The sequence below is a fragment of the Phenylobacterium glaciei genome (genome assembly GCF_016772415.1).
GTDB classification, from domain to species: Bacteria; Pseudomonadota; Alphaproteobacteria; order Caulobacterales; family Caulobacteraceae; genus Phenylobacterium; species Phenylobacterium glaciei.
The window spans coordinates 1,637,501-1,692,641 of sequence record NZ_JAGSGD010000001.1 but is presented as its reverse complement, the minus strand read 5'-3'; the positions used below and the strand labels follow the sequence as shown (position 1 = coordinate 1,692,641).

The 55,141-nt window shown below is 66.8% G+C and carries 52 protein-coding genes, 3 tRNA genes and 2 rRNA genes (2 of these 57 cut by a window edge); 18 read left to right on the top strand and 39 right to left on the bottom strand.

All coding sequences use genetic code 11. The annotated features are described in order from the left end of the window. Positions 1–431: the 3' portion of an ABC-type transport auxiliary lipoprotein family protein gene (locus JKL49_RS08175; protein WP_215339717.1), read on the top strand. 208 nt of this gene lie to the left of the window's left edge; the window shows 431 of its 639 coding nt (coding positions 209–639); its start codon lies beyond the left edge, outside the window; it ends in the stop codon at positions 429–431. Positions 432–436: 5 nt separating this feature from the next. On the opposite strand, the gene folD is transcribed toward JKL49_RS08175, so the two are convergent. Further along, positions 437–1,333 carry a bifunctional methylenetetrahydrofolate dehydrogenase/methenyltetrahydrofolate cyclohydrolase FolD gene (folD, locus tag JKL49_RS08170; protein ID WP_215339716.1) on the bottom strand — a complete coding sequence of 299 codons (897 nt, stop codon included), beginning with the start codon at positions 1,331–1,333 and terminating at the stop codon, positions 437–439. A gap of 80 nt (positions 1,334–1,413) precedes the next feature. On the opposite strand from folD, the gene JKL49_RS08165 reads away from it, so the two are divergent. Beyond that, positions 1,414–1,893 (top strand): low affinity iron permease family protein, encoded by a 480-nt coding sequence (locus JKL49_RS08165; RefSeq protein ID WP_215339715.1) that lies wholly within the window; start codon positions 1,414–1,416, stop codon positions 1,891–1,893. A 4-nt stretch (positions 1,894–1,897) separates the two neighbouring features. On the opposite strand, the gene JKL49_RS08160 is transcribed toward JKL49_RS08165, so the two are convergent. Continuing rightward, a complete protein-coding gene (locus tag JKL49_RS08160) occupies positions 1,898–2,905 on the bottom strand; it encodes a phospholipase C/P1 nuclease family protein (protein ID WP_215339714.1) in 1,008 nt (335 codons plus the stop codon). A gap of 86 nt (positions 2,906–2,991) precedes the next feature. Continuing rightward, positions 2,992–3,573, bottom strand: a complete 582-nt coding sequence (locus tag JKL49_RS08155; RefSeq protein WP_215339713.1) for a glutathione S-transferase family protein — start codon at positions 3,571–3,573, stop codon at positions 2,992–2,994. A gap of 167 nt (positions 3,574–3,740) precedes the next feature. Between JKL49_RS08155 and JKL49_RS08150 the strand changes: the two genes are divergently transcribed. Beyond that, entirely contained in the window at positions 3,741–4,220 is a 480-nt protein-coding gene (locus tag JKL49_RS08150) for a 3D domain-containing protein (RefSeq protein WP_215339712.1), read from the top strand. A 46-nt stretch (positions 4,221–4,266) separates the two neighbouring features. Here the strand turns inward: JKL49_RS08150 and JKL49_RS08145 are convergent, their stop codons facing one another. From JKL49_RS08145 to cobA, 6 genes are all read right to left on the bottom strand, one after another. Next, positions 4,267–5,076 carry a ferredoxin--NADP reductase gene (locus JKL49_RS08145; protein WP_215339711.1) on the bottom strand — a complete coding sequence of 270 codons (810 nt, stop codon included), beginning with the start codon at positions 5,074–5,076 and terminating at the stop codon, positions 4,267–4,269. A gap of 88 nt (positions 5,077–5,164) precedes the next feature. After that, positions 5,165–5,902, bottom strand: coding sequence for a phosphoadenylyl-sulfate reductase (locus JKL49_RS08140; RefSeq protein WP_215339710.1), 738 nt, complete (start codon positions 5,900–5,902; stop codon positions 5,165–5,167). A gap of 2 nt (positions 5,903–5,904) precedes the next feature. Continuing rightward, a complete protein-coding gene (locus JKL49_RS08135; RefSeq protein ID WP_215339709.1) occupies positions 5,905–6,408 on the bottom strand; it encodes a DUF934 domain-containing protein in 504 nt (167 codons plus the stop codon). Then, positions 6,392–8,047 carry a nitrite/sulfite reductase gene (locus JKL49_RS08130; RefSeq protein WP_215339708.1) on the bottom strand — a complete coding sequence of 552 codons (1,656 nt, stop codon included), beginning with the start codon at positions 8,045–8,047 and terminating at the stop codon, positions 6,392–6,394. Before JKL49_RS08130 ends, JKL49_RS08135 begins: the two co-directional genes overlap by 17 nt. 5 nt (positions 8,048–8,052) lie before the next feature. Then, positions 8,053–8,412, bottom strand: coding sequence for a DUF2849 domain-containing protein (locus tag JKL49_RS08125; RefSeq protein WP_215339707.1), 360 nt, complete (start codon positions 8,410–8,412; stop codon positions 8,053–8,055). Beyond that, positions 8,409–9,257 carry a uroporphyrinogen-III C-methyltransferase gene (gene cobA / locus JKL49_RS08120; RefSeq protein ID WP_215339706.1) on the bottom strand — a complete coding sequence of 283 codons (849 nt, stop codon included), beginning with the start codon at positions 9,255–9,257 and terminating at the stop codon, positions 8,409–8,411. The genes JKL49_RS08125 and cobA overlap by 4 nt, the downstream gene beginning before the upstream one ends. A 178-nt stretch (positions 9,258–9,435) precedes the next feature. On the opposite strand from cobA, the gene gcvA reads away from it, so the two are divergent. After that, the gene (gene gcvA / locus JKL49_RS08115; protein ID WP_215339705.1) at positions 9,436–10,392 is read left to right on the top strand and encodes a transcriptional regulator GcvA; all 957 of its coding nucleotides are present in this window, start codon (positions 9,436–9,438) and stop codon (positions 10,390–10,392) included. A 106-nt stretch (positions 10,393–10,498) separates the two neighbouring features. Here the strand turns inward: gcvA and JKL49_RS08110 are convergent, their stop codons facing one another. Then, entirely contained in the window at positions 10,499–12,301 is a 1,803-nt protein-coding gene (locus tag JKL49_RS08110) for a flavin-containing monooxygenase (RefSeq protein WP_215339704.1), read from the bottom strand. A 180-nt stretch (positions 12,302–12,481) separates the two neighbouring features. Then, positions 12,482–12,557, bottom strand: a tRNA-Lys gene (locus JKL49_RS08105). Positions 12,558–12,649: 92 nt separating this feature from the next. Between JKL49_RS08105 and JKL49_RS08100 the strand changes: the two genes are divergently transcribed. After that, a complete protein-coding gene (locus tag JKL49_RS08100) occupies positions 12,650–13,000 on the top strand; it encodes an Hpt domain-containing protein (RefSeq protein ID WP_215339703.1) in 351 nt (116 codons plus the stop codon). Here JKL49_RS08100 and JKL49_RS08095 read toward each other — a convergent pair. The 5 genes from JKL49_RS08095 to JKL49_RS08075 all read right to left on the bottom strand — a co-directional run bounded on the left by JKL49_RS08095 (position 12,997) and on the right by JKL49_RS08075 (position 17,344). Then, positions 12,997–14,430 (bottom strand): coniferyl aldehyde dehydrogenase, encoded by a 1,434-nt coding sequence (locus JKL49_RS08095; protein ID WP_215339702.1) that lies wholly within the window; start codon positions 14,428–14,430, stop codon positions 12,997–12,999. The two genes, JKL49_RS08100 and JKL49_RS08095, sit on opposite strands and share 4 nt — an antisense overlap. Before the next feature lie 83 nt (positions 14,431–14,513). Continuing rightward, complete coding sequence (locus JKL49_RS08090; protein WP_215339701.1) at positions 14,514–15,116, bottom strand: glutathione S-transferase family protein; 603 nt, start codon at positions 15,114–15,116, stop codon at positions 14,514–14,516. Next, the gene (locus JKL49_RS08085; RefSeq protein ID WP_215339700.1) at positions 15,113–16,153 is read right to left on the bottom strand and encodes an ATP-grasp domain-containing protein; all 1,041 of its coding nucleotides are present in this window, start codon (positions 16,151–16,153) and stop codon (positions 15,113–15,115) included. Before JKL49_RS08085 ends, JKL49_RS08090 begins: the two co-directional genes overlap by 4 nt. 73 nt (positions 16,154–16,226) lie before the next feature. Beyond that, entirely contained in the window at positions 16,227–17,012 is a 786-nt protein-coding gene (locus JKL49_RS08080) for a sulfite exporter TauE/SafE family protein (protein ID WP_215339699.1), read from the bottom strand. A gap of 2 nt (positions 17,013–17,014) precedes the next feature. Next, positions 17,015–17,344: an ArsR/SmtB family transcription factor gene (locus tag JKL49_RS08075; protein WP_215339698.1), complete on the bottom strand. Its 330-nt coding sequence runs from the start codon at positions 17,342–17,344 to the stop codon at positions 17,015–17,017. A 72-nt stretch (positions 17,345–17,416) separates the two neighbouring features. Here JKL49_RS08075 and JKL49_RS08070 point away from each other — a divergent pair, with 72 nt between their 5' ends. The 5 genes from JKL49_RS08070 (at position 17,417) to JKL49_RS08050 (ending at position 22,021) form a co-directional block, all read left to right on the top strand. Beyond that, on the top strand, positions 17,417–18,271 hold the full coding sequence (locus JKL49_RS08070; RefSeq protein WP_215339697.1) for an MBL fold metallo-hydrolase: 855 nt from the start codon (positions 17,417–17,419) through the stop codon (positions 18,269–18,271). A gap of 148 nt (positions 18,272–18,419) precedes the next feature. Continuing rightward, positions 18,420–18,893: an AAA family ATPase gene (locus JKL49_RS08065; RefSeq protein WP_215339696.1), complete on the top strand. Its 474-nt coding sequence runs from the start codon at positions 18,420–18,422 to the stop codon at positions 18,891–18,893. 183 nt (positions 18,894–19,076) lie between these two features. Further along, complete coding sequence (locus tag JKL49_RS08060; RefSeq protein WP_249778053.1) at positions 19,077–20,135, top strand: YMGG-like glycine zipper-containing protein; 1,059 nt, start codon at positions 19,077–19,079, stop codon at positions 20,133–20,135. 162 nt (positions 20,136–20,297) lie between these two features. After that, the gene (locus JKL49_RS08055) at positions 20,298–21,023 is read left to right on the top strand and encodes a glutathione S-transferase N-terminal domain-containing protein (RefSeq protein ID WP_215339692.1); all 726 of its coding nucleotides are present in this window, start codon (positions 20,298–20,300) and stop codon (positions 21,021–21,023) included. Continuing rightward, on the top strand, positions 21,023–22,021 hold the full coding sequence (locus JKL49_RS08050; RefSeq protein ID WP_215339690.1) for an isopenicillin N synthase family dioxygenase: 999 nt from the start codon (positions 21,023–21,025) through the stop codon (positions 22,019–22,021). The genes JKL49_RS08055 and JKL49_RS08050 overlap by 1 nt, the downstream gene beginning before the upstream one ends. A 51-nt stretch (positions 22,022–22,072) precedes the next feature. On the opposite strand, the gene JKL49_RS08045 is transcribed toward JKL49_RS08050, so the two are convergent. From JKL49_RS08045 to JKL49_RS08030, 4 genes are all read right to left on the bottom strand, one after another. Further along, a complete protein-coding gene (locus tag JKL49_RS08045) occupies positions 22,073–23,725 on the bottom strand; it encodes an amidohydrolase (protein WP_215339688.1) in 1,653 nt (550 codons plus the stop codon). A gap of 258 nt (positions 23,726–23,983) precedes the next feature. Next, entirely contained in the window at positions 23,984–25,435 is a 1,452-nt protein-coding gene (locus tag JKL49_RS08040; protein ID WP_215339686.1) for a glutamate synthase subunit beta, read from the bottom strand. Positions 25,436–25,458: 23 nt separating this feature from the next. Further along, on the bottom strand, positions 25,459–30,099 hold the full coding sequence (gltB, locus tag JKL49_RS08035; protein WP_215339684.1) for a glutamate synthase large subunit: 4,641 nt from the start codon (positions 30,097–30,099) through the stop codon (positions 25,459–25,461). Positions 30,100–30,245: 146 nt separating this feature from the next. Continuing rightward, a complete protein-coding gene (locus JKL49_RS08030) occupies positions 30,246–31,391 on the bottom strand; it encodes an L-lactate dehydrogenase (protein WP_215339682.1) in 1,146 nt (381 codons plus the stop codon). An 87-nt stretch (positions 31,392–31,478) separates the two neighbouring features. On the opposite strand from JKL49_RS08030, the gene JKL49_RS08025 reads away from it, so the two are divergent. The 3 genes from JKL49_RS08025 to JKL49_RS08015 all read left to right on the top strand — a co-directional run bounded on the left by JKL49_RS08025 (position 31,479) and on the right by JKL49_RS08015 (position 33,104). Continuing rightward, a complete protein-coding gene (locus JKL49_RS08025; RefSeq protein WP_215339680.1) occupies positions 31,479–32,201 on the top strand; it encodes an endonuclease III domain-containing protein in 723 nt (240 codons plus the stop codon). Positions 32,202–32,348: 147 nt separating this feature from the next. Beyond that, positions 32,349–32,669 carry a hypothetical protein gene (locus JKL49_RS08020; RefSeq protein ID WP_215339678.1) on the top strand — a complete coding sequence of 107 codons (321 nt, stop codon included), beginning with the start codon at positions 32,349–32,351 and terminating at the stop codon, positions 32,667–32,669. Between the two features lie 60 nt (positions 32,670–32,729). Then, positions 32,730–33,104 carry a VOC family protein gene (locus JKL49_RS08015; protein WP_215339676.1) on the top strand — a complete coding sequence of 125 codons (375 nt, stop codon included), beginning with the start codon at positions 32,730–32,732 and terminating at the stop codon, positions 33,102–33,104. Here JKL49_RS08015 and JKL49_RS08010 read toward each other — a convergent pair. The 6 genes from JKL49_RS08010 to rlmJ all read right to left on the bottom strand — a co-directional run bounded on the left by JKL49_RS08010 (position 33,101) and on the right by rlmJ (position 38,521). After that, entirely contained in the window at positions 33,101–33,781 is a 681-nt protein-coding gene (locus JKL49_RS08010) for a cytochrome b/b6 domain-containing protein (protein ID WP_215339674.1), read from the bottom strand. The genes JKL49_RS08015 and JKL49_RS08010 overlap by 4 nt on opposite strands. A 6-nt stretch (positions 33,782–33,787) precedes the next feature. Continuing rightward, a complete protein-coding gene (locus JKL49_RS08005; RefSeq protein WP_215339672.1) occupies positions 33,788–34,264 on the bottom strand; it encodes a c-type cytochrome in 477 nt (158 codons plus the stop codon). 114 nt (positions 34,265–34,378) lie between these two features. Beyond that, positions 34,379–36,505, bottom strand: coding sequence for an AsmA family protein (locus JKL49_RS08000; RefSeq protein WP_249778052.1), 2,127 nt, complete (start codon positions 36,503–36,505; stop codon positions 34,379–34,381). A 54-nt stretch (positions 36,506–36,559) separates the two neighbouring features. After that, positions 36,560–37,123, bottom strand: coding sequence for a sugar transferase (locus JKL49_RS07995; protein ID WP_430700678.1), 564 nt, complete (start codon positions 37,121–37,123; stop codon positions 36,560–36,562). A gap of 59 nt (positions 37,124–37,182) precedes the next feature. Further along, positions 37,183–37,626: a hypothetical protein gene (locus JKL49_RS07990; RefSeq protein ID WP_215339671.1), complete on the bottom strand. Its 444-nt coding sequence runs from the start codon at positions 37,624–37,626 to the stop codon at positions 37,183–37,185. Positions 37,627–37,696: 70 nt separating this feature from the next. Then, positions 37,697–38,521: a 23S rRNA (adenine(2030)-N(6))-methyltransferase RlmJ gene (gene rlmJ / locus JKL49_RS07985; RefSeq protein ID WP_215339669.1), complete on the bottom strand. Its 825-nt coding sequence runs from the start codon at positions 38,519–38,521 to the stop codon at positions 37,697–37,699. Between the two features lie 106 nt (positions 38,522–38,627). Here rlmJ and JKL49_RS07980 point away from each other — a divergent pair, with 106 nt between their 5' ends. After that, the gene (locus JKL49_RS07980) at positions 38,628–39,656 is read left to right on the top strand and encodes a DNA topoisomerase IB (protein WP_215339667.1); all 1,029 of its coding nucleotides are present in this window, start codon (positions 38,628–38,630) and stop codon (positions 39,654–39,656) included. Positions 39,657–39,739: 83 nt separating this feature from the next. After that, on the top strand, positions 39,740–40,969 hold the full coding sequence (locus JKL49_RS07975) for an LLM class flavin-dependent oxidoreductase (protein WP_215339665.1): 1,230 nt from the start codon (positions 39,740–39,742) through the stop codon (positions 40,967–40,969). A gap of 19 nt (positions 40,970–40,988) precedes the next feature. Here the strand turns inward: JKL49_RS07975 and JKL49_RS07970 are convergent, their stop codons facing one another. Continuing rightward, on the bottom strand, positions 40,989–41,360 hold the full coding sequence (locus JKL49_RS07970; protein WP_215339663.1) for a cupin domain-containing protein: 372 nt from the start codon (positions 41,358–41,360) through the stop codon (positions 40,989–40,991). A gap of 93 nt (positions 41,361–41,453) precedes the next feature. Further along, positions 41,454–41,879, bottom strand: a complete 426-nt coding sequence (locus JKL49_RS07965; protein WP_215339661.1) for a DUF3237 family protein — start codon at positions 41,877–41,879, stop codon at positions 41,454–41,456. 69 nt (positions 41,880–41,948) lie between these two features. On the opposite strand from JKL49_RS07965, the gene JKL49_RS07960 reads away from it, so the two are divergent. Then, entirely contained in the window at positions 41,949–42,761 is an 813-nt protein-coding gene (locus tag JKL49_RS07960) for an arylamine N-acetyltransferase family protein (RefSeq protein ID WP_215339659.1), read from the top strand. Here JKL49_RS07960 and JKL49_RS07955 read toward each other — a convergent pair. The 3 genes from JKL49_RS07955 to JKL49_RS07945 form a co-directional block, all read right to left on the bottom strand. Further along, positions 42,758–45,454, bottom strand: coding sequence for a PAS domain S-box protein (locus tag JKL49_RS07955; protein ID WP_347340415.1), 2,697 nt, complete (start codon positions 45,452–45,454; stop codon positions 42,758–42,760). The two genes, JKL49_RS07960 and JKL49_RS07955, sit on opposite strands and share 4 nt — an antisense overlap. Before the next feature lie 116 nt (positions 45,455–45,570). Next, entirely contained in the window at positions 45,571–45,933 is a 363-nt protein-coding gene (locus tag JKL49_RS07950; RefSeq protein WP_215339655.1) for a response regulator, read from the bottom strand. 140 nt (positions 45,934–46,073) lie between these two features. Next, positions 46,074–48,059: a TonB-dependent receptor gene (locus JKL49_RS07945; RefSeq protein WP_215342729.1), complete on the bottom strand. Its 1,986-nt coding sequence runs from the start codon at positions 48,057–48,059 to the stop codon at positions 46,074–46,076. A gap of 201 nt (positions 48,060–48,260) precedes the next feature. Between JKL49_RS07945 and JKL49_RS07940 the strand changes: the two genes are divergently transcribed. Then, the gene (locus tag JKL49_RS07940) at positions 48,261–48,470 is read left to right on the top strand and encodes a hypothetical protein (protein ID WP_215339653.1); all 210 of its coding nucleotides are present in this window, start codon (positions 48,261–48,263) and stop codon (positions 48,468–48,470) included. Here the strand turns inward: JKL49_RS07940 and JKL49_RS07935 are convergent. Beyond that, complete coding sequence (locus JKL49_RS07935; protein WP_215339651.1) at positions 48,467–49,447, bottom strand: aldo/keto reductase; 981 nt, start codon at positions 49,445–49,447, stop codon at positions 48,467–48,469. The two genes, JKL49_RS07940 and JKL49_RS07935, sit on opposite strands and share 4 nt — an antisense overlap. An 87-nt stretch (positions 49,448–49,534) precedes the next feature. Then, positions 49,535–49,807, bottom strand: coding sequence for a hypothetical protein (locus JKL49_RS07930; protein ID WP_215339649.1), 273 nt, complete (start codon positions 49,805–49,807; stop codon positions 49,535–49,537). 330 nt (positions 49,808–50,137) lie between these two features. Here JKL49_RS07930 and JKL49_RS07925 point away from each other — a divergent pair, with 330 nt between their 5' ends. Beyond that, the gene (locus JKL49_RS07925; RefSeq protein WP_215339646.1) at positions 50,138–50,422 is read left to right on the top strand and encodes a hypothetical protein; all 285 of its coding nucleotides are present in this window, start codon (positions 50,138–50,140) and stop codon (positions 50,420–50,422) included. Between the two features lie 105 nt (positions 50,423–50,527). Here the strand turns inward: JKL49_RS07925 and JKL49_RS07920 are convergent, their stop codons facing one another. The 6 genes from JKL49_RS07920 to JKL49_RS07895 all read right to left on the bottom strand — a co-directional run. Continuing rightward, positions 50,528–51,082 carry a hypothetical protein gene (locus JKL49_RS07920; protein WP_215339644.1) on the bottom strand — a complete coding sequence of 185 codons (555 nt, stop codon included), beginning with the start codon at positions 51,080–51,082 and terminating at the stop codon, positions 50,528–50,530. Between the two features lie 78 nt (positions 51,083–51,160). After that, positions 51,161–51,622 (bottom strand): cupin domain-containing protein, encoded by a 462-nt coding sequence (locus tag JKL49_RS07915; protein WP_215339642.1) that lies wholly within the window; start codon positions 51,620–51,622, stop codon positions 51,161–51,163. Positions 51,623–51,742: 120 nt separating this feature from the next. Beyond that, a tRNA-Met gene (locus JKL49_RS07910) sits at positions 51,743–51,819 on the bottom strand. 51 nt (positions 51,820–51,870) lie between these two features. Beyond that, a 5S ribosomal RNA gene (rrf, locus tag JKL49_RS07905) occupies positions 51,871–51,985 on the bottom strand. 77 nt (positions 51,986–52,062) lie between these two features. Next, a 23S ribosomal RNA gene (locus tag JKL49_RS07900) occupies positions 52,063–54,855 on the bottom strand. A 249-nt stretch (positions 54,856–55,104) separates the two neighbouring features. Beyond that, a tRNA-Ala gene (locus tag JKL49_RS07895) sits at positions 55,105–55,141 on the bottom strand; it runs 39 nt beyond the window's last position.

Here is a 55,141-nt window from a genome sequence, read left to right as displayed (position 1 = left end):
CCGGCGACCGGATTATGACGCTCACCGGCGGCAGCGACGTGGCCTATATCGCCGAGGCCCGCTGGGCGTCGCCTGCCTCGGTGCTTTTCGACGAGGCGGTGAACAAGGCCTTTGACCAGGACGGCGCACCCGCGCACCTGATCGGCCGCGGCGAGATCGGCAAGTCCGACTATGTGCTGAAGCTCGACGTCCGCGAGTTCCAGGTCACCTATGCCGCCCCCAAGGGCCGGCCCTCGGTGGTGGTGAATGTCCATGCCACCCTGACCAAGTCCGGCGATCGCAGCCTGGTGGCGGAACGCAGCTTCACCAAGACCGTGGCCGCCGACGATGACCGGCAGGCCGCCATTGTGCGCGCCTTCAACGTCGCGGTCAGCGGCGTGCTGAGGGATCTGGTGGAATGGACCTCGGCGCTTGGAAAGACGGGGACCTAAGCCCCCTACCCGTCCAGCCCATTGATGCGCTTGGCTGCGGTGACGGTGTTGGCCAGCAGGCAGGCCACGGTCATCAGGCCGATGCCGCCCGGGACCGGGGTGATATTGGCGGCGACCTTCTCGGCCTCCTTGAAGGCCACGTCGCCCACCAGCTTGGTCTTGCCCTCCGCGGCCTTGACCGGATCGCGGAAGGGCACACGGTTGATGCCGACGTCGATGACGGTGGCGCCGGGCTTGATCCAGTCGCCCTTGATCATCTGAGGACGGCCGACCGCGGCCACCAGGATGTCGGCCTCGCGGCAGACGGCGGGCAGGTCGACGGTCCGCGAATGGGCGATGGTCACCGTGCAGTCGGCCTGCAGCAGCAGCTGAGCGATCGGGCGGCCCACCAACACTGATCTGCCCACCACCACCGCGCGTTTGCCCGACAGATTTCCCAGGGTCTGGCGCAGCACCAGCATGCAGCCCAGCGGGGTGCAGGGAATGAGCGCGGGCATGCCGCTGGCCAGCAGGCCGGCATTGACCACCGTCAGGCCGTCCACATCCTTGTTGGGGTCCATGGCCGCCAGGACCATCTTCTCATCCAGGTGGCCCGGCAGCGGCATCTGGACCAGGATGCCATGGATCTTGGGGTCGTCATTGAGCTGCTCCACCAGGGCCATCAGCTCGTCCTGCGTCGTCTCGGCGGGCAGCCGGTGGGTCTCCGAATGCATGCCCGCGGCCTGGGAATGTTCCCCCTTGGAGCGCACATAGACCTGGCTGGCCGGATCCTCGCCCACCAGCACCACCGCCAGGCCCGGCTGGATGCCATGCTCGGCCTTGAGCATGGCGACTTCACCGGCCGCCTGGGCGCGGACCAGTTCGGCCAGGGACTTCACGTCGATGGTGTGGGCTGAGGTCATGAAGGCTCCTGTTTCCGCCGGAACTCGGGGTTCGACTATCCGTTCACGCTGCGCCGCGCAATGCGGCCAGGAGCGGACACATGTCGGGGTTCACAGCCTTCTTCACGAAATTCTCGACGGCGGTGTCCAAATGGACCGGCCGGCCCGCAGTGTTCGCGATCTGCTGTGGCTTGGTGGTGCTTTGGGGACTGTCGGGGCCCATGTTCGGCTTTTCCGACACCTGGCAGCTGGTGATCAACACGGCCACCACCATCATCACCTTCTTGATGGTGTTCCTGATCCAGAACACCCAGAACCGCGACAACAACGCCCTGCACGCCAAGCTCGACGAGCTGATCCGCGTCTCGGAGGGCGAGAACGGCTTCATCGGCATCGAGAACCTCACCGACAAGGAACTCGAGGCGATCCTGGCCGAGTGCGACAAGAACGCCACGGAGCTGCGGCTGGTGACCAAAAAAGGCGGCGCCCGCACCGACGTGCCCAGTCTGCACGCCAGCAAGAAGAAGGCGGCGGTGACCTCCGCCAAGAAGGCGCCCGCCGCGAAGAATAAGGCCGCCTAGTGCGTCAGTTGCGCCCGTAAAGCGCTTCGTAGGGATCGGCCTTGCCCGCCAGCACATCGGCCACGCTGACCGCCGGCCAACCGATCTTGACGCCCGCGCTGGCGGTCCAGGCCTCAGCGACCAGGTCGCGCAGTTCCGACGCCCCAGCGGCGACCCGGACGGTGGCGAAGGCGATCCCCTTCGGATCGGCGCCAAGGAAGCCTCCGGCCTTCTCCAACTGGTAGAAGGGCTCGGCCTGCGCCCCTGCGACGGCGAGATAGTCGGCCACCCGCTTTTCGATGGCGCAGCCGCAGGACTTGAACGGCGTCATCTGCGCGCGCACCGCCGGCTCACGGACATTGGCGCCCACGAAAGCCTCCTCGAAGGGCCCGTGGACCTTGGCGGTGGTGTAGCCATTGGGGTTCGGATAGTCCCCCCAGCCGTTGTAGTGCGCGCTGATATGCAGCGGCTGGGAGCCGTCGCCGACGAAGTGGGACAGGTAGCCGATGGTCGACAGCACCTGCTGCTCGCGGCGCACGCGGTCGGCATGCATCCAGGCGCGGCGGGCCTTGTCCTTCTGTCGCGGCTCGGCCGCCATCTCGACGCGCCAGTAGGCGAAGTCGGTGGTGAGCTGCTGGTACTGGTCGACGATGGAATAGGGCAGGTAACCGCCCTTCCAGCTATCCTGTCCCACGGCGCGCAGGGCGGCCTCGTACTCCGCTCGGGTGGGCGGCAGGGCGTCCAGGCGCGGTCCGCCCAGAATGCGGCCGTCATCTTCCAGATCGACGAAGTGGCCTGGATCGCGGTTGCTGTCATGGACCTTACCCGAGCCCTTGGAGCGGTCGGGTTCACGGGAGAGCTCCCCCACGGCGGCGGCGGCGGCCGGGGTGCGTAGGAAAGCCGGCACGGCGGCGGGCAGGCCCTCCATGGCCGCCTGCCCCACCATCCGGTGGCCCATATTGCCCCAGGCCAGGGCGGGCGCCGGCGCGGCGGCGAGCAGGAGAGCGGCGAGATGCAGGGCGCGGATTTTCATGTCGCCGATTTGAGCCCCCGTCTCCGGGAAGGCAAGCCTCCCGGCGCCAAGGTCGCCGGGATTTCACCAGACTGTCGCGGAACGCCCTAGGCGATCTTCAGCGCCTTTTCGGTCCGCGCGATCCAGGCCTGCACCTTCGGATAGTCCGACAGCCTGAAACCCCCGTCGCCAGCCTCTCGCGTGTAGGCCACCAGGGCGACGTCGGCGAGGCTGACCCGGTCGCCCACCAGGAAGGGCGACGCGGCCAGACCATCCTCCAACCGCTGCAGGGCGGCCTTGCCGCGCTCCACGATCTTGGGTTCCAGGTCGGCCACCGGCTTGCCCTGGAACCGCACCTGGAAACGGGCGACGGCCACATAGGGCTCGTGGCTGTACTGCTCCCAGAACATCCACTCCAGCATGCGGGCCCGCTCATAGGCGTCGGTGGGGATCAAATCCGATCCCTCCGCCAGGTGCAGGATGATGGCGTTGGACTGGGCCAGCGGCCGGCCGTCGTCGAGGATCACGGCGGGAACCTGCCCGGCCGGGTTCATGGCCAGGAATTCCGGCGTCCGGCTCTGGGCCTTCATGACGTCGGTCTCGATCCACTCATAGGTCAGGCCGAGATGATCGGCCGTCCACTTCACCTTCAGGCAGTTGCCTGAGATCGAGTCGCCAAAGATGCGCATAGGCCCTGCCCCCGTTGCTGTACGCGGGTTCATAGACGAAGCATCCACAGGCGCAATCGATGCTGTCTACAGGTGGGTGTTAGCAGAGCTATTCAACGGGGTTGCCCTCGCGCCAGAGTCCCGGTACTCAGACCCCCGCTGACAGATCAACGACGTAGGATCCCCATATGGGACGCCACCTCGCCGCCCTGGCCGCCCTTCCCCTTCTGGCTTTCGGAGGCGGAGCGCATGCCGCGCCGTCCGACCCCATCGGGGACCTCCTGATGAACGCCCTGACCGGCACGGTGCCCGGTTCGGCTGACTACCGTCTGCGCGCGACGCTCTATCACGCCGGCGCCAAGGGCGTGGGCGGGCTGGACTCCCTGGGCTGCAAGGTCGTCGCCATGCGCACCGCCGCCATCGACCGCAACCTGATCCCGCGCCGCACGATCCTGTTCATCAAGGAAACTGTGGGCCTGTCCATGCCCGACGGCGGCACCCACGACGGTTACTGGTATGCCTCCGACGTGGGCGGCGCGATCAAGGGCCAGCGCATCGACCTGTTCACCGGCGCCGGTGCGGGCTCCATGAAGCCCATGCGTCCACTGAACCTCTCCCAACTGACGGTCACCAAGGCCGGCCAGTTCAAGGGCTGCCCGCCGAACTGACCCGCGATGCTCTCATCCCGCTAAGCGCTGGGGGAGGATCTGAACCTCAGGTCTCGACGAAGGCCCGCTCGAGCACGTAGTCGCCCGGCGAGGCCAGAGACCCCTCAACATACCCCCGGGCTTCCAGCAGGATCTTCAGGTCGGCCAGGACCGAGGGGCCGCCGCACAGCATCAGACGGTCGACGGCCGGGTCCAGAGGCGGAACGCCCAGGTCCTCGAAGATCTTGCCCGAGGCGATCAGGTCGGTGATCCGGCCCTGGTGCTTGAAGGGCTCGCGGGTGACGGTGGGATAGTAGCGCAGCTTGGGGGCGACGATCTCGCCCAGTATCTCGTCCTGCGGCAGCTCGGTCTCGAACAGTTCGCGGTAGTTCAGGTCGGCGACATTGCGCACCGTGTGGGTGACGATCACCTCGTCGAAGCGGTCATAGACCTCTGGGTCACGGGCCAGGCTCAGCCAGGGGGCCAGGCCGGTGCCGGTGCCCAGCATGTAGAGGCGCTTGCCGGGCTTCAGCCCGTCCAGCACCAGGGTGCCGGTGGGCTTCTTGCCGATCAGCACCTGGTCGCCGACGGCGATCTTCTGCAGGCGCGAGGTCAGGGGGCCGCTCTCGACCTTGATCGAATAGAACTCCAGCTCGTCGTGCCAGGACGGCGAGGCGATGGAATAGGCGCGCAGCAGCGGCTTGCCGTCGACCTCCAGGCCCACCATCACGAACTGGCCGCTCTGGAAGCGGAAGGCCGGATCGCGGGTGGTGCGGAACGAGAACAGGCTGTCGGTCCAGTGCTGGACCCAGGTCACGGTCTCATAGAGGAAGGCGCCGGCCTTCTTGGCCGGGGCGGCGGCGGTCACATCGGTCATGATCGGTCTGCTTAAAACTCTATGGTTTGTCGCGTGACGGTCGCCGAAACCGGTATCCACTTTCGGCTGTCACACTCCCGGTCGCGGACTAGATATCGCCGCCGACATTCGTAACGGCGTCGGGCGCGCGGGCGACATGTATGCCGCATTCGGTCTTTTCGGAACCCGCCCAGCGACCGGCGCGCACATCTTCGCCCTCTTCCACGGCCTTGGTGCAAGGCCAGCAGCCGATGGAGGGGAAGCCCTGGGCCACCAGGGGGTGGGCCGGCAGGTCGTGCTCGGCCATGTAGGCGTCCAGCTCGGTCTTGCCCCAGTTGGCCAGGGGATTGAACTTCACCTGGCCGTCGGCCTGCTCCACCACCGGCAGGGACAGGCGATCGCCGCCGTGGAAGCGCTTGCGGCCGGTGATCCAGCCGTCGAAGCCCTTCAGGGCGCTGTCCAGCGGGATCACCTTGCGGATGTTGCAGCAGGCGTCGGTGTCGGTCTGCCAGAGGTTGGCCTTGGGATCGACGGTGGCCAGGTCGGTATAGAGCGGCCGCAGGTCGCGCACGTCGGTAAGGCCCAGCTTGGCGGCCAGGTTGCGCCGGTAGTCCAGCGTCTGGCCAAACAGCATGCCGGTGTCGAGGAACATGATCGGCATGTCCGGCTTGATCCTGGACACCATGTGCAGCAGCACCGCCGACTCCGCCCCGAAGGACGAGACCAGGGCCAGCTTGTCGCCGAAGGTCTCGACGGCCGATTCCAGCACCGTCACCGGATGGGCGTGGCGCAGTTCGGCATCGAGGCGCAGGGCGATCTGCGGGCGTTCCAGTTGATCAAAGGCCATGCTCAGGACTCCGCGCGCTCGGTGAAGGCCGGGGTCCGGCCGTCGGCGGCGCGTTGATAGACGTGACGATGACGATTGGCGGCGTGGGCCCATTGGGCAGGACTCGAGCCGTCAGCAGGTTCAAAGGAGTCACAGCCGCAGCGGGTCAGGAAGTTGGCCTCCTCGCGGAGCACCTCCCCCACCGCCCGGACCTCGCCCTTGAAGCCGAAGCGGGCGCGCAGCAGGTGGGCCGTGGAGAAGCCCCGGCCGTCGCGGTATTTCGGGAAGGCGACGGCCACCACCGCCACCTTGGGCAGGTCATAGGCCAGCGCCTCAACCTCCTCGTCCGGCTCGATGCGCACGCCGACGGCGCGGCCCTGGGAGATCAGGGTGTCGCCCTCGGAGGAGAACCGGGTGAGCGAGATGATCACGTCGCCCGGGGGCAGGCCCTCGTCGTCGGCGACGTGGGTGAAGGGGTCGTCGGCGGAGACGAACTGGCCGCCCTCGATCCTAATGAGCTTCGGCATAGACAGCCTCCTTGAAGGGGGCGACGCCCGTGCGGCGGAAAGTGTCGAGGAAGCGTTCGCCCTCGGCCCGCTCGCGCAGATAGACCTCGACGATGGTGTCGATGGCGTCGGTGACGCGGTCGGCGGGAAGCGCCGGGCCCAGCATCTTGCCGACCTCGGCGTCCTCGGCCCCGGAGCCGCCCAGGGTGAGTTGGTAGAACTCCTCGCCCTTCTTATCGACGCCCAGGATGCCGATGTGGCCGACATGGTGGTGGCCGCAGGCGTTGATGCAGCCGCTGATCTTGATCTTCAGCTCCCCCACCAGCTCGGCGCGGTCCTGGTCGGCGAAGCGGTGGGCGATGTCCTGGGCGATCGGGATTGCGCGGGCATTGGCGAGCGCGCAGTAGTCCAGGCCCGGGCAGGCGATGATGTCGGTGATCAGGTTGATGTTGGGCGTCGCCAGGCCCGCCGCGGCCAGGGCCGCGAACACCGCCGGCGCGTCGTCCAGCTTCACGTGTGGCAGGACCAGGTTTTGCTCGTGGGTCACCCGGATGTCGTTCTGGCCGTAGCGTTCGCCCAGGTCGGCCACCACGTCCATCTGATCGGAGGTGGCGTCGCCAGGGGTGTCGCCGATCCCCTTGAGCGAGATCTCGACGATGGTGTAGCCGGGCCGCTTGTGGGGCTTGAGGTTGTTGCGGGCGAAGCGCGCGAAGGCCGGGTCGGCGGCCTTGGCGGTCTCGAAGGCTTCCGAGCGGTTCACCAGGGTGTCGAAGGCCTTGGGCGCGAAGGCCGCGCGGATGCGGGCGATCTCGGTGTCGGGCATGTCGGCGCCGGGGCCGACCTTCTCCCACTCTTCCTCGACCTGGCGGCGGAACTCATCGGCGCCCAGGGCGGCCACCAGGATCTTGATGCGGGCCTTGTAGCTGTTGTCGCGGCGGCCGTGGCGGTTGTAGACGCGCAGAACAGCGTCCAGGTACGAGAACAGCCGGTTGGCCGGCAGGAACTCGCGGATGGTCGGGCCGACATAGGGTGTGCGCCCCATCCCGCCGCCGACGATCACCTCAAAGCCCATGGTCCCGTCACGGGCCCGGCGGACCACCAGGCCGATGTCGTGAACCCGGGCTGCCGTGCGATCCTTGGGCGAGGCGGTGACCGCGAACTTGAACTTGCGCGGCAGGTGGCTGAACTCGGGGTGCAGCATCGACCACTGGCGGATGGCCTCGGACCAGACGCGCGGGTCGTCGATCTCTTCGGCGGTGGCGCCGGCATAGGGGTCGGAGGTGACGTTGCGGATGCAGTTGCCGCTGGTCTGGATGGCGTGCAGGTCGACAGTGGCCAGCTCCTCCAGGATCGCCGGCGTCTCGCGCAGTTTGATCCAGTGGAACTGCAGGTTGGTGCGGGTGGTGAAGTGGCCGTAGCCCTTGTCGTATCGGCGGCCGATATCAGCCAGCTTGCGCAGCTGGACAGCGTTCAGCGAGCCATAGGGGATGGCGACCCGCAGCATGTAGGCGTGCAGCTGCAGGTACAGGCCGTTGCGCAGACGCAGCGCCTTGAACTGATCTTCGGTGATCTCGCCGGCCAGGCGGCGTTGCACCTGTTCCTTGAACTCGGCGGCCCGGTCGGCCAGGAATTCCTTGTCGAGGGTGTCGTACTGATACATCGGCCCTACTTACGCTTGATCAGGTTGACGCGGCCCGTGGACCGCGAGGCGCCGGTGGCGTGCATCAGGGCCTCGATGGCCGCGCCGCCCTCGGCCTGCTTGCCATGGCCCGGATGATTGGGGGGGCCGAGCGCCCGGATACGTTCGCGGTAGCTGAGCGGCGCCCAGAGGCCTTCGCTCTCGATCAGGTCGATCAGATAGACGTCGATCACCGTGTTGGGCTGGGACTTGCCCTGGCCCTCGGCGGCCTCGCCGGTGGGGTCGTCGGAAAACAGCTCGGCGTCGGCGAACCGTTCCACCCACTGCCCGGCTTTCCAGAAGACGACCTCGCCGTCGTCCAGACGATTGGCGGTCAAGGCTTTCATGATCCCACTCCCCGCTCGAGACCCCGAGCTTCGATACTTTGAACAAACTGGGCGGTCCCGGCCTGGGCCAGCGCCATGGCCTCGCCCACGATCAGCAGGGCGGGACCGGAAACTTGCGCGGCGGCCTCCGCCAGGCCGGCCAGGTCGGTGACCACGCGGCGCTCGTCGGCGCGGCTGGCCTTCTCGACGATCAGGGCCGGGGTCGACGCCGCGCGGCCCGCGTCCATCAGGCGCGTGGCGATCGCGGCGGCCGTGGAGACGCCCATATAGATCACCACGGTGTGGTTGGGCTTTGCCAGGCTCGCCCAGTCCAAGTCTGGCGTTTCGCCCGTGGCCGCATGGCCGGTGACGAAGGTGACCGCCTGGGCCGCGCCGCGATGGGTCAGGGGCGCGCCGGCGCTAGCGGCCGAAGCCAGGGCGGCGGTGACGCCGGGCACCACGTAGCAGGCGACACCGGCCTCGCGGCAGGCTTCAAGCTCCTCGCCGCCGCGGCCGAAGATGAACGGGTCGCCGCCCTTCAGCCGGATGACCGTCAGGCCCTCCAGGGCGAAGGCTGTCAGCATGCGGTTGATTTCGTCCTGGGCGTAGGAGTGCCGCGACTTGCGCTTGGCGACCGAGATCCGGCGGGCCGACACCGGCGCCAGGTCCAGGATCTCGTCGCTCACCAGGCCGTCGTGGACCACCACATCGGCGGTCGCCAGGACCTTGAAGGCCTTGAGGGTCAGCAGTTCCGGGTCGCCGGGGCCCGCGCCCACCAGCCACACGGAGCCTGCCGCACGCACGCCGTCGCCGCCCAGGACGACCAGGCGGTTGGCGGCGGGGGCCTTGGGCGCGCGATGCGACATGGGCTTTAAGGTTCTCTAACGACGAGGCTTGAGTTTTGAAGCGGCGCGGGCTCGACACCCGCCCCGCCCGATGTCCACCGATGAAAAGGGCCTATACACCGCCGGACGCTTGCAAACTGGTCTCGAAGGGCCCAATTCGCAAGCCAAGGTCTTCTGCCGGGGCTGTCAGGAAAACTCCATGGAACGCGACGCGCCGCGCCGCAGGTTGCCGCCGCTCAACGCCCTCCGCGCGTTCGAGGCCGCCGCCCGCCACCTGAACTTCTCACGCGCCGCCGACGAGCTGTCGGTGACGCCCGGCGCGGTGAGCCAGCAGATTCAGAACCTGGAAGACTATGTGGGCGCCTCGCTGTTCAAGCGCACCCCCAAGGGCCTGCTGCTGACCGACGCGGCCCAGACCGCCCTGCCCGCCCTGCGCGAGGCCTTCGACCGGCTGGCCGAGGCCGCCTCCATGCTGACCGCCGCCGTGGACGGCCGCCGCCTGACCCTGACCGCCGCCCCCTCCTTCGCCGCCAAGTGGCTCGTGCCCCGCCTCGGCAAGTTCGAGGAGCTGCATCCGCAGGTGGACGTCTGGCTGTCGGCCGGGCTGGAACTGGTGGACCTCACCGCCGGCGAGGTGGACGTGGCCATCCGCTACGGCGCCGGACGCTATCCGGGCCTGGAGGTCCGCCGGCTGATCGGCGAGACCGTGGTGCCGGTGCTGAGCCCCGAGCTCCAGGCGTCCAATCCGCTGAACTCCCCGGCAGACCTGCTGGGCCACATCCTGCTGCACGACGGCTCGCCCGAGCCGGACGATAGCTGCCCCGACTGGACCATGTGGCTGGCGGCCCGCGGCGTGAAGGGCGTCGACGGCACCCGAGGCCCCCGCTTCAACCAGTCCAGCATGGTGATCGAGGCCGCCGCCAACGGTCGCGGCGTGGCGCTGGCCAAGCGCACCCTGGCCCAGGCCGACCTGGACGCCGGCCGCCTGGTCTCGCCGCTGCAGATCTCCACGGCGGTCGACTTCGCGTATTACGTCGTCCACCCCAAGGCCAAGGGCCGGCTGCCCCAGGTGAAGGCCTTCATCAACTGGATCACCGCCGAAGCCGAGGCCCACGAACTGGCGCTGCAGGCGCTGGACAACGGGGCGGGGATTTAACTCAACGTCATCCCGGCCGGAGCGAAGCGAAGAGCCGGGACCCAGGGGCCGCCATCACCCCCCTGGGTCCCGGATCGCCTATCGGCGTCCGGGATGACGTGGATTGCTACCGGAAACTCAACCCCTCGAACTGCCCGGACGTCCGCCAGGCCTCGATGTACTTGAAGAAGGCCGTGGCGCCGGCCGGATAGCCGACATTGTACTTGGCGCCCGGGCCGGCGTCCTGACCCTCGTTGTTGTAATAGCCCGGCGTGCAGTCTGGCGCGCCCAGCATGCGGCCGGCGCCGGTCAGCAGCAGGTCGACCCAGGCCTTCTGGGCCTCGGGCGTGACCTCCACCTCCTTGGCCCCGACGTCGAGGGCGTGCTTGACCGTCAGGGCGATGGTGCGGCCCGATTCCGTCAGGTTGTGCGGCACGTTTGAGATCAGGTTAGCCCCTTGCGTCGGCTGCACAAAGAAGGCGTTGGGGAAGCCCAGGACGTGGATGCCATGCTTGGACTTCATGCCCTCGGCCCAGGCGTCCGACAGTTTCAGGCCATCGACGCCGGTCAGGTCGAAGCCCGCGCGGCGCTTGTACTCGGTGCCGACTTCGAAACCCGAGGCGTAGATGATGCAGTCGACCTCATACTCGACGCCGGCCACCACGAAGCCCTTCTCGGTGATGCGCTCCACGCCCTTGCCGTCGGTGTCCACCAGGTGGGCGGCGGGCTCGTTGAAGGCTTGCAGGTAGGCGTCGTGGAAGCACGGGCGCTTGCAGAGCTGGCGATACCAGGCCTTCAGCTTCTCGGCGGTGTCGCGGTCCTCGACGATAGCGACCGCCCGCGCGCGGATCTCCTCCATCTTCTCGAAGTCGCTATCCTCATAGGCGGCCAGCATCTTCAGCGGGGTCATGTCCTCGCGGGGCAGTTGGGAAATCTTGGCGCGAATGCGGCGCGACAGATCAGTCCAGCCGTCCATCACCAGGTCTTCCTCGGCGTTTCCGCCGGCCTGGTTGGCGGTGAAGTTCTCCAGCCAGCGCTTCTGCCAGCCCGGGGTGGCGATCTCGGCGAACCACTCGGGATCGATGGGCTTGTTGGCGCGGACGTCCACCGAGGACGGGGTGCGCTGGACGACGTAGAGTTCCTTGCAGGCCTTGGCCAGGTGCGGCACCGCCTGCACAGAGGTGGCGCCGGTGCCGATGATGGCGACGCGCTTGTCGGCCAGCTTCTCCATCTTGGCGCCCTTGGGGTCGCCGCCGGTGTAGTCGTAGTCCCACCGGCTGGTGTGGAACGAATGGCCCTTATAGGTCTCGATGCCGGGAATGCCCGGAAGTTTCGGAACATGAAGAGGCCCGGTGCCCAGGCCGATGAAGCTGGCGGTGAATTCGTCGCCGCGGTTGGTCTTGATCACCCAGACCGAGCGGCTCGCGTCCCAGCGCAGGTCCTGCACCTCGGTGTGGAACAAGGCGTTTTCATACAGGCCGTACTGCTTGCCGATCCGCTGGCACTGCTCGAGGATTTCCGGAGCGTGGGCGTACTTCTCGGTCGGCATGTGGCCGGTTTCTTCGAGCAGCGGCATGTAGATCATCGAGGCGGTGTCGCACTGGGCGCCCGGATAACGGTTCCAGTACCAGGTGCCGCCGAAGTCGCCGCCCTTCTCGATGATGCGGACATCGGTGACGCCCTGCTCCACCAGGCGGGCCCCGGTCACCAAACCTGCGAACCCGCCGCCGACGAAGGCGAAGGTGACGTGGTCGGTCTTGGGCGCCCGCTCGACGCGGGGCGTGTAGGGATCGTCGAGATAGTGGGCGAGATTGCCCTTCACCTCCAGGTACTGGGCGTTGCCGTCAGTCCGCAGCCGCTTGTCGCGCTCGGCGATGTATTTGGCGAGCAGGGCCTTCTTGTCGATCGTCGTCACAGCCTCGGTGGTCATTTCAATGGCCTCAGTCTTAAATTCAAAGAAAACAAACACCTGAGCCACCAGGGCCGGAGTCGTAACTTAGAAGATAGAGTATGGCGCCTGCCAAGGCTAGCCATGGGCGGAGATTCTCCACGCGCCGGGCGGCGATGGCTCATGTTGTGAAGGTCTGGAAAAGTACGTCCACCAAGCGAATGGTGGGTGCAGTAGGATTCGAACCTACGACCCGCTGATTAAGAGTCAGCTGCTCTACCAACTGAGCTATGCACCCGTACCGTTCGAAGCCCGCGAGGGCCTAGCGGCAAGGGCGCGGAACATACTTGAAGCCTCGCTGAAAGCAAGGCGGGTAAGGGGACGAATTTTTTGGCCAGGCGGGACCTCACCGGCGCGGTGGATTTTGCGTACCTCGAAGGCTTCGCCGCGGGCGATCAGGGCGTCGTGGACGAGGTCCTGGCCCTGTTCCGCGAGCAGGCCAATCTGTGGTCGACAATGCTGGATGCGACCAGCGAGGGCTGGCTCGACGCCGTCCACACCATCAAGGGCGCGGCGCGGGGCGTCGGGGCCTTCCAGCTGGGGGACGCCTGCGAGATCGCCGAGCAACAGGGGGCCGGACGGCTGGAGAGCGTTCGGGTCGCCCTCCAGGCCGCCTTAACCGACGTGGCGGCCTACGCCCACGAGCGGGCGTTGCAGTCCCTCAAGACCCCGAAGGGTTAGCGCTTCATCGCGCCTTCGAGATACTTGCGGATGCCCGGCCCATAGGGCGGACGCATGGTCAGCAGCGGGCCGATGTCCTTCTTGATCTGGGTGTAGATCGACTTGCGGTGGCTGAACTCGCGGAAGCCGTCCTGGCCGTGATAGCTGCCCATGCCCGAGGGCCCCACCCCGCCGAAGGGCAACTCTTCCTGGGCGACATGGAAAATCACGTCGTTGATGGTCACTCCGCCGGCCGTGGTTCCGTTCAGCACCTTCTCCTTCTCCGCGTCATCGTCGCCGAAATAGTAGAGGCCGAGCGGGCGGTCGTGAGCGTTCACATAGGCGATGGCCTCGTCGACGCCGGAATAGGTCTTCACCGGCAGCAGGGGGCCGAAGATCTCCTCCTGCATCACCTTCATGTCGTCGGTGGGGTCGATGATCAGGGTGGGCGCGATCTTGCGGTGTTCCTGCTGGCTCAGATCCTCGCCCTCGGGCTTCAGCTCGATGATCCGCGCGCCCTTGGCCCGGGCGTCGTCCACATAGCCCTTGATGCGGTCATAGTGCCGATCGGCGACGATGGCGGTGTAGTCGGGGTTGTCGCGGATCGTCGGGAACATCTTGGCCACCGCCCCCTGGGCGTGGCCGATGAAGGCCTCCAGCTGGTCCTTCGGGGCCATGACGTAGTCGGGCGCCAGACAGATCTGCCCGGCGTTCAGGGTCTTGCCGTTCATGACGCGGGCCGCGGCCGTGCCCATGTCGGCGGACTTGCCGATGATCACCGGGCTCTTGCCGCCCAACTCCAGGGTCAGCGGCACGAGGTTGGCCGAGGCCGCCTTCATGACGTGCCGGGCGATGGAGGTCGCGCCGGTGAAGATCAGATGGTCGAAGGCCAGTTCGGAGAAGGCCTGGCCCACCTCCGGCCCGCCCGTGATCACCGCCACCTCCTCGTCGGAGAAGACGCTGGCGAACATGGTGGCCAGCAGGTCAGAGGTCGCCGGGGTGAATTCCGAGGGCTTGATCAGGGCGCGGTTGCCGGCGGCCAGCACGCCGGCCAAGGGCGCGAAGGTCAGGTTCACCGGGAAGTTCCAGGGGCTGATGATGCCGATCACCCCCTTGGGCTGGAAGCGCACCTCAGCCTTGGCGCCGAACAGGCCCAGGATCGCGGGTGTGGTCTTGCGCTTCTCCGGCTTCATCCACTTGGTCAGGCTGTCGCGGGCGTGCTTCAGCGGGCCGATGGAGCCGGCGATATCGGTGAAGGCGGTGGCCTCCCGCGAGCGGGAGCCGAAGTCGGCGTTCACCGCGTCCTCGATGGCCTTGCGGTTGTCTACCAGCAGGCCGATGCAGCGATCGATCCGCGCGATCCGCTGTTGGGCGGTGGGCGCGCCGTCGCGCAGGTGGGCGGCCTTCTGCTTGGCCAACAGGGCGTTCATCGAGGCGGCGTCGTGGGCCATGGTCGTCTGTCCTCCGGTCGTCGGCGGGCTCTTGGGACGGCCGCCGTAACCGGAGCTTAGCAGGCTTTGCGCCTGCCGTTGGGTCAGGCCGGGACGGTGGATTTCAGGCTCGGCCGCTCCGAGATTTCGGTGAAGCAGGCGGTCAGCTTCGGGTGAGTTGTGCGCCAGCCGTTGTTGGGAAAGCGCAGGTCCAGATAGCCCAGGGCGCAGGCCACGCAGATGTCCCCCAGGCCCGGATTGGCGGCGTCGCGGACCGACCCCTCGAACAGGTCCAGGGCCCGCTCGATCTTGCCCGACTGCCCCTCCACCCATTCCGGCCAGCGCAGGGCCTTGGGGCGCAGGAACAGTTCGTAGCGGCTGAGCAGGGCCGCATCCAGGATGCCGTCGGCGGCGGCCTGCTCCACCAGGGCGGCCCAGCGGGCGTCGCCGGAGCGGGGCGCCAGCGCCCTGTCGGTGAGGCTGTCGAGATAGTCGACGATCACCGCGCTGTCATAGATCGCCCGGCCGTCGTCCAGCACCAGGGTCGGGATCTTGGCCAACGGGTTGGCGGCGGCCAGGACGGGATCGGCGGCCGCGGCGGCCGGATTGGCGCCGACCACGATCTCCTCCAGCGCGATCCCAAGCTCCTGAGCGCAGATCCGCACCTTGCGGGCATAGGGCGACGGGGGCGAGAAGAGCAGCTTCATGGCGGAGTTCCTTTGACCGGCGCGCGGGCGCCAACGCAGCAGCGCCACCGTGTCGGGTCAGCCAGCAGATCGAGAAGGGCCGTCCGTATCGCCTCGACGGGCGCGTCCCACATATTGGGCGGCGGGACCGTGCGCGCCAGGAAATTCATGCAGGCATTGGCCTCGAACAGCAGCATCCGCCCCTCGTCGTCGAGGTGGCAGTCGATGCCGAAGACGTCGAGCCCCAGGCGGCGGCTGATCTCGGCGACCGCGGGGGCGATCTTCGGCAGGAGATCGGCCTCGAAGGACCCCAGCCGGGCCGCCTCATCGGCCTCCGTGCCGGCGGCCTGGGTGTCGGCGTTCAGCAGCCAGCCGTCGCCGATGATGACGTGGCGCAGGATGACGCGGTCGCCGATCACCGCCAGCCGGTGCTTCCGATACATCCCGTCTGGATCGATGAAGGGATGGAACTCGGTGACATAGACCGCCGCGTCGCACATCCAGCCGGCGACCAGGGTCTCCAGGACTTCCCGGGTCTCGAACCTCAGGAGGCGCTCGCCGCCGTGGGCGCCGAGCGGGCGGACGAGCAAGGGATAGGTGATGCGCCGCTCGGCGATGACCCGGGCGAGATCGGCAGGGCCGGACGCGATCAGCCTCTCGGTCCGCGGAACCACGACGCCCGGCACATCGGCCAGGGCCCGCGCAACGTGGTCGCGCCCCGATCTCAGCACCGCGGCGGGACTGTTGAGGCAAGGCCGGCCCATGGCCTGGACGATGCGCTCCGCCTTGCCGAGGGCGATGCTGTAGATGTCCGGGTCGGCGAGATAGTTGACCATGGGTCCCGCCTTCACCTTCAGATCCATCGGTCCCGCCGGCGGGCCGAGCCAGATCTCCTGGGCCCCGGCGAACGCCGCCCTCAGATAGTCCAGGTAGCTGGCGGTCCCGAAGAAGGTGTAGGTCGGACGGCGGAGCAGGCCCTGGTTCTCGGCCCGGACCCGTCCATCATCGGGGATGCCCATAAGGATGAGATAGCTGGCAAGATCGGCGCGGGCTGACAACGTACTGAGACTCTTCAACAACTCGGCACAGCGATGCCCGTCGCCGCCTCGGAAGTCCAGAGGCGGCCAAGGACTAGCCCAGGACGTGCAATGCGCGGGCGGCGACATAGGCCGCGGTGGCGATGACGAAGAGCGCGAAGACCTGGCGCGCAAGGATCGCCCGATCGGCCAGGATCCTGGCGACGGGACCGCCGGCCAGGGCGCCGAGCCCACCCCCGGCCACCAGGGCCAGGAAGACCTCCCAGTCGATCTGGCCCGACGCGGCGTAGCTGGCGCTGGTGGCGGCGCCGAACAGCACCACCGAGACCAGGGATGAGGCCGCCGCATGGGCCATGGTCATGCCTGTCGCGGCCATAAGCCCAGGGACGATCAGGAAGCCGCCGCCGATCCCGAAGAAGCCCGCCGCCAACCCCACCAGCAGGCCCAAGGGCGCCAACTTCGCGGTCAGGGCTGGAGTCAGGGTGACGAAGGGGTCCCCGGTCCCCTTGCGCGGGATCAGCATGGAACCGCCCACGGCCGCCATGGCCACCGCGAACCAGAGGATCAGATCGCCGCCCGCCACCTGCTTGGCCAGATGCGCGCCGATCAGCGTGCCAAGCAGGCCGGAGACGGCGAACACGCTGGCGCAGCGCCACTTCACCCGACCGGCGCGCGCCTGTGCGCCCAGCCCCACCAGGGCGTTGACCGCCACGGCGGCGGCGGAGGTGCCGATGGCGACGTGGGGATCTCGCACGCCCACCACATAGATCAGCAGCGGCGTGGCCAGTACCGAACCGCCGCCCCCGAACACCGAGAGCAGCAGGCCGATCACCGCGCCGCCCAGAACGGCGAGGACCAGGCTGAGGATCGGCAGGTCCATCACTAGGTCTCCAAGCCGCCGGAAGGACAGAAAATCTCCGCAAGCGTCGCCACCACCGCGATCGAAGCGGGGTCCTCGATCCGGTACCAGATAGTCTGGCCGTCGCGGCGGGTGGCCACGACGCCCTCCTCCCGCAGCACCGCGAGGTGCTGGGACAGGGCCGACTGAGAGAGGCCCACCAGGGGCTGTAGCTCCCCGACAGACCGCTCACCGCCGGTGAGCTGGCATAGGATCATCAGACGCCGCTCGTTGCCGAGGGCCCGAAGCAGCTTGGCCGCCTCGGAGGCTCGGGCCTCGAACAGTGTGATGTCGAAGTTCGCGAGATCGAACATGGCGCCAATATATTAGTTGTTTCTAATTTAGCAACATCTTATATATCGAGCCACAAGAGGAAGGCTCTGATCATGACCCCCAAGGTTCAAGCGTTTTTCGATCCGGCCACCTCCACCGCCACCTATCTGGTGTCGGACGGCAAGACTGCCGCGATCATCGATCCGGTGCTGGATTTCGAGCCCAAGGGCGGCAAGCTCTCCACCGGCTCGGCCGACGCGGTCCTCAAGGCCGTGAGCGACCAGGACCTCACCCTGGCCTATGTCCTGGAGACCCATGCCCACGCGGACCACCTGTCGGCGGCCGACCACATCCGCCGCAGGACCGGCGTGCCCGTGGTGATCGGCGCGGAGATCACCAAGGTGCAGAAGGTGTTCGCGCCCTTCTTCGAGATGGAGAATTTGGCGCCCGCAGGGGCGGACTTCGATCGACTGGTCAAGGACGGCGACGAACTGCCGCTCGGCGAGCTGGGCATACGGGTGCTACACACCCCAGGCCACACCCCGGCCTGCGTCACCTACCTGATCGGCGACGCCGCTTTCGTGGGCGACACCCTGTTCATGCCCGACTACGGCACTGCCCGGGCCGACTTCCCCGGCGGGGACGCCGCCACCCTCTACCGTTCCATCCGCAGGATCATGACCTTGCCGCCGCAGACCCGCGTCTTCGTGGGTCACGACTATCTGCCGGCCGGCCGCACGGAGGTCGCCTGGGAAAGCACTGTTGCGGACGAGAAGGCCCACAACATCCACGCCCATGACGGTGTCGACGAGGCTGACTTCGTCGCCATGCGCCAGGCCCGCGACGCCACCCTGGCGCCGCCGACCCTGATCCTGCCGTCGCTGCAGGTGAACATCCGGGCCGGCGCCCTGCCGGCGCCCTCGCCCGGCGGTCACATTTTCCTCAAACTGCCGGTGACCATGGCCTAGAGCCCAGCCCCGTCACGATGGATCATCGTGACGGGAGAAGATGGGCTCCAGACAAAGCCGACGACCCTGTTCATCCCGTCTGACTTGATTCAAGGCGGGACAGGGTCTAGGTCTGGGCGGCCTCCTCCGCGCGGTCTAGAGGAGTTGAATGACCCGCATCCTCCTGCTCGGCTGCGCCGGCAGCGGCAAGACCACCCTGGCGCGCCGCTTGTCGGAGAAGACTGGGGCGCCGGTGATTGACCTGGACGCCATCTGGCGCGGAAAGACCCAGGAGACGCCGGAGTTCCGCGCGACGCTGGCGGAACGGCACGTCGCCGACGCCTGGATCAGCGACGGCAACTTCGCCGCCGTGACCTTCGACCTGCGGATGCCGAGGACCGACCTGGTAGTGTGGCTGGACCGCCCTCGCCTCACCTGCGCCTGGCGCGCGATCACGCGGGTGTTCCGGAAGGGCGAGATGCACCAGCGCGGCGATCTCCTCACGGTGCTGAAGTTCATCTGGGGTTTCGACCGCCAAAACCGGCCACGCATAGAGGCGCTGCGGCTGCAATACGGACCCGATGTACCGGTCGTCCGGCTGCGGACCGACCAGGACGTCGCGGCCTTCGTGGATGCGCTCTGAGGTCCGATGCATCGGATCAATCCTGGGTCCTCTGCGACGAGGGCATCTGCCATAGTCATGCCTTCCGATGAGGCCTGGCGACCAGCAAGCTCAGGTGGCAGGCTGGCGTTGAGGAACCGCCACCGTGCGACCGCGTTGAGCTCTCCGACGGACGGACACATGTCCAACCAAGGAGCTCACCCCATGCGCAAGACCCTACTCGCCGCCGGCATCGCCGCGGCCGCCCTGCTTCCCACCTTCGCCCTGGCACAACAGACCTGCGAACAGTCCAACAACAACCGCATCGCCGGCACGGTGATCGGGGCTGGCCTCGGCGCCATCCTCGGCAGCCAGGTCGCCGGCCACGGCGCCAAGACCGAGGGTTCGGTGATCGGCGCCATCGGCGGCGGCGTGCTGGGCAACCAGATCGCCAAGTCGCGCAGCAACTGCACCAGCGCCAATGCCTATGGCTACTACGACGCCAATGGCGCCTGGCACGCCAACAGCGTCGATCGCGCCAGCGCGGCCGGCTATTACGACCGTGACGGCCGTTGGGTCGATGGCGCGCCGAGCGGCTACTATGACAGCCAGAACCGCTGGATCGCCGCCAACACCAACGCCTCGGCCAGCGGCTACTATGACGGCAACGGCCACTATGTCCCGGCCTCCGCCAGCGGCTATTACGACGCCAACGGCCAATGGGTCGGCGCCTCGTCCAGCGGCTACTACAATTCCAACGGCCGCTGGGTCGCCGGTCCGGCCACGGGCCGCTATGACGCCAACGGCCGCTGGATCGAGGGTCAACCCGCCGGCCACCGCGCCGCCAACGGCATGTGGGTGGCGGACGCCCAGACCGGCTACTACAACAGCAACGGTCGCTGGGTCGCCGGTCCGGCCACGGGCTACTACGATGCCCAGGGTCGCTGGGTCGCCACCGCCCCCTCGGCGGGAAGCTATGGCCAAAACGCCTCTTACCAACAAGGTTCCGGCTGGGCCGGCGCGCCGATGGACATCCGTGGCCGTCAGGCCTGGCTGCAGCAGCGCATCCAGCGTGGTCTGAACGATGGTTCGCTGTCGCGCGCCGAGGCCGATAACGCCATGCGCCAGCTGAACATGATCAGCCGTCAGGAACGCGGCATGCGCCACTACCGCAACGGCCGTCTGGGCGCCCGTGATACGGCCACCATTCAAGCCCGGCTCGACCACGTCGCGGCTGACATCCGCTCGGACCGCCGGGATGGCGACAGCATCCCGCATAACTGATAGAGACCGTACGATCCAGGCTTCGGCCCGGTGACGCCTTGGGCCCCTGACGATGTCAGGGGCCCAATTGCGTTCGGACCTGGCGTCTTTTCAGATTTTGTGGGGTTGAGAGCACGAGCGCCGCGCCTAGGCTCGGAAGATTGAAACCTCGCGAGGCTGCATATGCTCGATCTCCATTACTGGCCGACCCCGAACGGCAAGAAGGTCACCGTCCTTCTGGAAGAACTGCAGGTTCCCTACAATATCGTGCCGGTGAACATCGGCCGCGGCGACCAGTTCACCGACGCCTATCTGAAAATCGGCCCCAACAACCGCATGCCGGTGCTGGTGGACCATGAGCCCACGGGCGGCGGCGAGCCGATCAGCGTGTTCGAGAGTGGCTCGATCATGATGTACCTGGCCGAGAAGTACGGGAAGTTCTGGCCCCAGGACGTGCGCGGCAAGTACGAGGTCAACCAGTGGGTGGTCTGGCAGATGGCCAACCAGGGGCCGAAGACCGGCGAGCGCGGCCACTTCAGCCGCGTCGATCCCAAGCACGGCGACCAGTCCTACGCCCAGCGTCGCTTCAACGACGAGGTGCACCGCATGTACGGGGTGCTGAACAACCGGCTCTATGACCGCCCCTGGATCGCCGGGGACGAATACTCGATCGCCGACATGATCTGCTATCCGTGGACCGCCAGCTGGGAACTGCAGGGCATCGACATGGGAGAGTTCAAGTATTTCAAGCGCTGGTTCGATGTGATGGCCGCCCGGCCCGCCGTCGTGAAGGGCATGGCGATCACCGCCGGCCCGCCCGAGGACCCGGCCACGGTGACACCGGAGGAGCGCGAGCGCCGCATGAAGCAGCTCTACAACCAGCGCGCCCGGCCCGCGCCCGCCGCCTGATGGAGCCCCTCCCGGTCATCGAGATGAGCGCCCTGTTCGACCGCGGCGACGCGGCCGGCCGGGCGCGGGTGGCGGGGGAGATCACGGCCGCCTGCGAGGCGCACGGGTTCTTTTACCTGACGGGCCATGGCGTCAGCCTCGAAACCCTGGCGGACCTGGAGGCTCAGAGCCGGCGGTTCTTCGCCCTCCCCGAGGCGGAGAAGCTGCAGATCGACATGGCGCGTGGCGGCCGCGCCTGGCGGGGCTTCTTCCCGGTGGGCGGCGAGCTGACCTCGGGCGTGCCAGACCTGAAGGAGGGCCTCTATCTGGGGACTGACCTCGCGGCCGACCATCCTCGCCTGAAGGCCCGCCTGCCCTTGCACGGCGCGAACCTCTGGCCCGCCGCCCTGCCCGAGCTGAAGGTCGCCGCCGAGGCCTATATGGCCGGCGCGACACGGGCGGCGGCGGCGCTGATGGAGGGCTTTTCCCTCAGCCTGGGGCTCGATGACGACTACTTCCGCGACGCCTACACCCGTGAGCCGACGGTCCTGTTCCGCATTTTCCACTATCCGGCGCGCGGGCCCGGCGAGGGTGACTGGAGCCGGTCCTGGGGCGTGGGAGAACACACCGACTACGGGCTGCTGACCCTGCTGGCGCAGGACGCGTTCGGCGGCCTGCAGGTCAAGGCGCCGGGCGGCTGGATCGAGGCCCCGCCCATCGAGGGCGCCCTGGTCTGCAACATCGGCGACATGCTGGAGCGGCTGACCGGCGGCCGCTACCGCTCGACGCCGCACCGGGTGAGGAACGTAAGCGGCCATGACCGCCTGTCCTTCCCGCTGTTCTTCGATCCCGACTTCACCGCGAAAATGGCGCCCCTCCCCGGCATCGCCGTCACCACTGGCGCAGACGGCCGATGGGACGGCGCCAGCGTGCACGACTTCGACGGGACCTATGGCGACTACCTGCTCGGCAAGGTCGCCAAGGTGTTTCCGAACCTGGTGGACGAGGCGCTGGGCTAGGCGGGCTCGGCGGCCCACCCGGCGCGCAAGGCCAAGTCGTCCGCAGTTATCCTACCTGGCCCGATAGACCACCTTGCCACCCACTACCGTCATCACCGCGTGGGCCTTGGCGATGTCGGGGAACGGGGCGGTCATCAGGTCTACCGAGAAGACCGAGATGTCCGCGGCCTTGCCGACCGCCAGATCGCCTAGGTCCTTTTCGCGGAACACGGCATAGGCTGCGCCCTTGGTGATCATGGCGAGCGCCTGGGGCCGGGTCAGCACCTCGTCGAGGCCCCAGTCGGGACCAGCGAAGCCCTTCAGGTCATGCCGGTAGGTGGCGGCATAGAACTCCACCAAGGGGTCGCCTTTCTCCACCGGCGCGTCGGTGCCGGCGGCCATGTGGGCGCCACTGGCCCAGAGGTCATGCCAGGCATAGGCGCCCTTCAGCCGGGCCTCCCCCAGACGGGCCGGGGCGAAATAGAGGTCGCCGATGGCGTGGGAGGGCTGCATCGAAGCGATGACGCCAAGGTCGGCGAAACGCGGCAGGTCGCCGGGTGATAGCACCTGGGCGTGTTCGATACGCCAGCGGGCGGCCCGCAGCTGGGCCGGGTCGCCGTCGAAGGCAGTCTCGAAGGCGTCCAGCACCAGGCGGTTGCCGCGGTCGCCGATGGCGTGGATGGCGATCTGGGCGTGGGACTTGCGCGCCGCGGCCAGGGTCTTGGCGATCACGTCGGGCGGGGTCAGCAGCAGGCCGGTCCCCGGGGCGTCGTCGTAGGGCGCCAGCAGGGCCGCGCCCCGCGAGCCCAGCGCGCCATCCATGTACATCTTGACGCCGTCCACCCGCACCAGGCCGGTGGGATCTGCGGACGGCCCGGTGGTCAGCAGGGTCCCCTGGCTGGACAGGTCCATGAAGTTGTCCACCCGGATCGGCAGGGTCCCGGCGGCGGCCATGTCCTTGAGAATGGCCACGTCCTTGGCCGCGACGCTGACGCTGTGCAGGCCGGTCCAGCCACGGGAGGCGTAGAGGTCGACGGCACGCCTGGCGGCCTCCCGCATCTGGGCCTCAGACGGCGGCGGGACCTTGGAGGTGACGAGCGACTTGGCGTTGTCCACCAGCATGCCGGTGGGCTCGCCCTTGGCGTCGCGCAGGATCTGGCCGCCGGCGGGATCTGGGGTGTCGCGGGTGATGCCGGCCAGGGCCAGCATCTTGGAATTGACCACCAGGGCGTGGCCGTCGGAGCGGCCCAGCACCACCGGGCGGTCGGAGACCACGGCGTCGAGGTCGGCGCGGTTGGGGAAGCGCTTCTCCGGATAATGGGTCTCGATCCAGCCGCGGCCCGACAGCACCTCCGGCCCCGGATGGGCCAGCGACCAGGCCTTCACCTTGGCGGTCATCTCGGCGATGGAGAGCGTGCCCTCCAGGTTCAGGGTCATTTCGCGGAAGCCGATGCCCATGAGGTGGGCGTGGGCGTCGACGAAGCCGGGATAGGCCGCGGCGCCCTTCAGGTCGATGGACTGCGCCTTGCCCGCCGCCTTGCGGGCGTCAGCCAGGGCGCCGGTGAAAGCCACCTTGCCGTCCTTGACCACCAGGGCCTCGACCTTCGGCTGAGCCTCCAGGCCGGTATAGATCGGACCGCCGAAGATCAGCAGGTCGGCGGCCTGGGCGGCGCTGGTCACGGCGAGGCCAGCAATCAGGGCGAGGCAGGCAAACTTCAGGCGCATGATGTCCGATCCCGTGTGAGCGCGGCATAGAGCCACGATCCAACCCAGCCTGGAAATGGCCCGGCGTGAATTTCCAGCGCTTTCGCCGACCTGCCTTTCCGGAGAGCTTGGCCGGCCGCCAAGCGGTCGAAGGTGCTCTGACCCCACCCTCGCCGGCTTGCGCTTCCAGAGGCGATAAGCGGCCTCAACCGCTCCGATCCGAAAGTCCGTGCTCGCGAAAGGAGCGAGCGCGGCGGAGGGGCCAGCCCCCCCGCATCCTCAGCGCGGCAGCTTGCTCGCGCCCATCAGGAAGGTATCCACGGCCTGGGCGCACTGACGGCCCTCGCGGATCGCCCAGACCACCAGGGACTGGCCGCGCCGCATGTCGCCGCAGGAGAAGATGTTGGGCGTCGAGGTCTTGTAGTCGGTGACCGGGGCTTTGACGTTGCCTCGCGGGTCGATCTCGACCCCGGCCTGCTCGGTGAAGGCGTTATGCTTGGGCGAGACGAAGCCCATGGCCAGCAGGACGAGGTCGGCCTTCAGCTGGAAAGCGCTGCCTTCGACTTCCTTCAGCACCTGACGGCCGTCGGCGCCTGGGGCCCACTCCATCCGCACGCACTCCAGGGCCTCGATCTTGCCGTTGGAGCCGATGGCCCGCTTGGTGGCCACGGCGAAGTCGCGCTCGCAGCCTTCTTCGTGGCTGGACGAGGTGCGCAGCTTGAGCGGCCAGTCCGGCCAGGTCATGAACTTGTTCTCCCGGGCCGGGGGCTCGGGCATGATTTCCAGCTGGGTCACCGAGGCCGCGCCATGGCGGTTGGAGGTGCCGATGCAGTCGGAGCCGGTGTCGCCGCCGCCGATCACCACCACATGCTTGCCGGTGGCGGATATGGCGCCGGTGGGCGCGGCGCGCAGTTCGTCGTCGCCGGCGTTGCGCTTGTTCTGCTGGACCAGGAAATCCATGGCGTAGTGGATGCCGTCCAGTTCGCGGCCGGTGACCTCCAGGTCGCGCGGGTTTTCGGCCCCGCCCGCCATCACCAGCACGTCATAGTCGTCCAGCAGGCGCTGGACCGAGACCGAGACGCCGATCTCCATATTGGTGCGGAAGATGACGCCTTCGGCCTCCATCTGCGCCACGCGGCGGTCGATGAGGTGCTTTTCCATCTTGAAGTCGGGAATGCCGTAGCGGAGCAGCCCCCCGATGCGGTCGCTCTTTTCGAACACCGTGGTGGCGTGGCCGGCGCGGGCCAGTTGCTGGGCGCAGGCCATGCCGGCGGGGCCAGAGCCCACCACCGCGACGCGCTTGCCGGTGCCGCGCGGCGACATCTGCGGCGTGATCCAGCCCTCTTCCCATCCCTTGTCGACGATGGCGCACTCGATGGTCTTGATGGTGACCGGCGTGTCGATGATGTTCAGGGTGCAGGACGCCTCGCAGGGGGCGGGGCAGACGCGGCCGGTGAACTCCGGGAAGTTGTTGGTGGACTGGAGGTTCTCCAGCGCCGTCTTCCACTGCTCGCGATAGACCAGGTTGTTGAAGTCGGGGATCTGGTTATTCACCGGACAGCCGGTGTGGCAGAACGGAATCCCGCAGTCCATGCAGCGCGCAGCCTGCTTGTTCAGGCTCTCCTGCGGCAGCGGATGGACGAATTCCTTCCAGTTGCGAAGACGGTCCTGCGGCTTTTCATAGCCACGATCCTGGCGCTCGATTTCCAGGAAGCCGGTGGGCTTGCCCATGGGTTTACTCCGACTCTGAAATTCTATTCGGCGGCGACGGCGGCGGCCGCCAGACGCTCGGCGGCCATATCGGTGAGCGCCCGGCGATAGTCCTTGGGCATGACCTTCACGAAGGAGGTCAGGCAGGTGTCCCAGTTTTCCAGGATCTCCCTGGCCCGCGCGCTGCCCGTATAGAGCAGGTGGCGTTCCACCAGGATCTTCAGGCGCTCGGCGTCGAAGGCCAGCATGTCGCCCATGCCGTTGTTCTCCACCGAGATGGACCGCTGGCTGGGACGGCCCGCATCCTCGGCGCCGCCGCTGGCCGGGGACACCTTCTCGATGTCCACCATCGCGGGGTTGCACAGCGGGGTGAAGCGGCCCTTGGGATCGTAGACATAGGCGATGCCGCCCGACATACCGGCCGCGAAGTTGCGCCCGGTGTCCCCCAGCACCACCACCACGCCGCCGGTCATGTATTCACAGCCGTGGTCGCCCGTACCCTCCACCACCGTGACGGCGCCGGAGTTGCGGACGGCGAAGCGTTCACCGGCCACGCCCTGGAAATAGGCTTCGCCGGCGATGGCGCCGTAGAGCACGGTATTGCCGACGATGATGTTCTGGGTCGGATCGCGGCGGCTTTCCTTGGGCTGACGCACGACCACCCGGCCGCCCGACAGCCCCTTGCCCACATAGTCGTTGCCGTCGCCGATCAGTTCCAGGCTGACGCCTCGGGCGGCGAAGGCGCCGAAGCTCTGGCCCGCCGCCCCGTGGAAGGTCAGGGAGATGGTGTCTTCCGGCAGGCCGGCGTGGCCATAGGCGCGGGCCACCTCGCCCGAGAGCATGGCGCCGACCGTGCGGTTGATGTTCTTGATCGGATACTCGCCGCGCATGGGCGTGCGGTTGGCCAGGGCGTCCTTGGCGTCGGCGATCAGGGTGTTGTCCAGCGCCTTGTCCAGGCCGTGGTCCTGGCGGTCCTGGTTCCACAGGCCCTTGGGCTCGCCGGGTTGAACCTCGTGCAGGATCTTCGACAGGTCGACGCCGCTGGCCTTCCAGTGGTCGACCGCCTCGCGCATGTCCAGGCGGCTCACCTGGCCGATCATCTCGTTCATCGTCGCGAAGCCGAGGCTGGCCATGATCTCGCGCAGCTCTTCGGCGACGAAGAAGAAGTAGTTGATCACGTGCTCGGGCTGGCCGGTGAACCGGGCGCGCAGGATCGGGTCCTGGGTCGCCACGCCGACGGGGCAGGTGTTCAGGTGGCACTTGCGCATCATGATGCAGCCGGCCGCGATCAGCGGCGCGGTGGCGAACCCGAACTCGTCGGCCCCGAGCAGGGCGGCGACGGCCACGTCACGGCCGGTGCGCAGGCCGCCGTCGGCCTGGACCGCCACGCGGGTGCGCAGGCCGTTCAGCAGCAGGGTCTGCTGGGTCTCGGCCAGGCCGATCTCCCAGGGGGAGCCGGCGTGGGTGAGCGAGGTCAGGGGCGAGGCCCCGGTGCCGCCTTCAAAGCCTGAGATGGTGATGTGGTCGGCGCGCGCCTTGGCCACGCCGGCCGCCACCGTTCCGACGCCCACTTCCGACACCAGCTTCACGGAGATGCGGGCCTTGGAGTTGGCGTTCTTCAGGTCGTGGATGAGCTGGGCCAGGTCCTCAATGGAATAGATGTCGTGGTGCGGCGGCGGCGAGATCAGGCCGACGCCAGGCGTGGAGTGCCGCACGCGGGCGATATTGGCGTCCACCTTGTGACCGGGCAGCTGGCCGCCCTCCCCGGGCTTGGCGCCCTGAGCCATCTTGATCTGGATGTCGTCGGCGTTGACCAGGTACTCGGTGGTCACCCCAAAGCGTCCCGAGGCCACCTGCTTGATGGCCGAGCGCATGGAGTCGCCGTTGGGCAGAGGCTTGAAGCGGTCGGATTCCTCGCCGCCTTCCCCGGTGTTCGACTTGCCGCCGATCCGGTTCATGGCCATGGCCAGGGTCGTGTGGGCTTCGCGGCTGATGGAGCCGAAGCTCATGGCGCCGGTGGCGAAGCGCTTGACGATCTCGCTGGCCGGTTCGACCTGGTCGAGGCTCAGCGGGGTCTCCGCCAGCTTGAAGCGCATCAGGCCGCGGATGGTCAGCAGACGCTGGGACTGTTCGTTGATGCCGGCGGCGAAGGCCTTGTAGGCGTCCGGCAGGTTGCCGCGCACGGCATGCTGCAGCTGGCCAACGGTTTCCGGCGTCCAGGCGTGTTCCTCGCCGCGCAGGCGGAAGGCGTAGGTGCCGCCGACGTCCAGCATGGAGGCGTAGATCGGATTGTCGCCGAAGGCGTCGCGGTGGCGGCGCACGGCCTCCTCGGCGATCTGATAGAGGCCGATGCCTTCGATCGTCGTGGCGGTGCCGGTGAAGTACTGCTCGATCACCGTGGAGTTCAGGCCCACGGCGTCGAAGATCTGAGCGCCGCAATAGGACTGGTAGGTGGAGATGCCCATCTTGGACATCACCTTCAGCACGCCCTTGCCCACCGCCTTGATGTAGTTCTTGCGGACGTCATAGGCCGACAGGCTGTAGCCGTTGGCGACCCGCAGGTTCTCCAGGGTCTCGAAGGCGAGATAGGGGTTCACGGCCTCGGCGCCGTAGCCGGCCAGGACGCAGAAGTGATGCACTTCGCGGGCTTCGCCGGTCTCGATCACCAGGCCGGTCTGCATACGCAGGCCCTGACGGATCAGGTGGTGGTGCACCGCCGCCGTGGCCAGGGCGGCGGGGATGGCGATCCGGTCGCTCGACGTGGCCCGATCCGACAGGATCAGGATGTTCATGTCGGCCAGGACGTTGTCGGTGGCCTCGCGGCACAGACGGTCGAGCGCGCGTTCCAGGCCCGCGGGGCCTTCCTCGGCCGCCCAGGTGGCGTCGAGGGTGGCGGTGCGGAAGGCGCCGTCCAGCAGCTCGCTGATGGCGCGGATCTTGGCCAGGTCCTCATTGGTGAGGATCGGTTGGGAAACCTCCAGCCGCTTGTGGGTGCCGGCCTGCCGGCCCAGCAGGTTCGGACGCGGGCCGATCATCGAGACCAGGCTCATCACCAGCTCTTCGCGGATCGGGTCGATGGGCGGGTTGGTGACCTGGGCGAAGTTCTGCTTGAAGTAGTCGTAGAGCAGCTTGGCGCGCTTGGACAAAACCGCGATCGGAATGTCGCCGCCCATCGAGCCGATGGGGTCCTCGCCGGTCTGGGCCATGGGCTCCAGGAAGAAGGACAGGTCCTCCTGGGTGTAGCCAAAGGCCTGCTGGCGATCCAGCAGGTGGTTCGGGTCGTTGCCCAGCAGGGCTTCGGCGGCCGGGGCCTCAGGCAGGTCCTCCAGCTTGAACTGGGTCTGGGCCAGCCAATCGGCATAGGGCTCGGCGTCGGCGAGGGAGGCCTTGATCTCCTCGTCCTCGATGATCCGGCCTTCCTCCATGTCGATCAGCAGCATCTTGCCGGGCTGAAGGCGCCACTTGCGCACCACGCGCTCTTCCGGAACCACCAGCACGCCCATCTCCGAGGCCATGATCACATGGTCCTGGTCGGTGATGACGAAGCGGGCGGGACGCAGGCCGTTGCGGTCCAGCGTGGCGCCGATCTGGCGACCGTCGGTGAAGGCCACGGCGGCGGGGCCGTCCCACGGCTCCATCAGGGCGGCATGGTACTCGTAGAAAGCCTTGCGCTTGGGATCCATCAGCGGATTGCCGGCCCAGGCTTCCGGGATCAGCATCATGACAGCGTGGGCCAGCGGATAGCCGCCGGCCACCAGCAGTTCCAGGGCGTTGTCCAGGCAGGCGGTGTCGGACTGGCCGTGCGGGATCAGCGGCCACATCTTGTTGAGGTCGGGGCCCAGCAGATCGCTTTCCAGCGTGCGGCGGCGGGCGTTCATCCAGTTGACGTTGCCGCGCACGGTGTTGATCTCGCCGTTGTGGGCGATGAACCGGTAGGGGTGCGCCAGCTTCCAGGACGGGAAGGTGTTGGTGGAGAAGCGCTGGTGGACCAGCGCCAGGGCCGACTCCGTCAGCGGGTTGATCAGGTCGGTGTAGAAGGCGCCAACCTGGTGGGCGAGAAGCAGGCCCTTATAGACCACCGTCCGCGTCGAGAACGACGGCAGGTACAGCTGGGTCAGGCCCGGCAGGTTCTTCTTCAGCGCCAGCTCGGCCAGCGGGTTCTGCAGCTGCTTGCGGATGGTCAGCAGCTTCCGTTCGAAGGCGTCCTGGTCCTTGGTCCCGGGGCCGCGGCCGACGATGGCCTGACGGATCACCGGCATCTCGGCCAGCACGGCCTCGCCCAGGCCCGTGGTGTCGACGGGCACGTCGCGCCAGGCGATGAAGACCTGGCCCTCGACCTTCAGGAAGTGCTCGAACTGGCTGACCGCCACGGCCCGCGCGGCGTCGTCCTGCGGCATGAAGCACATGGCCACGGCATAGTCGCCCGGCGCCGGCAGGGTGACGCCTTCCTTGCCGGCCCAGTCGCGCAGCAGGGCGTCGGGCATCTGAATCAGAATCCCGGCGCCGTCGCCCACCAGCGGATCGGCGCCGACCGCGCCGCGGTGGTCGAGGTTGATCAGGATTTCCAGCCCGGCGGTCACGACCTCATGCGATTTGCGGCCCTTGATATTGGCCACAAACCCCACACCGCACGCATCGTGTTCATTGCGCGGGTCGTACAGACCTTGCCGTTCCGGAGCTCCCATGCGGGTCCCTCATTCTAATACAAGCAGGCGTTACAGGCATGCGACCGCACGGCCGAACCCGGCCGTGAAACGCACGTTCGCGCGGCCATTACCGGCAAGATCGACCCTTGTCGATGGGTCTGAACCTATGGATTTGAAAAGTTTTTCTAAGTTGCGAGGTCGAGAAGCGTTTTGTCCGCCTCCCGCGCATTGCGACAGCCAGTGAGCACCATGGCCGTCGAAAGCTCGCTGCGCAGGGTTCCCAGCATGCGGGCCACCATCTTCTCACCGCCCGCCCCCAGGGCATAGGCCCAGGCCCGGCCGACGAAGCAGGCCTTGGCGCCCATTGAGAGCGCTTTCAGCACGTCCAGGCCCGAGCGAATTCCGCCGTCCAGATAGACCTCCAGATCGCTCCCCACCGCGTCGGCCACCGCCGGCAAGGCCGAGATCGAGGAGCGCACGCCGTCCAGCTGGCGGCCGCCATGGTTCGACACGATAAGGCCCTGAGCGCCGGCCGACCGGGCGTCGCGGGCGTCCTGCGGATCCAGCACGCCCTTGATCACGATGGGCCCGTCCCAGGTCTTGCGCACCCAGTCGAGGTCGGCCCAGGTCACCGAGCGGTCGAAGTTCTTGGCGATCCAGGCGAGGAAGTCGGTGACCCCGCCGGCCTTGGGCACGGCATTGGCGACGCTGCCCAGGCTGTGGGGGCGGCCGTGCAGCCAGACGTCCCAAAGCCAGTCGGGATGGGTCACCCCCTGCCAGGCGGTGTTCAACGCCCCGGAAATTCCGCTCGATCCGGTGAAGCCCGATCGCACATCACGATAGCGCGAGCCGGGCAGCGGCAGGTCGACGGTGAAGACCAGGACCGGGCAGCCGGCCGCCTTGGCCCGCGCGATCAGCTGCGCCATGTAGCCACGGTCCTTGAGCATATAGAGCTGGAACCAGGGCGCCGCGCCGCTGGCCGCCACCTCCTCCACCGAGCAGACGCCAACGGTGGACAGGCAGAAGGGCACGCCCAGGCTGGCCGCGGCCTTGGCCGCCTGCACCTCGCCGCGCCGAGCGTACATGCCGGCCATGCCGACCGGCGACAGGCCCACCGGGAAGGCCAGCTTCTGGCCCAGGGTCTCGATGCTCAGGTCCAGCTGGCTCATGTCGCGCATCACCCGCTGGCGCAGGGCGATGGCCTCCATGTCGGCGACGTTCCGCTTCAGGGTGACCTCGGCATAGGAGCCGCCGTCGATATATTCGAAGAACATCGGCGGCAGCCGGCTGCGCGCCAGCTCGCGATAGTCGGAGACCGAGGCCGGGGTCATGGCCGCCCTTCCCGTGGATGCCAGATATCTTCGTAAGGCGCGCCGGGCGGGTTTACAAATGTTCTACTTTTGTTCTAGCGTGACGGCATGCACATCCGACTCGCCCTCCCCTCCGATCTGGCGCCGACCCGGGACCGGCTGCGCAGCGTCCTGGGCCCGCAGCGGCCCGAACATCAGCTCGATCCGGTGTCGCAACTCATCAAGTCGCTGCTGAGCGCGCGTACCTATGACGAGGTGTCCTGGGCGGCCTTCATCCGGCTGCGGGCGGCCTACCCGGACTGGGAGGCCCTGGTCCACGCCACGCAGGCGGAGCTGGAGCCGGTGATCGATCCCGTCACCTTCGCCGACCAGAAGGCCCGCCAGCTGCCAATCCTGATCCGCGTGCTGCTGCTGAAGCGCGGTGAGCTGAACCTAGACTTTCTGGCCACCGAGCCGGTGGACGAGGCCATGGCCTGGCTGATGCGCCTGCCGGGCGTGGGGGTAAAGATCGCCGCCTCGGTGCTGAACCTCAGCACCATGAACCGCCGTGCCCTGGTGGTGGACACCCACGTTCACCGCGTTGCGCGCCGCCTGGGGCTCACGGGCCGCACCGGCGATGCGCGGGAGGCCTATGACAGCCTGATGGATCAGGCGCCGCCCGAGTGGCAGGGGGAGCAGTTCTACGAGCTCCATTGGCTGCTCAAGGGCCATGGCCAATCACTCTGCACCCACTTCGACCCCGCCTGTGGGCTCTGCGCCCTGCACGAGGTCTGCCCCCGGGTCGGCGTCTCCGGCGATCAGGAGCGCCAGGTCATCGCCTTCGACGCCTGAGCGGCGCCCGCGCATCGAAATTCACGGTTCGGCTTTCATCCGAAGCGGTGCATCTGCTATTGGCGCGCGCCTGCGCCGTTGGAGCCGGGCGCGAGCCGGGCTAGGTTCGCCGCGAGACACCGCTTTGCGGATTCTGAGGAGCTATTGATGACCGTCCAACGTCCCTGGGCCCTGATGCGCCACCACGCCGGCTGGGCCGACGTCTTCCACATCGACAGTGAGAGCACGGACTCCATCACCGGTTTCTATCCCGACCGCGAGACCGTAGGCCCGCCGGTGACCTATAGCGTGCGCGCCATCCTCGCCCGCTTCGAGACCATGGAGGCCGCCCGCGCCGCCCGCGAGGGCGCAGTTCTGGAATGGCGCAAGCACGACGCCGCCGTCCGTGATGCCGAAACCACTCTGCGCGACGCCGAGAAGGCCCGCGAAGACGCCTGGCTCACCTGCCTGAAGGGCGCCGCAGCCTAAGCTTGCCCATCCCGGCCGGGCTTCCCACCTATGGGATGAAGCTTGGCCGGGAGACTCCTCATGTTCGATCATCTGTCCGTGGGTGTCCGCGACCTGGCCGCCGCCCGCCGGTTCTATGACGCCTTCTTCGCCCCGCTGGGCTGCGCCAACACCTTCGCGGCCGAGGCCGAGCTGGCCTACGGCCCGGGCGGCCTCCGGCAGTTCTACCTCTATCCGGTGACCGGCGGTCAGGTGGCCGGCCTCGGGACCCACATCGCCTTGAGCGCCAACAGCCGCTCAGCGGTGGACGCGGCCTATGCCGCGGCCCTTGCCCAGGGCGCGACCGTGGTCCGCGTGGCGGGCCTGCACCCCGACATCGCGGCCGACTATTACGGCGCGGTGCTGCTCGATCCAGACGGCAACAAGCTCGAGATCGTCGCCGACACGATGCACTAGACCTTCGGAAGCTTCAGCCCTCTGGCGATCAGCCAGGCGGCGGCGACCGCGATCAGCACCCCCAGCACGAACCGCCAGGCCGGCGCGAAGGTCAGCGTGGGCGCGGGACCGATGAACCGGCGCTTGCCGGTGATCATGGCGGTGATCAGGTTCTGGCGCTTCCACAGGGCGTAGAAGGCGATGGCCGCCAGGTGCAGGACCACCAGCCCCTGTAGCACCCGAAACGACAGCTCATGCCATTCCGAGGCCAGGCGGCCGGTGTCGAAGTCCACCATGTACGAGAGCGGACCTGACTCGATGCCGTCGATGTCGGTGGCGAACAGGCCCAGCCCCGCCTGAACGATCATTACCAGCAATAGCAAGACAACACTGATCGCCCCCACTGGGCTGTGACCCACTAGGTCGGCCGCGGTGCGCTTGCCCATGGTCGTAAGGTAGCGGGCGGTCGCCCCCGGCCCCTTCACGAACTGCGAGAACCGCGCCGTCTGCGACCCGAAGAAGCCCCAGTACAGCCGGAAGACCAGCAGGCCGATGACCCCGTAGCCCGCCAGGACATGGATCTGCATCTGCTGGCCGCCGCTGAGCCAGGCCGTGACGATCAGCACCGCCAGTGACCAGTGGGTGATCCGGGTCGGCAGGTCCCAGAGCTTGGTGGGCGCCGAGGGTGTCTCGCTCATGAGCGCTTAGGACTTCACACGGAAGGGCGTGTGGCAGGTCCCGCAGGCGCCGCCCGTGGCCTTCACCTGGGCCTTGATGGCGTCGATGTTCCCGCCCTTGGCGATGGTCTCCAGCTTGGCGCTCTCAACCTGCAGGCCCTTGGCGGCGGCGGCGAACTTGGCGGGGTCGGTCCAGATCTCCGGCTTGGCGGCGGTCTTGAAACCGGCCTCCGGGCCGCTGCCCTTCGGGAACCACTTGGGAATGTGATGCGACCCGTCCTTCACGATCTTGGCCTGGGCTGCGATCAGCTTGGCGTCCGGCGCGTCGGTCTTGAGGTTGTCGTTGATGGTCTTGAAGGCGCCGCCCATGGCCTTCAGGCCCTTCTGGCGCTCGGTGATCACCTTCTCGAAGGAGACCGCGGCGACGGCCGCTCCGCCGATGGCCGTCAGGCTGAGAGCCACGCCCAGGACGAGGCCCAGGGGGCGCTTGGTGAGACGAGCCATCGGAAGACCTCTTCGCAATCTGAAACAGGAAGCCTGACTTTGAGGGGCGCACCGACGCCGCGTCAATCGCGGGTTGGTTTCAGAGCCCGATGGTTTGTCACCGCCCTGAAATGATCAGCGGCGCGCGACCTTGGCCGGCGTTGTCTTCAAGGGAACACCTTCGCGGCCGGCGTCGGCGATCAGGGCGGCGCAGTTGGCGTCCTTGGCCAGACCCGGGTCGATGAAGGGCAGCAGGATCGCCAGGGGGTTGATGACGCTGGCCAGGGCCACAGCGACGCCGCCCTGGGCCACCACCTTGCCGGTCTCGATGCCGACCTTGGGGCCAAGGATCGGGCCCTTCACGGTGATTGGCGAGAGCAGGCGCACCAAGCGCAGCTCCTTGGAGTGGCCCTGGATACGCAGATTGAGGGTTTCGTTGTCCAGGTTGATGATCCCGCCGCCGGTGGCCACCACCGGCTTGGTGTCGAAGACAATTCGGTCGGCGGTCAGCACGCCGCCCTTGGCCTGGAAATGGGCCACGCCGCAGCGGATCGGCACCGCGCCCTTGTCCTTGGAGAACAGCAGGCCCAGGCCTTTGGTGAGGTTGATGCCCAGCAGTTCGGCGAAGGCCTCGCGGATCTCCCCGCTGGGGACCACGGCCAGGACCTCACCGTCGGCATTGGCGGCGGCCCGGTGCACGGAATTGCCCGCGCCCTTCAGCTTGATGCGGCCCACAAAGCTGCCGGCCAAGGGCTCGCCCTTCACCGGGATGAGTTGTTCAAGGCGGGCGTTGGAGAGCCGCACGTCCACATCAGTAACAGGGACGGCGTTGCGGGCGTTCAGGTGCGCCTGGCCGGTGATCTTGCCCTGCGGCAGGTCCAGGGTGAGCGGGTTGGCGCTCAGCAGGCCGTGATCCAGTTTCACCGTGACGTCGGCGCCGCGCAGGGGCAGCATCGCGTCATGGATGCTGGTGGCGCGATAGCGGACATCGGCGTCCAGCGAGCGGATCTTGGTGACGTCCAGGGTGGAGTCCGGCAGCAGGCGGCGCTGGGCGGCCATCTTCTTGCCCATGGCGGCTTGCTCAGGCGAGACGGTCTCGCCGGCCTTGCGAGAGGGCACGCCGCCGAAGATCGCCGCCAGGTCGTCGAAGTCCAGGCTGCGGCTCTTCAGGTCGGCCTTCAGATAGGGGCGCTCCTCGCCCGTCTCCACGGAGATGAAGCCCGACAGGTCGCTGTCGCCCACCCGGCCGCCGAGGCCGTCGATCTTGTAGAGATGACCCTCTCGAGACAGCCGGCCATGCAGCTTGTAGGGCGGGGTGTTGGGCAGGGCGACGCCGGTCAGGTCATAGAGGTCCGACAGGTCTGGCCCCTGGGCGGTGGTGTCCATGTAGAACTCGCCGAGGTCGAAAGGCTTGGGGATCGCGCCCTTGGCCGTCACCCGCGTCGCGCCGGAGCGGATATCGGCGTCGAAGGGATAGGGCTTGTGCGTATCGACGTTCAGCAGCGGGCCGCCCTGGACCCGCAGCAGGAACTTGTTGCCGTTCAGCGAGCCATCGCCGGTCATCAGGAAGCCGCGGCCGGTCTGGCCCATCTTCTCGGTGGCGTTGACCTCACCGTTCAGCACCAGCCTGCGCTTCTGGTCGGTGATCTTCAGGTGGCCGTCATTGATCACGAACCGCCGGATCGGCGGCATCTTGAAGGGTTTGTTGGTCTTCTTGCCGTTGGAGAAGTCCCAGGTGGCGCGGCCCTGGCGGTCGCGCAGCAGATCAACCTTGGCCTGGTCCAGCTGCAGATTCAGCAGCACCACCTGGCCGACGAAGAGCGGCAGAAGCTTCACCTGGACGTCCAGGCTGGCGATGTCGGCGGTCTGACCGGGGCCGGCCCACTTGGGATTGCCGATGCGGATGCCCTGCACCGTGGCGCTGGGTTTCAGCGAGAAGGCGTGGACCTTCAGGTCGCCGGCCAGCACGATCTCACGGCCGGTCTTGGCCGAAGCAAAGCGGCCGATGGGCCCACGCAGATAGTTCCAGTCAAACAGGATCAGGAAGAGGGCGATGGCGACCAGCAGGGTCGCCACGATCCCACCGGTCCAGGCCAGCGCCCGGTTGCTGGGGCGCTTGAACTTCGTCTCCCGGATGCGGGTTCGCGCTCGCTCCCAACCCGGCCGCATCGCGCCCTGAGCGCGGCGCAGGCCCGCCGCCGCGCCGTCGCGGGCGCGGATCAGGCCCGTGCGGGCGCGCTGGTAGATCGGTTCGGCTGACAAGGTCTGGGAAACTCCGGGTCCCGCCAGAACGCGCGAGCCGCCGAAGAGGTCCGTCTAGTGACGAACGCCTCGACCGGAGAAGGCGGTCTTCGCCGTTCGCAGGATGATCCAGAGGTCCAGAAGAGTGGAACGCCGGGCCAGGTACTCGGCGTCCAGCCTGGCCTTGTCTGGCACCGGCAGCTCGTCGCGGCCATGGATCTGCGCCCAGCCGGTGAGACCCGGCCTCAGGACCTGGACCCCGGCGGCGTTGCGCAGGGCCATCAGGTCATCCTGATTGAACAGGGCCGGCCGCGGCCCCACCAGACTCATATCGCCCACCAACACGCTCCACAGCTGGGGCAGTTCGTCCAGGCTGGTGCGGCGCATGAAGCCCCCCAGTGGCGTGATCCAGGAGGCCGGGTCGGGCAACAGGTGCGTGGCGACGTCGGGCGCGCCGGTCCGCATGCTGCGGAACTTGGGCATGGGAAACAGGGCGTTGTGCCGCCCCACCCGCCGCGACCAGTGCAGGGCGGGGCCTGGAGTCTCCAGACGCACGGCGATGGCCAGGACCAGCAGCACGGGCGACAGCAGGATCAGCCCCGCCGTGGCGCCCAGGATGTCCAGCCCTCGCTTCAGCACGCAGGTCCCCTCTTGTTGAGGACCAGCCTTAATGCGCGGCGCGGCGGCGCGCTACAGCCTCAGGCCTTCGGCGCAGCCTTGGGTTTTGGCTTGGGCGTCGGCTCCACGACCTCCGCCGCGGCTTCGACGGCTGGAGCCACGGCCTCGGCGGCGGCCTCCATGGGCGGGGTGTCCAGCGGGTTGGGGGCGGGCTCGGGCGCGGGGACCGGCGCGGGGTCAGGATCGACCACCCCGGCTTCCAGCAGAGGCTCGACCGCTTCGATCAGCGGTTCGACGAAGGCCTCGATGAGGATGGCGGCCTCCTCCACCGGCGCGGCGTCGGCGGCGGGCGGCGGCAACAGAGCCTCGAGGTTCATCGGCCGCAACCAACGGGTCATCCACCAATAGGCGACGCCGGCCGAGGCCGCGCCTGTGAACATGAACCAGAGAGGCGACGCCGCGCCGATCGGCACATGCAGGGCCGCGGCAGGGGTGACGGACTCGTTCGGCTTAAGCGCGGTCATGGAACGTCTCCGAAGTTGATTGTGCATTGCAACATAACACCGGCGGGCGACGCTTTGATGCACATCAACGTTACGAGAGGGTCGAAATCCGTCCCTGCCCATTTTGCCCCAGGGTCTGGGCGGTCCAGCGGCAGATTTGCTCCATGGAGGCGGCGAAGTCGGCGGGTGGACGGGCCGTCACCAGGGCGCAGCCGTTCATCTTCATGGGGTCGGTCAGCGGCCGCATCCGGCACTCCCCCACCAGCAGCGGGCCGATGCCGGCGTCCTGCGCCTCGTTGAGGAAATGGTCGAAGGTCTGCAGATCCTTGATGGGCAGCCAGATCATCACCACCGCCTCGCGGTTGCGCCGGCCGATGGCCTTCAGGGTGGCGACGATGCGGGTGTAGTCGTCTGGCTTCTCGAAGGGGGGATCGATCAGCACCAGCACCGGTCCCTTGGCCGGGCAGCGGGCGACAGCGGTGTCATAGCCGTCGGCGCACAGGGTCTCGACCCCGGTCCGGCCCTTCAGCGCCATGCGCAGGGCCGCGTGCTCCTCGCCGCGCAGTTCGCAGGCGATGTAGACGTCCTTCTTGCGCAGGGTGTCGGCGATCAGGCGCGGCGAGCCGGGGTAGAACTTGGTCGGCCCGTTATTGTTCAGCTTGTTGACCGCCGCCCGCAACGGGCCGAAGGCGGCCGGCAGATCGGTGGCCTTCATCAGTTGGGCGATCCCGGCCTGCGCTTCACCCGACCGCTGGGATTCGGCGCCCGACAGGTCGTAGAGCCCCCGCCCCGCATGGGTGTCGATCACGGTCAGCGACCCCGACCCCTTTGTCAGAGTCGCCATCAGCCGCAGCAGGGCGGCGTGCTTGACCAGGTCGGCGAAGTTCCCGGCGTGGAAGGCGTGGCGATAGTTCACAGACTTAAGTCTCCCGTCCGACTTCGGAACTTGGTGAGGCGGCCTCACGTTCACCGGCCAGAGGGGCGTACGTGCCACGTCCCCACCGATTTCCAAAGGGCGACAGATGGCCAGAGACGCCGCCGAGCTCACGCTCCCGACCCCCGTGGGCCTGACCTATGTCAATGACGACGACACCGGTATCACCCGGATCGCGGCCAAGGACGGCTTCAACTACCGCGACACCGAGGGGGGTGCGGTCACCGATCCCGCGACGCTGGCCCGCATCAAGGAGCTGGTGATCCCGCCCGCCTGGACCGATGTCTGGATCTGTCCCTCGGCGCAGGGCCACATCCAGGCCACCGGCCGCGACCAGAAAGGCCGCAAGCAGTACCGCTATCACCCCGGCTGGCGGCAGGACCGCGAGGGGATCAAGTACGACAGGGTCATCGCCTTCGGCCGCGCCCTGCCCCGTCTGCGCAAGCGGGTGGAGGTCGACCTCGCCCACCGGGGCCTGCCGCGGGAGAAGGTGCTGGCCGCCGTGGTGGCGGTGATGGAGATCACCCTGATCCGGGTGGGCAACGAGGAATATGCCCGGGCCAACAAGAGCTTTGGCCTGACCACCCTGCGCGACCGCCACGCCAAGGTGACCAGCACGGGCGCCGTCTTCCAGTTCCGCGGCAAGAGCGGCAAGGTCCACCAGACCGGGTTCCGCGACCGCCGCCTTGCCCGCATCGTCAAGGCCTGCCAGGACATCCCCGGTCAACGCCTGTTCCAGTACATCGGAGAGGACGGCCAGCGCCGCGCCGTCGAGAGCGCCGATGTGAACGCCTATATCCGCGAGGTGCTGGGGGACGACTTCTCCGCCAAGGACTTCCGCACCTGGGCGGGCACCCTCTCGGCCGCCCGTGGCCTGGTGATGCATCCGCCGGCCGCGAGCGCGGCCGAGGCCAAGCGCAATGTGGCCAATTGCGTGAAGGCCGTCGCCGGCCTGCTGGGCAACACCGCGGCGGTCTGCAAGGGCTCCTACATCCATCCCCTGGTGCTGGAATCCTATGAACGCGGCGTCCTGCCCCTGAAGGGCACGACGTCGTCGCGCGCCTTTGAGCTCTCGGTGCTGAAGTTCCTCGAAGCCGCGCGCGACTCCGCCAGCTAGGTTTCGAAGCCCAGGTACGGGGCCGCTAGGCGCCGGAACGTCACCCCAGCTAAGGTCCTCCCAACAGACCCAGGGAGGGCCAAATGACTCTCGAGACCAAACTGCGCTTCGGCGCCTTCATCGCGCCCTTCCACCCGCTGGATGAGAACCCGACGCTGGCCATCCAGCGCGACCTGGAGCTGGTGCAGCACATGGACAATCTGGGCTTCGAGGAAGCCTGGATCGGTGAGCACCACTCGGCCGCCTATGAGCTGATCGCTTCGCCCGAGGTGTTCATCGCCGCGGCCGCAGAGCGCACCAAGCACATCAGGCTGGGCACCGGGGTCTCCTCCCTGCCCTACCACCACCCGATGATGCTGGCCGACCGCATCAACCAGCTGGACCACATGACCCGTGGCCGGGTGATGTTCGGGGCCGGCCCGGGTGCGCTTTCCTCCGACGCCTTCATGATGGGCATCCCGGTGGCCAAGCAGCGCGACCGCATGGACGAGGCCCTGGACGTCCTGGTCCGCCTGCTGCGCGGCGAAGAGGTCAGCCACGAAAGCGACTGGTTCAGCCTGGTCAACGCCCGACTGCAGATGACCCCCTATTCGCGGCCCTCCGTCGAGATCGCCGTCGCCAGCCAGGTCTCGCCGACAGGGGCCCGCGCCGCCGGCAAGCACGGGGTGGGCCTGCTGTCCCTGGGCGCCACCACCACCGCCGGCTTCAACGCGCTGGCCGCCAACTGGGGCATCGCCGAGGACATGGCGCAGCTCAACGGCACGACCATGGACCGCAACGCCTGGCGGCTCGTGGGCCAGATGCACATCGCCGAGACCAAGGACAAGGCCATCGAACAGGTCCGCTTCGGCCTGGAGAAGTGGATCTATTACTTCCGCGAGATCGCCAACCTGCCGATGGTGCCCGACGACTTCGCCGGCGATCCCGTGGAGGCCTATCTGGCCCTCGGCTCTGCCGTGGTGGGCACGCCCGACGAGGCCATCGCCCGCATCGAGCAGCTGAAGGAAGAGAGCGGCGGCTTCGGCTGCTATCTGATGATGGCCCACAACTGGGCCAACTGGGCCGACACCCAGCGCTCTTACGAGATGATCGCCCGCTATGTGGTCCCGCACTTCCAGCAGCTCAACGTGAACCGCAAGGCCTCCATGGACTGGGTGCGCGACAACAAGACCGAGTTCACCAGCCAGACCCGCGCCGCCGTCGGCGCGCGGATCGTCTCCCACATGATGGAGAAGGGCACGGAGAACATCAGCCCGCAGATCGTCGCCCTGATCGCCGGCGCCGCTGCGGCTGAGCCAACGAAGAAGGACTGAGGGCGGCTCGCCTCGCGCCCTAGAGGTCTACCGCAAGCGTGGCGGTGCGGGTGTCGCCGGTGTTCGGCGTGCCTGCCGGATCGATCAGCAGGAGCCGGACCTGGCCCCGGCGCGCGGCGGGACGGTGTTCGACGCCGCGCGGAACGATCAGCAGTTCGCCCGGCCGGACCACCACGGTGCCGTCCCGGAAATCCATGTCGAACTCGCCCTCCAGGATCAGGAACAGCTCGTCGGTCTCGTCATGCCGATGCCAGACCCACTCGCCCTCCGCCTTCACCAGGCGCACCTCATTGGTGTTGTAGCGGGCGATGATCTTGGGCGCCCAGGTGTCGTCGAACTGGGACAGCTTTTGGTCGAGCAGGACCTTCAAGGGACGGGCGACTTGGGACATGGGACCTCCTGGACAGCCGCCAGAATGTCCAACCGGGCGGCCCCCTCGCCAGGGGCGAATCCGCCAATGATCAGGGCGTTCTCGCCAGCGGGCCTAGATCACCCGGTAGACGCCGATCCGCACGGCCTTGCCGCCCTCGGCCACGCCGATCGTGCCGACAAAGATCGACTTGTTCAGCCAGTCGTGCGGCCCCTGGGGCGCGTCGAAGGTGGGGCTGGTGCGGACATAGCGGCCGCCATCCTGCGTGGGGGAAACCAGGCCCAGGTTGCGCACGGCGATCACCGCCCCGTCTGTGGTCTTCAGGGCGTAGATCGCGTCGATCACCGTGACTCCGTCGGCCCGCACGGTCTGCCAGTCGGCCCCGCCCGGGATCACCTCGCCCTCGATGCGGGGCCCCTTGAAGGTCCCGCCGGTGATGCCGATGAACCGTCGCTTGCCCAGAGCGGTGTCTCCGATCTTGGTGGCCACATCGATGGAGACGAGGGCTTCGAAGGCGAATTCGGTGGTCAGATTGTCCATGGCTTCCGTCCTAGCCAAGGTGGCGCCGCCGCGCCAGCCGTCCTAGCTTGAGCATAAGGAGGAGCGCCCATGGACCTCGACGCCTATCTCGCCCGCATCGGTTACGACAGCACGCCGCGCGTGGATCTCGAGACGCTGACGGCAATCCACCGCGCCCACCTGCTGGCCATCCCCTACGAAAACCTGGACGTGCAACTGCGTCGTCCAGGCGACGTGACCGTGCAACACGCCTTCGACAAGCTGGTGACCCGCCGGCGCGGCGGCTGGTGCTACGAGATGAACGGCCTGTTCGGCTGGGCGCTCGGCGAGATCGGCTTTTCGGTCACCCGCATGGCCGGGGCCGTGGGACGCACCGAGCGCGGCGAGATCAGCCACGGCAACCACCTGGTGCTGCGGGTCGACCTGGACCGGCCCTATATCGCCGATGTCGGCTTTGGCGACGGGACGATCGAGCCTGTGCCCCTGGTCGCCGGTCCAATGAGCGTGGCCGGCTACGACTTCCGGTTAGAGCCGTTGGACGCCGACTGGTGGCGCTTCCACAATCATGCCCTGGGTGGCGCGCCCTATTTCGACTTCACCCTGGAGACGGCGAGCGACGCGGCGCTGAACACCACCTGCCAGTGGCTGCGCACCTCGCCGGAGTCGATCTTCACCCAGTTTCCCATTGTCCAGCGCCATACCCCGGACGGCCTGGTGATCATCCTGGGCCGCACCCTGCGCCGCATCCGGCCGGGCGAGCGGACCCAGACCTTGATCGAGACCGCCGACGCGTTCGTCGAGGTCCTGGCCGGCGAGTTCGGCCTCGACCTGCCGGAGATGCGCGCCCTGTGGCCGGCCATCTGCGCCAAGCATGAGGAGTTGTTCGGCCAGCCCGCGGACTAGGCGGGCGCCTGACGGCTCAGATAGCTGGACAGATCTTCCAACAGCCGGCGCGACGCCAGCACGTCGGTGTCCTCCGCCGCCTGTTCGAGACCGGCGCCGAAGTCGGTGATGGCCTGGAATCCGAAGCCGCCCCCCGATCCGCGCATGTTGTGCCCCAGGATCGTCACCGGCTCGAAGTCCTCGCGGTTGAGGGCCTCGCGCATGGTCAGGACATGTTGCCGACAACTGTCGAGGTAGGCCGGGATCTGGGCCGTGATCCGGGCGCTGAGCGCCGGCTTCGCCGCTTCCGGCTCTCCGTGCGCCACAGGCGCCGAAGCGCTGCGCGAATAGTCCAGAATGGCCTGCAGCAGCACGTCCTGCTTGATGGGCTTGGTCAGATAGGCGGTGCAGCCGGCGGCCAGGCAGGTCTCCCGGTCGCCCTTCAGAGCCGAGGCGGTCAGGGCGATGATCGGGGTCGGCGGCCGGTCATGGGCCTTTTCCCAGGCGCGGATCGTGCGCGTGGCGGTCAGGCCGTCCATCGCGGGCATCTGCCGGTCCATCAGCACCAGGTCGTAGTCGCCGGCCTTGAGCATCTCACACGCGATGATCCCATTCTCGGCGACGTCGACGTGGAACGGGGTGTGCTCGAGATAGGCGAGCGCGATGGTGCAGTTGTCGGGCGAGTCCTCGGCCATCAGGATGTGCAGTTCCGGCAACGGCGCTTCGGAGCCGACGCCCACCGGCGCGCTGACCGGCCGGCTGGCCGCGATCCACACCTCGAAGGGCACGGCGAACGCGAAGACGCTGCCCATATCGACAACGCTGCTCACCCAGATACGGCCGCCCATGAGTTCGACCAGGCGCTTGGAAATGGTCAGGCCCAGGCCCGAACCGCCGAACCGGCGCGTGGTCGAGGAGTCGGCCTGGGTGAATCGCTCGAACACCCGGCCAAGCTTGTCGCCGGCGATGCCGATGCCGGAGTCTGAGACGGTGAAGCGCAGGGCCGCGGGAACCGCCGGATTCAGATCGGTCTCGACCTTCAGGGAGACCTCGCCAACCTCCGTGAACTTGATCGCATTGCCCAGCAGGTTGAGCAGCACTTGCCGCAGCCGGGTCGGATCGCCCACCAGGTCGTTGGCGACGCCGGGCGCGATTTCGCACACCAGGGTCAGCCCCTTCTCATGGGCCTTCGGCGCCACCATCTCAATCACCTTTTCCAGGTGGTCGCTCAGCGAGAAGCCGGTGCGCTCAAGGTCGAGTTGCGAGGCCTCGACCTTGGAAAGATCCAGGATGTCGTTGATCAGGTTGAGCAGGTTCTCGCCGGACCGGCGGAAGATCTGCACATACTTGTCCTGCTCAGGCGTCAGCGGCGTCTTGGCCAGCAGGTCGGCGATCCCCATGATGGCGTTCATCGGGGTTCGGATCTCGTGGCTCATGCTGGCCAGGAAGTCGGACTTGGTGCGGCTGGCGCTCTCGGCGTCGGCCTTGGCCTGCTGCAGTTCAGCCTCCACCCGCTTGCGCTCGGTGACGTCACGGGCCGCGGCGAACACCCCCTTCAGGGTGCGGCTGCGGTCATAGAAGGTGGTGGCGTTGTAGGAGACCACGGTCTGCTTGCCGTCGCGGGCCCGGGCCGTCAACTCGTAGTCGGTGACCGATTTCTCCGCCAGCACCCGCTTGATGCCCGCCTCGGCCCGCTCGGGATCGGTGAAGCAGTCTTTGAAGGGCGCGCCGATCAGCTCGTCGCGGGTGGAGCCGGTCAGGGCCTCCATCTGCTTGTTCACGTCGGTGATGATGCCGGCCGGGTCGGTGGTCATCAGGGCGTCAATGTTCGATTCGATCAGCGAGCGGGTGTAGAATTGCTGGTCGCGCAGGCTCTGGTCGGACTTCTTCTGCTCCTCCTCCACCAGCTTGCGCGCGGTGTTGTCGGTGCCGATCAGCAGATAGCCGATGATGATGCCTGCCGCGTCGCGCAGGGCGGTGACCGAGACCACGGCGGGCAGCCGGGTGCCGTCCTTGCGGATATAGGTCAGCTCATAGATGTCCTCGATCCCGCGCGAGGCCTTGAACACCAGGGCTTCGAAGCCGGGCGTGATGTCGGTGGCCAGTTCGGCGCTCAGCGCCTGGGCCCGGGCGATCAGTTCCTGGGGATCGGAGATGTCGGCGGGCGTGATGGTGTTCATCACATCGGCGGCCGCATAGCCCAGCATCCGCTCGGCGCCGACGTTGAAGATCTGGATCACCCCCTTGGCGTCGGTGGCGATGCTGGAGAAGTTGGCGCTGTTGAAGATGGCGCTTTGCAGAGCGCCGGCCTTCAGCAGGGCCTCCTCGGCCTCCTTGCGTGCGGTGTTGTCGGTGCCGATCAGCAGATAGCCGATGATGGTGTCCTGCGCGTCGCGCAGCGCGGTCACCGAGACGACCGCCGGGAATCGGGTGCCGTCCTTGCGGATATAGGTCAGCTCGTAAATGTCCTCGATCCCGCGCGAGGCCTTGAAGACCAGGGCTTCGAACCCCGGCGTGATCTCCGCGCCAAGCTCGGCGCTCAGGGTCTGGGCCCGGGCGATAAGTTCCTGCGGGTCGGAGATGTCGGCGGGCGTGATGGTGTTCATCACATCGGCCGCCGCATAGCCCAGCATCCGCTCCGCGCCGACGTTGAAGATCTGGATCACCCCCTTGGCGTCGGTTGCGATGCTGGAAAAGTTGGCGCTGTTGAAGATCGCGCTCTGCAGCGCGGCCAGGTTCGCGCCCGTCTCTGCGTGGGACGTGGGGATGGAGCTTCCTAACTCAGGTGTCGTCCGTGATCCGGCTCGGAGGCCGGACTCACCAGGGAAGTCTAGTGCAGGAGCGCGCCGACTGACGCACCCAGCTGATCGACCGAGTACGGCTTCTGAAGGAAGTGGCCGCCACTGACGAAGTCCTCGGTCATGTCCGCGGTCAGCGGGCGGCCCGAGGTGTAGAGCACCCGCAGGCCGGGCCGTAGCACGATGGCTTGATTGGCGACGTCGTAGCCGCCGAAGGGCAGAGCGCTCAGCCGAATGTCCACGAAGAGCGCATCGATTTGGGAGGTCGCCGACAGGTGGACCAGGGCTTCAGCAAGGTCGGAGGCGATGAGGGTGCTGTGACCCAAGTCTTCCATCGCCCACTCGGCGTTCTGGCGAATGAAGAACTCGTCCTCGACAATCAGGATGACGGCCATCAGAGCGCCAACAACTGTAATCGCGGCATACGGAAAATGTCTCCCGCCGCAGCCGTGATGGCCGGCAGCGACGCGAAATCTAGCACGCGCGACATCAAAGCTTGCATGGCTTCTGACTTATTCCAGCCGACTCCCGACGATCAACGACGCAGAGAGAAACCGATGCGGAAAGTCCGGGGTGCGGCGAAGCTCTCGGTCCCGTCGCCGGTCTCGCCGACCTCGATGCGGGCGTCGGTAAGGTTCTGGGCCGCCAGGTAGACCTCGCTGTCGGGGGTCAGACGCCAGGCCGCCCGGGCGTCGATCCCCACCGAGGCCGCCAGCTTGCGGCTGTTGAGGTCGTCCTCAAACCGCTCGCTCTCGAGTCGCAGGTCCACCGACAAGGTCAGGTGATCGCCCGCCCTCCAGTCGGCGCCGGCGGTCACGGTATATTCCGGGGTCTGAGCCGGACGCTTGCCGGTCAGCTGCGGCGCCGAAGAGCCGCCATCCACCCTTGCCTTGGTGGCCGCGAGCGCGCCGTTCAGGGTCAGGTCGCCGAAGCTCCGCGCGATATCGGCCTCCAGACCCCAGGCCTCGATCTGGCCGGCGTTGCGCCGCTGGCGCAGCACCCCGCCCGCCGGGATGAAGCCCGCCACGGGGAAGGTCGCGGGGCCGGCGCCGACGGTGACATTGGTGATCGGATCGTCCAGACGGTTGTAGAAGATCGTGCCGCTCCAGCGGGTCTCGCCGTCGCCACCGACCCCGAACTCGACGCCGTAGAGGGTCTCCGGCGTCAGGGTCGGATTGGCCTCCGTGACGTCGTTGCCCACCCGGAATGGACGGTGCAATTCATTGAGGGTCGGCGGCCGGAAGCCGGCATAGGCCGCGCCCCGCAGCCAGCTGGCCTCGCTCAGCCGATAGCGCACCCCGAACCGCGCCGTCGGCGTCGTGCCTGAGGTGTCGGGGGAGGTCTGATTGAGGGTCACGGCGCCGGTGGCCAGGTCGCGCTCGCGGCGCACCGCGTCCTCCTGGCGCCAGGCGTCGACCCGCGCGCCGCCGGTGACCAGCCAGTCGCCCTGGTCCAGCACGCCCTCGGCATAGAGGCCGGCCACCGCCGTGGCGCCCCCGGACTCCCGGCCCCGCGTGAAGGCGCCGGTCAGGTAGCGGAAGCGCTCGAAGGCGTGGCCGTCGGCGAAGCGAGCGTCGCCGCCCACCTCCCAGGAGAAGACTTCGCCCCGGCCCTGCCAGGCGGCGTTGAAGCCGTAGCCGAGGGCGGGCGTCGAATACTGGTCGCTGGCTGGCGTGGTGGCCACGCGGCCGGCCGCGACGGCCGAGGAGGTGTTGGCCAGCTCGCTGGACCGCGCCCAGGCCTGCAGCCGCCAGCCGCCGCCATTGATGATTCTGGCCACGGTCGCGGTGATCGACCCGCCGCTGGCCGTGGAGTTGGCGCCGGCCAGCCCCGCGCCGCGCTGCTCCTCATAGATCCCGAGCCGCAGGGCGCCGACCATCCCGTCATGCTCTCCCTGCACCCGGACGGCGAAGGATTCGGCGTCCAGGGTTGTGGGCGTGTCGGCCGCGCCGCGTCCGCGGCGCACGGGCACATAGCCGTCGGAGGTCTCGGCGCTGGCGGTCAACAGCAGGCCGGTCGTGCCCATGGCCACGGCCGCCCGCGCGCCGCCCCGCTGGGCCAACGAGACGTCGAGCGCCGAAATCCCGTTCGTCGCGCCGCGTTCCTGCAGGGCGATGACCCCGGTGAGCGCACCCGCGCCGTAGGCTCCAGCCCCGGCGCCGCGCACGATGGTGACACTCTCCAGACCTTCCGGCGGCAGGGCCGACCAGATCACCCAGCCCCCGAAGGAATCGTTTTGCGGCGCCCCATCCAGGGTGACGAGGGCCCGGCCAGCGCCCGACGGCGCGACGCCGCGCAGGGAGATGCCCTGGATGGTCGGATTGGCCGCGTCGCTGCCGGTGCGCCGGAACAGCGAAACGCCGGGCGCGCGCTTCAGGGCGACGTCCAGACGCGGCGCGGTCTTGAGCTCCGCCGCATCGATCTGCTGGACCGCGAACACCGCCTCCCCGCCCAGGGCCGGTAGGCGCGGGGCATAGACAACGAGGACTTCGACTTCGGGCGGGGGAGGACTGATCGGCATGCCAAGGGCATAGGGGGAAAGCTGCGCCATGTCAGCCGTGACGCAGCGGCAGATTTGACTCAACCCCAGGCAGATCGCAGCCAATTCGCTCGCCGGAGAGGCTTAACGAGTTCCATCACTTCAGGTCATAAAACCGTGGCTGGACTTGGGACCAGGCAAGCCTCAAACCCCGCCCAGTTGGGGGATTTGGAGACGAACGCCATGCTGGACCTTTCCCTGCCGCCCTCCGTCACCGTCAGCCCGACTCTGGTGGGGGTCTCCATTCTCACCGACGATGGGGTCACTGTGCAGATCAGTCTGCCTCGGCCCCGCGGCCTGCACGACCTGCCCGCCGCCGAGGTGGCGACCCGCGCCAAACGCCTGGCCCAGGCCGCGCTGATCAGCGCGTTTGAGAGCCTGGAGAGCGCCTAGCCCTCGGTGTCGATCGACGCCTGCATGGCCGGCGAATAGCGCGGGCCGGTCACCGTCTGCGGGTTCACCAGGGCCTCAACCCTGGCCATCACTTCCGACGAGAGCGTGATGGCCGCCGCGCCGGCATTCTCCATCATGTGATCCGGGTTCGTGGTGCCCGGGATCGGGACGATGGTCTCATCCTTGGCCAGAAGCCAGGCCAGGCACAGCTGGGCCGGCGTGCAGCCGGCCTCCTTCGCCAGGGCCGCGAAGGCCTCGAACAGTTTCAGATTGGCGGCAAAGGCCTCGCCCTGGAAGCGGGGCATGCCCAGACGCATGTCGCCCTCCTGGAAGGCCGATGCGTCCATCGCGCCACCGGCCAGGAAGCCGCGGCCCACGGGGCTGAAGGCCACGAAGGTCACGCCCAGATCCTTGCAGGCCTGCAGCACCGCGATCTCCGGATTGCGGGTCCAGGGGGAATACTCGGTCTGCAGGGCGGTGATGGGGTGGACGGCGTGGGCGCGGCGCAGGGTGTCGGCCGACACCTCCGACAGGCCGATGGTCTTGATCTTTCCCTGGGCCACCAGCTCGGCCAGGGCGCCGACGCTATCCTCGATCGGCACGCGCTTGTCCCAGCGGTGCAGATAATAGAGGTCGATGACGTCGGTCTTCAGGCGCTTCAGGCTGGCCTCGCAGGTGGCCTTCAGGACATCGGGATGACCGTTCAGCTCGCGCTTGTCGCCATTGGTCAGGCCGCATTTGGAGGCGAGGACGTAGTCGTTGCGGCGATCGCCGAGGACCTCGCCGATCAGGGACTCGTTATGGCCGACGCCATAGACCGCGGCGGTGTCGAGGAAGGTGTAGCCGGCGTCCAAAGCCCCCTTCAACACCCGTTCGGCCTGCTCGCGCGGGGCCGGAGGTCCGTAGCCGTGCGAGAGGCTCATGCAGCCCAGGCCGATTGCGGAGACCTCGAACGGTCCGAGCTTACGGGTCTGCATGGGGCGGCTCCTTAAAAGACTGCGCGATGGCGCGCGCGAGCCTTTTGGAGCCGGTGGGATCCGTTCGTCAATCGAAGCCGGAAGGCTTTACGGATTGACGTTGAGCTTGATGCGGATGCGGCCGGCCTGAGCCATGGAGTCCGGGACGTGGATGTTGGCCGCCAGTTTCAGGGCGGTGGCCGCGTCGGGATTGGTAGCCGGATCGGCGTCGATCACCGTGCAGGCGGTCAGGGACGGTCCCGCCACCAGGCATTCGACGATATAGGCGTTGGCGGCCAGGGCCGGAGCGGACTCGGAGGCCGGCGCGGAGGCTGATGGCGCGGAAAGGGCGGCGGTCAAAGCCAGGACGGAAAGCAACATGGGACCTCGACGATTAATAGAGGTTAATCAAGTGTGAAGAGCGCCCGAATGCAAGTGTTTCATTTCGGCGTCCTTGCAGCCTCCTGCCGCAACCCCCGTGCCGCTGATCCGCCGCGCGCCCCACGGCGCCATCCTTTTGGGCGGCGGCGCCCGCTCATACTGCATCGCAACATTCCCGATATTGCGTCGCACCATTGTCACTTGCGGTAGCCCGAAACCGCGCGCTAAGTCCATCTCAGGCGACGCGCTTGGGCCACCCTAGAAGCCTAGCACCAGCCTGAGGAACGTCGGGAGGCGGTTGAACCCCAACCCCTTTCCGGGACGACGAACATGATGAAACTGATGACCCTGGCCGCTCTGGCCACCCTCGCCCTGGCCCCCGCCGCCAACGCCCAAGACAGCGTCCGCGTCTCCCTCGTCGGCAAGTCCAGCGGGCAGATCCACGCCGACATCGTCTCCGCCGCCAAGAAGGTGTGCGCCAAGGCGGTGGTCGGCGAGACCCTGATCCTCGACGCCTATGGCCGCTGCATGAAGAGCTCGGTCAGCTCGGCGCTGGAACAGCTCGGCGATCCCGCCGTGGCCCAGATCGAAGCGATGCGCGTCGCGCAACGCTAAGCGACACCCTCCCAGATCGAAGGGAAAGGGTCGGCTGAACGCCGGCCCTTTTTCGCTGGCGGAAGCCTCATGGCCAAGTGGCGGCAGGCAGGTTGGTGGTCGCGCCTAGTCCGTGCCGTCCCAGGATTCCAGCAGCGCCTTGCCGAAGATGAAGGCCACCAGTTGCGTCTGGTCTGCTTGCGCCTTCAGATCCAGGTTCAGGTCCTCGGCCATACCAACGGCTGGCGCCATGTCGTCGCCGTTCGTGGGCTTGCCGAGGGTGGCTTGCTGGGCAAAGCGTATGAGCTTGGCGCGGGGTTCGGCGTTCAGGCCGGCCCAGGCGTCGTCGAGGGTGGCCCCGGCGATCCCCTTCTGCTCCTTGAAGTAGCGCTTGGAGCCGAGCACCACCAGCCTTGCGGCGATCAAGTGACCGGCCCGAACGCCATTGGCCTCGGTCAGGCCACAGAACTTAACCTCATCGGCCAGATCCTCGTCGGTGAAGTTGAGGTGGTTCAGCGCCTCCGGCCCGTCCCGATGGTAGGATTCCAGCAGGCTGTCGCGCTTGGTCGGCGCAAGATGGCTCCACAGGCATTCGGCCTCCAACGCGCTCGCCGGTCCGGCGACGCCGGCCATCAACACCATGGCTGCGGCCAAGCCTCGCCCCTTTCCCCAAACCTTCATCGAAACAGCCTCCGTCTTCCCCTAGGTCAGCTTGCCTTCGACGACCCAGTGACGCCAGGGGCAACGGTATACGAATCCCTATTTCGCTGGCGGATAGGGCGTCCCGTCGCGGTGTTTGTAGCCCGGTTCCGGCCCCGCGATCATGTCGATGTCGGGATAGGTGCAGACGTCCTGCGGGTCGGCGTTGCCGATCTCCAGGACCTTGGCGGGCTTGTCGGTCCGGTTGACCAGGTGATGGCCGTCGGCGGCGCCGCGCTTGAAAGCCGCGCAATCGCCGGGCCTCAAGATCTCCTCGCCGGCGTCGGTCACCAGGGTCAGCTCACCCTCGACGATCCAGATGAACTCGTCCTCGTGGGTGTGCCAGTGGCGCTGGCTGGACCAGGCCCCAGGCTCGATCACCGTGAGATTGACCCCGAACAGGGTCAGCCCGCTGTCACGCGCCAGCTTCTGATAGCTCTGGCCGTTGCAGGGCTGGTCGAACGGGTCGGGATAGTTGCTGCCACGGGCGAGCGGGATGACGGCGATGTCGATCTTGGGCATGGCGAGACACCAACTCTGACGCGTTTCAAGTAATCGCAAGTCTAGATTTGGTCCGATTTCCCAGCGACGCAATGACCCAAACGCAAAAAACCCCGCGCAAGCGGGGCTTTAAGAAATCTTTGGGTGCGGGGACAGGATTTGAACCTGTGACCTTCAGGTTATGAGCCTGACGAGCTACCGGGCTGCTCCACCCCGCGGCAAAGCTAGAAATCGTGATTGAAGGGTTATTGGACATATCCGTTTGGTAGACCTGGCGGCGACCTACTCTCCCGTGCCTTAAGACAAAGTACCATCGGCCCAGAGAGGCTTAACGACCGAGTTCGGAATGGGATCGGGTGGGGACCTCTCGGCAAAACCACCAGGTCAACGAAACGGATATTTGAGAAGACATCACTGCTGAAAGCGCGATTTCTGAAGCGCATTCATGAATTTCACTAAGAACGATCAAGCCGATCGAGCGATTAGTACCAGTAAGCTGCATGCCTCGCGGCACTTCCACACCTGGCCTATCAACGTGGTGGTCTACCACGGCTCTCGGCGAAACCTTGTTTTGAGGTTAGTTTCCCGCTTAGATGCTTTCAGCGGTTATCTAGTCCATACTTAGCTACCCTGCTGCGCGGCTGGCGCCACGACAGGTCCACCAGAGGTATGTCCATCCCGGTCCTCTCGTACTAGGGACAGATCCTCTCAAGTTTCGTACACCCACGGCAGATAGGGACCAAACTGTCTCACGACGTTCTGAACCCAGCTCACGTACCACTTTAATCGGCGAACAGCCGAACCCTTGGGACCTGCTCCAGCCCCAGGATGTGATGAGCCGACATCGAGGTGCCAAACTTTGCCGTCGCTGTGGACGCTTGGGCAAAATCAGCCTGTTATCCCTAGAGTACCTTTTATTCGTTGAGCGATGGCCCTTCCACGCAGAACCACCGGATCACTATGGCCGACTTTCGTCTCTGCTCGACTTGTCAGTCTCGCAGTCAGGCGGGCTTATGCCATTGCACTCATCGAGCGATTTCCGACCGCTCTGAGCCCACCATCGCGCGCCTCCGTTACACTTTGGGAGGCGACCGCCCCAGTCAAACTGCCCGCCACGCCATGTCCCGAACCCGGATAACGGGCTGCGGTTAGACGTCAGCGACAACAAGGGTGGTATTTCAAGGTTGGCTCCACCGAGACTGGCGCCCCGGTTTCATAGCCTCCCACCTATCCTACACATGTTGCCGCTAACGCCAAGGCGAAGCTGCAGTAAAGGTTCATAGGGTCTTTCCGTCTGACCGCGGGAACCCCGCATCTTCACGGGGAATTCAATTTCACTGAGCCTATGCTGGAGACAGTGGGGAAGTCGTTACGCCATTCGTGCAGGTCGGAACTTACCCGACAAGGAATTTCGCTACCTTAGGACCGTTATAGTTACGGCCGCCGTTTACCGGGGCTTCAATTCGCAGCTCTCACCGCTCCTTTTAACCTTCCGGCACCGGGCAGGCGTCAGACCCTATACGTCGCCTTGCGGCTTCGCAGAGCCCTGTGTTTTTGATAAACAGTCGCTACCCCCTGGCCTGTGCCACTCTACTAAGGTTGCCCTAAGCAGAGTCACGCTTATCCCGAAGTTACGCGTGCAATTTGCCGAGTTCCTTCAGCATAGTTCTCTCAAGCGCCTTGGTATACTCTACCTGTCCACCTGTGTCGGTTTAGGGTACGGTCTCCGTTGGAGTTATTTCCAGGAACCCCTTCACTGCCAGGAACAATCCAATAAGCCCTGACAATTTACGGGATTCGTCACTTCCAACTGGCTCAGGAATATTCACCTGATTCCCATCGACTACGCCTTTCGGCCTCGCCTTAGGGGCCGGCTAACCCTGCGCAGATTAGCTTTACGCAGGAACCCTTGGACTTTCGGCGAGAGTGTTTCTCACACTCTTTATCGTTACTCATGTCAGCATTCTCACTTCCGATACCTCCAGCAAGGCTCACGCCTTACCTTCACAGGCTTACGGAACGCTCCGCTACCGCTTGCAGTAAACTGCAAACCCATACCTTCGGTGAGTGGCTTTAGCCCCGTTACATTTTCCGCGCAGGATCGCTTGACCAGTGAGCTGTTACGCTTTCTTTAAATGATGGCTGCTTCTAAGCCAACATCCTGGTTGTCAAAGCAATCCCACATCGTTTCCCACTTAGCCACTACTTGGGGACCTTAGATGATGGTTAGGGTTGTTTCCCTCTTCACGACGGACGTTAGCACCCGCCGTGTGTCTGCCGGATAGTTCTCTTGGGTATTCGGAGTTTGGTTAGAATTGGTAGATCTCGCGACCCCCGCATCCATCCAGTGCTCTACCCCCCAAGGAATTCGTCCGACGCACTACCTAAATAGTTTTCGCGGAGAACCAGCTATGTCCAGGTTTGATTGGCCTTTCACCCCTATCCACAAGTCATCCCAGAATTTTTCAACATTCACGGGTTCGGTCCTCCAGCTGGTGTTACCCAGCCTTCAACCTGCTCATGGATAGATCACCTGGTTTCGGGTCGTCATGCGACGTACTTATTCGCCCTATTCAGACTCGCTTTCGCTACGCCTACACCTAACGGCTTAAGCTTGCACGGCACATGAAGTCGCTGACCCATTATACAAAAGGTACGCCGTCACCACGCGAGGTGGCTCCGACTGCTTGTAGGCTTCCGATTTCAGGTTCTATTTCACTCCCCTTGTCGGGGTGCTTTTCACCTTTCCCTCACGGTACTTGTTCACTATCGGTCGTCGAGGAGTACTTAGGCTTGGAGGGTGGTCCCCCCATGTTCAGACAGGATTTCACGTGTCCCGCCCTACTCGAGTCCGTCGCTAATTGACGCCTACGGGGCTATCACCCGCTATGGCTGACCTTTCCAAGTCATTCGGCTTTATGTCACGACGGCACTGGCCTGGTCCCGGTTCGCTCGCCACTACTACGGGAGTCTCGGTTGATGTCCTTTCCTCCGGGTACTGAGATGTTTCAGTTCCCCGGGTTTGCTTAATGAACCCTATTTTATTCAGGTCATTATACCTTTGAACGACGTACGAACCGGATCTCCAGCCGAAGCTGAAAATCAAATTCGCAAATCGTAAAGGTGGGTTTCCCCATTCGGAAATCTTCGGATCAAAGGGTGCTCGCGCCTCCCCGAAGCTTATCGCAGCGTGCCACGTCCTTCATCGCCTCTCGACGCCAAGGCATCCATCAGAAGCCCTTATGCGCTTGATCGTTCTCAGTGAAACTCATGTAAGGGGACGGTATTTGCCACCCGTCGGTACGAAGCGGTGGGTGGCGCCCTCACATGCGCTATAGAAATCTCTGTTCTTTCGAACAATGATGTCTTCTCAGGTCCATCCTCCAAACCCCAGGGGGGGCCGGATAAACCCTTCAATTCACGATGTCATTGAACCAGCGCCGGCATAGCCAGGCGTTGGAAACTTTGTATCTTTCCGATCGCGTTATCGCACGTCTTCATGGTGGTGGAGCCAGACGGGATCGAACCGACGACCTCATG

Bases quoted from the DNA above. Each gene is read 5' to 3' on its own strand.
- folD (WP_215339716.1), bottom strand. From the start codon at position 1,333: ATGACCTCAGCCCACACCATCGACGTGAAGTCCCTGGCCGAACTGGTC.
- JKL49_RS08165 (WP_215339715.1), top strand. From the start codon at position 1,414: ATGTCGGGGTTCACAGCCTTCTTCACGAAATTCTCGACGGCGGTGTCC.
- JKL49_RS08160 (WP_215339714.1), bottom strand. From the start codon at position 2,905: ATGAAAATCCGCGCCCTGCATCTCGCCGCTCTCCTGCTCGCCGCCGCG.
- JKL49_RS08155 (WP_215339713.1), bottom strand. From the start codon at position 3,573: ATGCGCATCTTTGGCGACTCGATCTCAGGCAACTGCCTGAAGGTGAAG.
- JKL49_RS08150 (WP_215339712.1), top strand. From the start codon at position 3,741: ATGGGACGCCACCTCGCCGCCCTGGCCGCCCTTCCCCTTCTGGCTTTC.
- JKL49_RS08145 (WP_215339711.1), bottom strand. From the start codon at position 5,076: ATGACCGATGTGACCGCCGCCGCCCCGGCCAAGAAGGCCGGCGCCTTC.
- JKL49_RS08140 (WP_215339710.1), bottom strand. From the start codon at position 5,902: ATGGCCTTTGATCAACTGGAACGCCCGCAGATCGCCCTGCGCCTCGAT.
- JKL49_RS08135 (WP_215339709.1), bottom strand. From the start codon at position 6,408: ATGCCGAAGCTCATTAGGATCGAGGGCGGCCAGTTCGTCTCCGCCGAC.
- JKL49_RS08130 (WP_215339708.1), bottom strand. From the start codon at position 8,047: ATGTATCAGTACGACACCCTCGACAAGGAATTCCTGGCCGACCGGGCC.
- JKL49_RS08125 (WP_215339707.1), bottom strand. From the start codon at position 8,412: ATGAAAGCCTTGACCGCCAATCGTCTGGACGACGGCGAGGTCGTCTTC.
- cobA (WP_215339706.1), bottom strand. From the start codon at position 9,257: ATGTCGCATCGCGCGCCCAAGGCCCCCGCCGCCAACCGCCTGGTCGTC.
- gcvA (WP_215339705.1), top strand. From the start codon at position 9,436: ATGGAACGCGACGCGCCGCGCCGCAGGTTGCCGCCGCTCAACGCCCTC.
- JKL49_RS08110 (WP_215339704.1), bottom strand. From the start codon at position 12,301: ATGACCACCGAGGCTGTGACGACGATCGACAAGAAGGCCCTGCTCGCC.
- JKL49_RS08095 (WP_215339702.1), bottom strand. From the start codon at position 14,430: ATGGCCCACGACGCCGCCTCGATGAACGCCCTGTTGGCCAAGCAGAAG.
- JKL49_RS08090 (WP_215339701.1), bottom strand. From the start codon at position 15,116: ATGAAGCTGCTCTTCTCGCCCCCGTCGCCCTATGCCCGCAAGGTGCGG.
- JKL49_RS08080 (WP_215339699.1), bottom strand. From the start codon at position 17,012: ATGGACCTGCCGATCCTCAGCCTGGTCCTCGCCGTTCTGGGCGGCGCG.
- JKL49_RS08075 (WP_215339698.1), bottom strand. From the start codon at position 17,344: ATGTTCGATCTCGCGAACTTCGACATCACACTGTTCGAGGCCCGAGCC.
- JKL49_RS08070 (WP_215339697.1), top strand. From the start codon at position 17,417: ATGACCCCCAAGGTTCAAGCGTTTTTCGATCCGGCCACCTCCACCGCC.
- JKL49_RS08065 (WP_215339696.1), top strand. From the start codon at position 18,420: ATGACCCGCATCCTCCTGCTCGGCTGCGCCGGCAGCGGCAAGACCACC.
- JKL49_RS08060 (WP_249778053.1), top strand. From the start codon at position 19,077: ATGCGCAAGACCCTACTCGCCGCCGGCATCGCCGCGGCCGCCCTGCTT.
- JKL49_RS08055 (WP_215339692.1), top strand. From the start codon at position 20,298: ATGCTCGATCTCCATTACTGGCCGACCCCGAACGGCAAGAAGGTCACC.
- JKL49_RS08050 (WP_215339690.1), top strand. From the start codon at position 21,023: ATGGAGCCCCTCCCGGTCATCGAGATGAGCGCCCTGTTCGACCGCGGC.
- JKL49_RS08045 (WP_215339688.1), bottom strand. From the start codon at position 23,725: ATGCGCCTGAAGTTTGCCTGCCTCGCCCTGATTGCTGGCCTCGCCGTG.
- JKL49_RS08040 (WP_215339686.1), bottom strand. From the start codon at position 25,435: ATGGGCAAGCCCACCGGCTTCCTGGAAATCGAGCGCCAGGATCGTGGC.
- gltB (WP_215339684.1), bottom strand. From the start codon at position 30,099: ATGGGAGCTCCGGAACGGCAAGGTCTGTACGACCCGCGCAATGAACAC.
- JKL49_RS08030 (WP_215339682.1), bottom strand. From the start codon at position 31,391: ATGACCCCGGCCTCGGTCTCCGACTATCGCGAGCTGGCGCGCAGCCGG.
- JKL49_RS08025 (WP_215339680.1), top strand. From the start codon at position 31,479: ATGCACATCCGACTCGCCCTCCCCTCCGATCTGGCGCCGACCCGGGAC.
- JKL49_RS08020 (WP_215339678.1), top strand. From the start codon at position 32,349: ATGACCGTCCAACGTCCCTGGGCCCTGATGCGCCACCACGCCGGCTGG.
- JKL49_RS08015 (WP_215339676.1), top strand. From the start codon at position 32,730: ATGTTCGATCATCTGTCCGTGGGTGTCCGCGACCTGGCCGCCGCCCGC.
- JKL49_RS08010 (WP_215339674.1), bottom strand. From the start codon at position 33,781: ATGAGCGAGACACCCTCGGCGCCCACCAAGCTCTGGGACCTGCCGACC.
- JKL49_RS08005 (WP_215339672.1), bottom strand. From the start codon at position 34,264: ATGGCTCGTCTCACCAAGCGCCCCCTGGGCCTCGTCCTGGGCGTGGCT.
- JKL49_RS07990 (WP_215339671.1), bottom strand. From the start codon at position 37,626: ATGACCGCGCTTAAGCCGAACGAGTCCGTCACCCCTGCCGCGGCCCTG.
- JKL49_RS07980 (WP_215339667.1), top strand. From the start codon at position 38,628: ATGGCCAGAGACGCCGCCGAGCTCACGCTCCCGACCCCCGTGGGCCTG.
- JKL49_RS07975 (WP_215339665.1), top strand. From the start codon at position 39,740: ATGACTCTCGAGACCAAACTGCGCTTCGGCGCCTTCATCGCGCCCTTC.
- JKL49_RS07970 (WP_215339663.1), bottom strand. From the start codon at position 41,360: ATGTCCCAAGTCGCCCGTCCCTTGAAGGTCCTGCTCGACCAAAAGCTG.
- JKL49_RS07965 (WP_215339661.1), bottom strand. From the start codon at position 41,879: ATGGACAATCTGACCACCGAATTCGCCTTCGAAGCCCTCGTCTCCATC.
- JKL49_RS07960 (WP_215339659.1), top strand. From the start codon at position 41,949: ATGGACCTCGACGCCTATCTCGCCCGCATCGGTTACGACAGCACGCCG.
- JKL49_RS07950 (WP_215339655.1), bottom strand. From the start codon at position 45,933: ATGGCCGTCATCCTGATTGTCGAGGACGAGTTCTTCATTCGCCAGAAC.
- JKL49_RS07945 (WP_215342729.1), bottom strand. From the start codon at position 48,059: ATGCCGATCAGTCCTCCCCCGCCCGAAGTCGAAGTCCTCGTTGTCTAT.
- JKL49_RS07940 (WP_215339653.1), top strand. From the start codon at position 48,261: ATGCTGGACCTTTCCCTGCCGCCCTCCGTCACCGTCAGCCCGACTCTG.
- JKL49_RS07935 (WP_215339651.1), bottom strand. From the start codon at position 49,447: ATGCAGACCCGTAAGCTCGGACCGTTCGAGGTCTCCGCAATCGGCCTG.
- JKL49_RS07930 (WP_215339649.1), bottom strand. From the start codon at position 49,807: ATGTTGCTTTCCGTCCTGGCTTTGACCGCCGCCCTTTCCGCGCCATCA.
- JKL49_RS07925 (WP_215339646.1), top strand. From the start codon at position 50,138: ATGATGAAACTGATGACCCTGGCCGCTCTGGCCACCCTCGCCCTGGCC.
- JKL49_RS07920 (WP_215339644.1), bottom strand. From the start codon at position 51,082: ATGAAGGTTTGGGGAAAGGGGCGAGGCTTGGCCGCAGCCATGGTGTTG.
- JKL49_RS07915 (WP_215339642.1), bottom strand. From the start codon at position 51,622: ATGCCCAAGATCGACATCGCCGTCATCCCGCTCGCCCGTGGCAGCAAC.